The 57074-nt window shown below is 63.1% G+C and carries 51 protein-coding genes and 3 tRNA genes (1 of these 54 running past the window's edge); 35 read left to right on the top strand and 19 right to left on the bottom strand.

Annotation, left to right across the window (positions count from 1 at the left end; translation table 11 throughout):
- On the bottom strand, positions 1-5 hold the beginning of the coding sequence (locus tag GO615_RS02925) for a hypothetical protein (RefSeq protein ID WP_169125549.1). Its footprint begins 418 nt before the window's first position; 5 of the gene's 423 nt are visible here — the first part of the coding sequence; its start codon is at positions 3-5; its stop codon lies beyond the left edge, outside the window.
- Between the two features lie 119 nt (positions 6-124).
- Positions 125-901: a ferredoxin--NADP reductase gene (locus GO615_RS02920; protein ID WP_169125548.1), complete on the bottom strand. Its 777-nt coding sequence runs from the start codon at positions 899-901 to the stop codon at positions 125-127.
- Between the two features lie 101 nt (positions 902-1002).
- Here GO615_RS02920 and GO615_RS02915 point away from each other — a divergent pair, with 101 nt between their 5' ends.
- A complete protein-coding gene (locus GO615_RS02915) occupies positions 1003-1929 on the top strand; it encodes a LysR family transcriptional regulator (protein WP_169125547.1) in 927 nt (308 codons plus the stop codon).
- Between the two features lie 90 nt (positions 1930-2019).
- Here GO615_RS02915 and GO615_RS02910 read toward each other — a convergent pair whose 3' ends face one another.
- Complete coding sequence (locus GO615_RS02910) at positions 2020-4677, bottom strand: glycosyltransferase (protein WP_169125546.1); 2658 nt, start codon at positions 4675-4677, stop codon at positions 2020-2022.
- A gap of 244 nt (positions 4678-4921) precedes the next feature.
- On the opposite strand from GO615_RS02910, the gene GO615_RS02905 reads away from it, so the two are divergent.
- Positions 4922-5368, top strand: a complete 447-nt coding sequence (locus GO615_RS02905; protein ID WP_246262120.1) for a hypothetical protein — start codon at positions 4922-4924, stop codon at positions 5366-5368.
- Here the strand turns inward: GO615_RS02905 and GO615_RS02900 are convergent.
- From GO615_RS02900 to gcvH, 3 genes are all read right to left on the bottom strand, one after another.
- Complete coding sequence (locus tag GO615_RS02900) at positions 5270-6886, bottom strand: glycoside hydrolase family 17 protein (RefSeq protein WP_422614278.1); 1617 nt, start codon at positions 6884-6886, stop codon at positions 5270-5272. The two genes, GO615_RS02905 and GO615_RS02900, sit on opposite strands and share 99 nt — an antisense overlap.
- An 87-nt stretch (positions 6887-6973) precedes the next feature.
- Positions 6974-9880, bottom strand: a complete 2907-nt coding sequence (gcvP, locus tag GO615_RS02895; RefSeq protein ID WP_169125545.1) for an aminomethyl-transferring glycine dehydrogenase — start codon at positions 9878-9880, stop codon at positions 6974-6976.
- A gap of 67 nt (positions 9881-9947) precedes the next feature.
- The gene (gcvH, locus tag GO615_RS02890) at positions 9948-10331 is read right to left on the bottom strand and encodes a glycine cleavage system protein GcvH (RefSeq protein ID WP_169125544.1); all 384 of its coding nucleotides are present in this window, start codon (positions 10329-10331) and stop codon (positions 9948-9950) included.
- Positions 10332-10983: 652 nt separating this feature from the next.
- Between gcvH and GO615_RS02885 the strand changes: the two genes are divergently transcribed.
- The 14 genes from GO615_RS02885 to pnp all read left to right on the top strand — a co-directional run bounded on the left by GO615_RS02885 (position 10984) and on the right by pnp (position 25702).
- Positions 10984-11850 carry a 3',5'-nucleoside bisphosphate phosphatase gene (locus GO615_RS02885; protein WP_169125543.1) on the top strand — a complete coding sequence of 289 codons (867 nt, stop codon included), beginning with the start codon at positions 10984-10986 and terminating at the stop codon, positions 11848-11850.
- 14 nt (positions 11851-11864) lie between these two features.
- Complete coding sequence (locus tag GO615_RS02880) at positions 11865-12497, top strand: L-threonylcarbamoyladenylate synthase (RefSeq protein ID WP_169125542.1); 633 nt, start codon at positions 11865-11867, stop codon at positions 12495-12497.
- 79 nt (positions 12498-12576) lie between these two features.
- On the top strand, positions 12577-13236 hold the full coding sequence (locus GO615_RS02875; protein ID WP_169125541.1) for a site-2 protease family protein: 660 nt from the start codon (positions 12577-12579) through the stop codon (positions 13234-13236).
- Positions 13237-13239: 3 nt separating this feature from the next.
- Positions 13240-14442, top strand: a complete 1203-nt coding sequence (locus GO615_RS02870) for a tryptophan--tRNA ligase (RefSeq protein ID WP_169125540.1) — start codon at positions 13240-13242, stop codon at positions 14440-14442.
- A 37-nt stretch (positions 14443-14479) separates the two neighbouring features.
- The gene (locus GO615_RS02865) at positions 14480-15310 is read left to right on the top strand and encodes a segregation and condensation protein A (protein WP_169125539.1); all 831 of its coding nucleotides are present in this window, start codon (positions 14480-14482) and stop codon (positions 15308-15310) included.
- Entirely contained in the window at positions 15291-15884 is a 594-nt protein-coding gene (scpB, locus tag GO615_RS02860; protein WP_169125538.1) for an SMC-Scp complex subunit ScpB, read from the top strand. Before GO615_RS02865 ends, scpB begins: the two co-directional genes overlap by 20 nt.
- Before the next feature lie 55 nt (positions 15885-15939).
- Positions 15940-16827, top strand: a complete 888-nt coding sequence (gene rluB, locus GO615_RS02855) for a 23S rRNA pseudouridine(2605) synthase RluB (protein ID WP_246262119.1) — start codon at positions 15940-15942, stop codon at positions 16825-16827.
- A gap of 152 nt (positions 16828-16979) precedes the next feature.
- Positions 16980-17408 carry a ribosome maturation factor RimP gene (gene rimP, locus GO615_RS02850; RefSeq protein WP_210148113.1) on the top strand — a complete coding sequence of 143 codons (429 nt, stop codon included), beginning with the start codon at positions 16980-16982 and terminating at the stop codon, positions 17406-17408.
- 24 nt (positions 17409-17432) lie between these two features.
- Positions 17433-18908: a transcription termination factor NusA gene (gene nusA / locus GO615_RS02845; RefSeq protein WP_169125536.1), complete on the top strand. Its 1476-nt coding sequence runs from the start codon at positions 17433-17435 to the stop codon at positions 18906-18908.
- 17 nt (positions 18909-18925) lie between these two features.
- The gene (gene infB, locus GO615_RS02840) at positions 18926-21760 is read left to right on the top strand and encodes a translation initiation factor IF-2 (RefSeq protein WP_169125535.1); all 2835 of its coding nucleotides are present in this window, start codon (positions 18926-18928) and stop codon (positions 21758-21760) included.
- A 3-nt stretch (positions 21761-21763) separates the two neighbouring features.
- Positions 21764-22147, top strand: coding sequence for a 30S ribosome-binding factor RbfA (gene rbfA / locus GO615_RS02835; protein ID WP_169125534.1), 384 nt, complete (start codon positions 21764-21766; stop codon positions 22145-22147).
- A gap of 6 nt (positions 22148-22153) precedes the next feature.
- On the top strand, positions 22154-23083 hold the full coding sequence (truB, locus tag GO615_RS02830; RefSeq protein ID WP_169125533.1) for a tRNA pseudouridine(55) synthase TruB: 930 nt from the start codon (positions 22154-22156) through the stop codon (positions 23081-23083).
- Between the two features lie 80 nt (positions 23084-23163).
- Positions 23164-23433 (top strand): 30S ribosomal protein S15, encoded by a 270-nt coding sequence (gene rpsO / locus GO615_RS02825; protein WP_169125532.1) that lies wholly within the window; start codon positions 23164-23166, stop codon positions 23431-23433.
- Between the two features lie 169 nt (positions 23434-23602).
- A complete protein-coding gene (gene pnp, locus GO615_RS02820; RefSeq protein ID WP_169125531.1) occupies positions 23603-25702 on the top strand; it encodes a polyribonucleotide nucleotidyltransferase in 2100 nt (699 codons plus the stop codon).
- A gap of 89 nt (positions 25703-25791) precedes the next feature.
- On the opposite strand, the gene dksA is transcribed toward pnp, so the two are convergent.
- Positions 25792-26217: an RNA polymerase-binding protein DksA gene (dksA, locus tag GO615_RS02815; RefSeq protein ID WP_169125530.1), complete on the bottom strand. Its 426-nt coding sequence runs from the start codon at positions 26215-26217 to the stop codon at positions 25792-25794.
- A gap of 171 nt (positions 26218-26388) precedes the next feature.
- Here dksA and GO615_RS02810 point away from each other — a divergent pair.
- From GO615_RS02810 to GO615_RS02800, 3 genes are all read left to right on the top strand, one after another.
- Positions 26389-26465, top strand: a tRNA-Pro gene (locus GO615_RS02810).
- Positions 26466-26497: 32 nt separating this feature from the next.
- Positions 26498-26574 (top strand) — tRNA-Arg (locus GO615_RS02805).
- Positions 26575-26622: 48 nt separating this feature from the next.
- Positions 26623-26698: transfer RNA gene (locus GO615_RS02800), tRNA-His, on the top strand.
- Positions 26699-26765: 67 nt separating this feature from the next.
- On the opposite strand, the gene GO615_RS02795 is transcribed toward GO615_RS02800, so the two are convergent.
- The 5 genes from GO615_RS02795 to GO615_RS02775 form a co-directional block, all read right to left on the bottom strand.
- Positions 26766-27830, bottom strand: a complete 1065-nt coding sequence (locus GO615_RS02795) for a tyrosine-type recombinase/integrase (protein ID WP_169125529.1) — start codon at positions 27828-27830, stop codon at positions 26766-26768.
- Positions 27827-28054, bottom strand: a complete 228-nt coding sequence (locus GO615_RS02790) for a DUF4224 domain-containing protein (RefSeq protein WP_169125528.1) — start codon at positions 28052-28054, stop codon at positions 27827-27829. The genes GO615_RS02795 and GO615_RS02790 overlap by 4 nt, the downstream gene beginning before the upstream one ends.
- A gap of 222 nt (positions 28055-28276) precedes the next feature.
- Entirely contained in the window at positions 28277-28579 is a 303-nt protein-coding gene (locus tag GO615_RS02785) for a hypothetical protein (protein WP_169125527.1), read from the bottom strand.
- The gene (locus GO615_RS02780; RefSeq protein WP_169125526.1) at positions 28576-29157 is read right to left on the bottom strand and encodes a hypothetical protein; all 582 of its coding nucleotides are present in this window, start codon (positions 29155-29157) and stop codon (positions 28576-28578) included. Before GO615_RS02780 ends, GO615_RS02785 begins: the two co-directional genes overlap by 4 nt.
- A 694-nt stretch (positions 29158-29851) precedes the next feature.
- Positions 29852-30169, bottom strand: a complete 318-nt coding sequence (locus GO615_RS02775; protein WP_169125525.1) for a hypothetical protein — start codon at positions 30167-30169, stop codon at positions 29852-29854.
- Positions 30170-30841: 672 nt separating this feature from the next.
- On the opposite strand from GO615_RS02775, the gene GO615_RS02770 reads away from it, so the two are divergent.
- The 7 genes from GO615_RS02770 (at position 30842) to GO615_RS02740 (ending at position 38941) form a co-directional block, all read left to right on the top strand.
- Positions 30842-31348 (top strand): DUF3577 domain-containing protein, encoded by a 507-nt coding sequence (locus tag GO615_RS02770; RefSeq protein ID WP_169125524.1) that lies wholly within the window; start codon positions 30842-30844, stop codon positions 31346-31348.
- Between the two features lie 393 nt (positions 31349-31741).
- Positions 31742-32395, top strand: a complete 654-nt coding sequence (locus GO615_RS02765; RefSeq protein ID WP_169125523.1) for a DUF3275 family protein — start codon at positions 31742-31744, stop codon at positions 32393-32395.
- A gap of 523 nt (positions 32396-32918) precedes the next feature.
- On the top strand, positions 32919-34016 hold the full coding sequence (locus tag GO615_RS02760; RefSeq protein WP_169125522.1) for a DUF6094 domain-containing protein: 1098 nt from the start codon (positions 32919-32921) through the stop codon (positions 34014-34016).
- Between the two features lie 168 nt (positions 34017-34184).
- The gene (locus GO615_RS02755) at positions 34185-34808 is read left to right on the top strand and encodes a hypothetical protein (RefSeq protein ID WP_169125521.1); all 624 of its coding nucleotides are present in this window, start codon (positions 34185-34187) and stop codon (positions 34806-34808) included.
- 107 nt (positions 34809-34915) lie between these two features.
- Positions 34916-35260: a hypothetical protein gene (locus GO615_RS02750; RefSeq protein WP_169125520.1), complete on the top strand. Its 345-nt coding sequence runs from the start codon at positions 34916-34918 to the stop codon at positions 35258-35260.
- 255 nt (positions 35261-35515) lie between these two features.
- Complete coding sequence (locus GO615_RS28580) at positions 35516-36532, top strand: hypothetical protein (protein ID WP_211166930.1); 1017 nt, start codon at positions 35516-35518, stop codon at positions 36530-36532.
- A gap of 123 nt (positions 36533-36655) precedes the next feature.
- On the top strand, positions 36656-38941 hold the full coding sequence (locus GO615_RS02740) for an SNF2-related protein (RefSeq protein ID WP_169125519.1): 2286 nt from the start codon (positions 36656-36658) through the stop codon (positions 38939-38941).
- 240 nt (positions 38942-39181) lie between these two features.
- Here the strand turns inward: GO615_RS02740 and GO615_RS02735 are convergent, their stop codons facing one another.
- Positions 39182-39406 carry a hypothetical protein gene (locus GO615_RS02735; protein ID WP_169125518.1) on the bottom strand — a complete coding sequence of 75 codons (225 nt, stop codon included), beginning with the start codon at positions 39404-39406 and terminating at the stop codon, positions 39182-39184.
- 138 nt (positions 39407-39544) lie between these two features.
- On the opposite strand from GO615_RS02735, the gene GO615_RS02730 reads away from it, so the two are divergent.
- The 3 genes from GO615_RS02730 to GO615_RS02720 all read left to right on the top strand — a co-directional run bounded on the left by GO615_RS02730 (position 39545) and on the right by GO615_RS02720 (position 42012).
- Entirely contained in the window at positions 39545-40213 is a 669-nt protein-coding gene (locus GO615_RS02730) for an SOS response-associated peptidase (protein ID WP_169125619.1), read from the top strand.
- A 151-nt stretch (positions 40214-40364) separates the two neighbouring features.
- Positions 40365-41417 carry a hypothetical protein gene (locus tag GO615_RS02725; protein WP_169125517.1) on the top strand — a complete coding sequence of 351 codons (1053 nt, stop codon included), beginning with the start codon at positions 40365-40367 and terminating at the stop codon, positions 41415-41417.
- 37 nt (positions 41418-41454) lie between these two features.
- Positions 41455-42012 carry a hypothetical protein gene (locus GO615_RS02720; protein ID WP_169125516.1) on the top strand — a complete coding sequence of 186 codons (558 nt, stop codon included), beginning with the start codon at positions 41455-41457 and terminating at the stop codon, positions 42010-42012.
- 210 nt (positions 42013-42222) lie between these two features.
- On the opposite strand, the gene GO615_RS02715 is transcribed toward GO615_RS02720, so the two are convergent.
- A complete protein-coding gene (locus GO615_RS02715) occupies positions 42223-43353 on the bottom strand; it encodes a hypothetical protein (RefSeq protein WP_169125515.1) in 1131 nt (376 codons plus the stop codon).
- 11 nt (positions 43354-43364) lie between these two features.
- Between GO615_RS02715 and GO615_RS02710 the strand changes: the two genes are divergently transcribed.
- The 6 genes from GO615_RS02710 to GO615_RS02685 all read left to right on the top strand — a co-directional run bounded on the left by GO615_RS02710 (position 43365) and on the right by GO615_RS02685 (position 52821).
- Complete coding sequence (locus tag GO615_RS02710; protein ID WP_169125514.1) at positions 43365-44519, top strand: competence protein CoiA family protein; 1155 nt, start codon at positions 43365-43367, stop codon at positions 44517-44519.
- Positions 44520-44756: 237 nt separating this feature from the next.
- Positions 44757-45542: a restriction endonuclease gene (locus GO615_RS02705; protein ID WP_246262117.1), complete on the top strand. Its 786-nt coding sequence runs from the start codon at positions 44757-44759 to the stop codon at positions 45540-45542.
- A 5-nt stretch (positions 45543-45547) separates the two neighbouring features.
- Complete coding sequence (locus GO615_RS02700; protein ID WP_169125513.1) at positions 45548-47803, top strand: hypothetical protein; 2256 nt, start codon at positions 45548-45550, stop codon at positions 47801-47803.
- A gap of 420 nt (positions 47804-48223) precedes the next feature.
- A complete protein-coding gene (locus GO615_RS02695; RefSeq protein ID WP_169125512.1) occupies positions 48224-50056 on the top strand; it encodes an AAA family ATPase in 1833 nt (610 codons plus the stop codon).
- Between the two features lie 3 nt (positions 50057-50059).
- Positions 50060-51874, top strand: coding sequence for an ATP-dependent helicase (locus tag GO615_RS02690; RefSeq protein ID WP_169125511.1), 1815 nt, complete (start codon positions 50060-50062; stop codon positions 51872-51874).
- Between the two features lie 116 nt (positions 51875-51990).
- Positions 51991-52821 (top strand): hypothetical protein, encoded by an 831-nt coding sequence (locus GO615_RS02685; RefSeq protein ID WP_169125510.1) that lies wholly within the window; start codon positions 51991-51993, stop codon positions 52819-52821.
- Between the two features lie 390 nt (positions 52822-53211).
- Here the strand turns inward: GO615_RS02685 and GO615_RS02680 are convergent, their stop codons facing one another.
- The 5 genes from GO615_RS02680 to GO615_RS02660 form a co-directional block, all read right to left on the bottom strand.
- The gene (locus GO615_RS02680; RefSeq protein WP_169125509.1) at positions 53212-53655 is read right to left on the bottom strand and encodes an H-NS histone family protein; all 444 of its coding nucleotides are present in this window, start codon (positions 53653-53655) and stop codon (positions 53212-53214) included.
- Positions 53656-53847: 192 nt separating this feature from the next.
- Positions 53848-54747, bottom strand: coding sequence for a putative bifunctional diguanylate cyclase/phosphodiesterase (locus GO615_RS02675; protein WP_169125508.1), 900 nt, complete (start codon positions 54745-54747; stop codon positions 53848-53850).
- Between the two features lie 430 nt (positions 54748-55177).
- Entirely contained in the window at positions 55178-55411 is a 234-nt protein-coding gene (locus tag GO615_RS02670; RefSeq protein ID WP_169125507.1) for a hypothetical protein, read from the bottom strand.
- Between the two features lie 210 nt (positions 55412-55621).
- Positions 55622-56446: a hypothetical protein gene (locus GO615_RS02665; protein WP_169125506.1), complete on the bottom strand. Its 825-nt coding sequence runs from the start codon at positions 56444-56446 to the stop codon at positions 55622-55624.
- Positions 56443-56724 (bottom strand): hypothetical protein, encoded by a 282-nt coding sequence (locus tag GO615_RS02660; RefSeq protein ID WP_169125505.1) that lies wholly within the window; start codon positions 56722-56724, stop codon positions 56443-56445. The genes GO615_RS02665 and GO615_RS02660 overlap by 4 nt, the downstream gene beginning before the upstream one ends.
- Positions 56725-57074 lie beyond the last annotated feature (350 nt).

Genomic DNA, 57074 nt, shown 5'->3' with positions numbered 1-57074 from the left:
TCCATGCTTCGATCCGGCTTGCTGCGAGTACATGGAAGTGTACTCCTGCACGGCCGCTTGTGCATGCAGCTTGTTGTGCCCCGACGTAACGGTCACATATTTGGCATTAAGTGCCGCTGCCCGCTCATTTCTCCACGAATGCACGCTCGATCACGTAGTCGCCCGGGTCACCGATGTGCTTCGAGATATGGAAGCCGCGCGAGTCGAGCAATTCGCAGCAATCCTTGAGCATTGCCGGGCTGCCGCAGATCATTGCGCGGTCGACGCCGGGGTCCAGCTCGGGCAGCCCGATGTCGCGGAACAGCTTGCCGCTGTTGATGAGGTCCGTGAGGCGCCCCTGGTTCTCGAACGGTTCGCGCGTCACCGTGGGATAGTAGATGAGCTTCTCGCGCACGAACTCGCCGAAGAATTCGTGCTGGGGCAGTTCGTGGGCGATGAAGTCGCGATACGCCAGCTCTGATACGGTACGCACGCCATGGATGAGCACGACGCGCTCAAAACGCTCGTAGGTCTCGAGATCCTGGATCACGCTCATGAAGGGAGCCAGTCCGGTGCCGGTCGACAGCAGGTAGAGGTGCTTGCCGGGCTTGAGGTCGTGCAGCACCAGAGTGCCCGTGGGCTTCCTGCTGACAACGATGGGATCTCCCTCCTTCAGATGCTGGAGACGCGAGGTCAGGGGGCCGTTGGGTACCTTGATGCTGAAGAATTCGAGGTGCTCCTCGTGGTTCGGGCTCGCGATGCTGTATGCACGGGTCAGCGGGCGGCCCTCGACCTCGAGTCCGATCATCACGAACTGGCCGTTCGTGAAGCGCAGTGCGCGATCGCGGGTGGTACGGAAGCTGAACAGGGAATCGTTCCAGTGGTGCACGCTCAGAACGCGCTCGGTTGCCAGGTTGCTCATTTCGGGTCTTGCTCCGCTTCGATGTCCGATGGAGCGATTCTAGTGAGTGGCGCTAAGCTGATGCGTGGATAATCTGGATAATCAATATCTATTGAATCGATATGAAGCACACCCTCCGGCAGCTCGAAGTCTTCGTCGCGACGGCACGCGCAGGCACCGTGTCGAAGGCCGCCGAACATCTCGCAATGTCGCAGTCTGCGGCGAGCAGCAGCCTCGCGGAATTCGAACGCCAGTTCGACGTGCGCCTGTTCGATCGCGTCGGCAAGTCGCTGCGCCTGAACGAGCTTGGTCAGCGCCTGCTGCCACGTGCGGTCGAACTGCTGGCGCGCGCCGAGGACATCGAGGATCTGCTCCAGGGCGGCATGGGCTTCGGCAGCATGAGGATCGGCGCGACGCTCACGATCGGCAACTATCTCGGCACCCTGATCGTGGCCACCTTCCTGCAGCGCCACCCCGAGAGCCGCATCCACCTGAGCGTGCATAACACGGCGACCATCGTCCAGCAGATCGCCGGCTTCGAGCTCGACATGGGCATGATCGAGGGCAGCTGCCACCATCCCGATCTCGAGGCCGTCCCGTGGCTGCACGATGAGCTGGTGGTGTTCTGCGCACCCTCGCATCCGCTGGCGAGCGCGCGGCGGGCAAGCCTGGACGAACTGACGCGCCAGCCGTGGATCCTGCGCGAAATCGGATCCGGTACGCGGGAAACCTTCGATCACGCCATGCGCCATGTCGCGGCGCGAATCGACGTGCGCCTGGAACTGGAGCATACGGAGGCGATCAAGCGTGCGGTCGAATCAGGGCTGGGGATCGGCTGCATTTCACGTCTCGCGCTGCGGGAGGCATTCCGGCGCGGCAGCCTGGTGCCCGTCGATACGCCGGAACTGGACCTGCAGCGCTCCTTCCATTTCCTCTGGCATCGCCAGAAGTTCACCACGCCGGGCATGCGTGCCTTCATTGCCCTGTGCCGAGAGATGACTGCGGGGGCACGCACCAGCGACGAGATTCCGCTCGCCTATATCCCCTGAGCCTTCGGGCCCGGAGCCGTGCCGGTGCGGCTGCAGACGTGAAAAGGGCGCCATGCGGCGCCCTGATTGCTCATGCGGGCCTGTGTGGCCTCACCCGGCCTGTCCCGCCGTGCCGCCGGAGCTGCTCGCCAGAGCCTTCGCCGGCTCGGCCTCGGGCATGTACGACGCCACCTGGCAGGCGATGGAGGCGAGATAGGGCACGCATTGCAGCGCCAGGATGCCGACCCACAGCTGCACCTCGAGATCGTCGTAACCACGCTGCAGCACCAGCACGGCGCCGCCCAGCACCAGAGCGACCAGCAGGCCGATCTCCTCGCGCAGCGGCGAGAAGAACGCGAGGGTGCCCTTGTCCTTCCAGCCCTTCGGGGTGCGGACGAATTCGCCGCGCCGCTTGACGAGCCCCGCGAACACGCCGCGCGCGATCGCATGCGCGAGCCCGACCGACAGTATCGAGGCGCCGAGGATGTCCTTCCACGGGGCGTCCATGGTGCGTCGGTAGAGGATCGGTCCCAGGCCGGCCTTGAACGCCATGAAGGCGAGGATGGGAATCGCCAGCGAGGTCACGGGCAGGCCGAAGGCCTTGGGGTAGAACAGGATGCCGACGGTCCATGCCAGGCTCGCGAACGCGAACACGAGCTGCAGTGCGTCGCCCAGCCACGCGAACCAGCCCGTGAGGAAGTGGTAGCGCTGGGCGAGGTTGAGCCGGCTCGGGCCGACCATTGCGGGCAGGTGGTGCTTGAGGATCTGCATCGCGCCAAAGGCCCAGCGGAAGCGCTGGCTCTTGATCGCCGGGAAATCCGCCGGCGTGAGGCCACGGCCGAGGATGTGGTCGACGTAGCGGGTGTCGTAGCCCTTTTCGATCAGGCGCAGACCCAGTTCGGTGTCCTCGCAGATGCACCATTCCGACCAGCCGCCGACGTCGTCGAGCGCGAGGCGGCGCACGAGGGTCATCGTGCCATGCTGGATCAGGGCATTGCGCTCGTTGCGGTGGTGCATGCCGATGCGGAAGAAGCCGTCGAACTCCCAGTTGCACATGCGGCGGAAGGGGTGCGTTTCCCAGTCGCGGTGTGCCTGCGGCGCCTGCACGACGGCGACTTCCGCGTCGTCGAAGTGCGGGATCAGGCACGACAGCCAGTCGGGCGACACGACGTAGTCGGCATCGACGACGCCGACGACTTCCGCGCGCGGGTCGGTCTGGCGCAGGCCGAAGTTCAGTGCGCCGGCCTTGAAGCCCGGCCAGTTGTCGAGATGGTAGAAGCGGAAGCGCGGCCCCAGCTCGGCACAGCGCTTCTCCAGCGGCTTCCACAACGCCTCGTCCTTGGTGTTGTTGTCCAGGACGAGGACCTCGAAATTCTGGTACTTCATGGCCGCAAGGCTGTCGATGGTCGCGATGACCATCTCCGGCGGCTCGTTGCAGCAGGCGAGGTGGATCGAGACGAAAGGCTCCTTGTCCGCATCGTGCGGGGGCAGGGGCAGGAAGCGGCGATTCCACTTGCGCTTGAACAGCACCTCCCCGAACTCGAAGCCGTGCGACAGCAGCACCGCGATCGTCAGCACCGTTGCGCCGATGAGCATCGCGAGGCCGATGAGGTCGCGCTGCGTGAGGTAATAGTCGGCCGGCACGTTGATGCCGATGACCAGCGTCGCGGCGCAGGCTTGGACCAGACTGGCAAGCCACAGGCGCCCGATCACGCTCCAGTCGCGCAGGAAAAAGGCGATCAGGAACATTGGCAGGAAGGCGATCAGCCCTGCGGTGCGTGCCTTGTCGTGCCAGCGCACGTCCTTCACGACGAGGCCGTCGAGTGCGAATTTCTGGTGGCGGTCGGCATTGAACATGCCCCAGTACGCGCCGGCCCAGCCTTCGATCTCGATCTTCCACGGCTGGTCGATCGCTTCCATGATGTAGTAGTCGAGCGTGGCCGAGCGCGGATGGGCGAGGAACTCGCGGATGAAGCGCGCCTGGTTCTCGGCGGAGGCGACCCCCTTCGTATCCCCGCCGCCCAGGCTGTCCATGACCGGACCGCGGCTTGGCCAGCCGATTTCGCCGATGACGATCTTCTTCTTGGGGAAGTGTTTCACGAGTTCGTCGTAGCGCATCAGCGCGTAGTCGACTGCGTTCTCGACCGGCACCCCCTCGTGGTAGGGCAGCAGATGCACGGTGATGAAATCGACGCTGTTGGCCAGTTCCGGATTCTTCAGCCAGACGTGCCAAGGCTCCGCGGTCGACACGGTCTTCTTCGAGCGCTTGAGTGCCTTGCGCGCCTTGTCGAGGTGGACGGCAAGTTCCTTGACGGTCAGGTCGCCACGCAGCAGGACCTCGTTGCCGACGATGACGCGGTCGACGTGGGAGTACTTGCGTGCCGACTCGATGACTGCGTCGACTTCCTTGGCGTTGCGCTCCTCGTCGGGGCCGATCCACGCACCGGCCATCACGGTCAGCTTGCGGTCGAGCGCGAGCGGAACGATGGCGGGGGTCTCGAGGCTGCCGTAGGTGCGGATGTGCTCGGCGGACTGGGCGAGCAGATCGAGGTCGCCGCCGATCTCGGCGTCGCTCGGGTAGATGCCCTGCAGCGGGTTCTGCTCGCGCTGGTAGGGGCTGTAGGCGTATCCGTGAATGCTGTTGGCGGCGCCGACGAATTCGGTGCCGCGGTTCCAGCGTTCTGCAATCAGGTACTGCGCGCCGGCGACGATTCCGGCAATGATCAGAGCTACGACAATTCGGTAAATCAGCGAAGCCGCGTTTTTCATCAGGATCAATGTCCCTCGAGGACTGCATCAAACACCGCGGTGCCTGCCCCCGACGGGCGAGGCACCGGGCCTTGCGGTGCAATAAAATACTTCCGGCTATGCCAGAATCGGTGCATACGGGCCCGTACAGCCGTTGGCCGCGGAGTTTATGCGCTTTTTCTTCTGCTTAGCAAAGAGATTGTGGGTTAATTTGCAACACGTTTCAGCCTCGTTTTCGGGGCTTTGATTAATAAGGAAAAAGGCGTTGTCGGGAGAGGAAATGCGGCGGGGTGGTGGTATTGCCGGTCTGGTCGGGGTGAGTGCGGTCGTGTTGGCGGCGGTCCTGCTGTTGCGGTATGCGGTGCTGGAGGCGGGGGCATTTCCGGCTGACTGCAAGCCGCTGTTTGCCGACGGTCCGGAGGGGCTGTGTCTGGTGAAATGGGCCCTCGTCCAGGCCTTCATGCAGCAGCGCCTCGGCTGGGTGAGTCTGGCGCTGGGCGTGGTCGCCTTCGCCTCCGGCCGTCGCCCCGCGGCGTGGGCCGGTTGGTTGAGCGGAATTGCGGGGCTCGTGCTCTACAGTTTCGATTACGCGGCAGTCGGCGCGATGCTGTCGTTACTGGTTCTTGCGCGCAATGGCGCGCAGGCACGGGGCGGCAAGGAACAGTCCCGTGGCGAGCCACGCGACGGCCTGCGGGTTGAAGGGTTCCGGTAACCAGCGGCCTGCGACGCACACGGCGATCACGAGACCGCACACCTTTTCCTCTACGCCGAAGCGGTTCGCCGCCCACCATCCGGTGACGCCGAACACGAGGGTCGGGACGAGGTAGAGGAACACCGGGAAGTCGCGGTAGCGCGGGTCGGCGAACAGCAGCAGGGCCGCGACCGCCGCGGCGAACAGCAGGACGCCGCGCAGCAGTCCCAGCCACTTCCCGGCGCCGAGGTGGGCCGGGCCGCCGGTGCGAAGGGCTGCCCAGGCCTCGCCCGCGGTGCAGATGGGCGTGGCGCCCGGCCAGCGCGCAGCCGCCGGGGCGGCCAGCAGGCCGAGGACGCCGATGCTGCCCAACAGCCACCATTCGAAGGTGTCGCGCCAGGCGAGCTGCGCATGTTCCCAGCCGAGAACCGCGGCGAGCCCGCCGACCGCGCCGGTTGCAGCCAGCGCGGCAAGCCGTGCCGGCGTCCCGCGCGTGCCGAATGCCAGCAGCAGGCACAGGGTCGCCCCGAGTGCGGCGCCTGCGAGCGGTGCAGCAAGGCCGGAGCGCTCGGCGACCGGGCCGGCGAGGGGGAATTTCGGACTCAGGTCGGTGCCGAGCATGCCCCAGAAGCCGCCGACCGTGCCTTCGAGGCGGCGCTTCCACGGCTGGTCGATGGCCTCGATGAGATTGTAGTTCCAGCCCTTTTCGTGCGCGACATGCACGAATTCGCGGATGTAGCGGGCCTGATTGACCTGGGACGGCTCCGAGCCCTGGCGCTGGCGACCGGCGCTGGGCCAGCCGGTCTCACCGATCATTAGCGGCTTGTCGAAGTGCTTGCGGACCTCGTCGAACACCTCAGCGACGTGCACAACGGCACGGTCGATCGCGACCGGATGGTCTTCCCAGAAAGGGAGGATGTGCACGGTGACCCAATCGACTGACTCCGACAGCTTGGGGTGCTGGAGCCAGAACTCCCAGACGTCGGCATAGGTCACCGGTACCGTCGCGCGGGCGCGTGCATACTCGATCAACTCGCGCATCTCGGACTCGGTCCGTTCGCGGCGCAGCAGCACCTCGTTGCCGACGATCAGGACGCGGACGACGTCGGCGTACTCGTTGGCCAGCGCGATCGCGTGGTCGAGCTGCTTCATGTTGCGCTTGGCGTCGGCATTGACCCAGGCGCCCAGCAGCACCTTGAGGCCCACTTCGCGCGCGACTGCCGGCACCTGGTCCAGCCCCTGGTCGACCGAATAGATGCGCACGCACTCGGTGATCTGCGCCAGTGCGGCGAGGTCCGCGGCGATCTGCTCGCGCGAGATCACGAGCTTTTCGTCGAAGGGCGTCTGGCCGGGAAGCCGATAGGGGGCGTAGGAGACGCACTTCAGTCGTTCGCCGTCCGCGAGCTTGAGATCATGCATCGGCACCGGCCGGGTCTGCTGCACGAGCATGATGCCAAGGACCAGCAGCACGATCAGGGCCGAGGCGAGCAGGCCGAGCCAGTTGCGGTCGTTCGGCGTGGACGGGGCGTGCATTGACATGGAGATGCGTGGGGCTCGTGTGGCGAAGGTCGAAAAAAAGCCACGCCGATGTGGCGTGGCTTCCGTTGGGCGAGAAGCGGCGCGATTTTAGCCTGCGTAGTCTTCCATCGGCACGCAGGCGCAGAACAAATTGCGGTCGCCGTATACGTCGTCGATGCGATTGACGCTGGGCCAGAACTTGTTCTCGGTGACCCACGCCAGTGGGAATGCGGCCTGCTCGCGGGTGTAGCCGCGCGTCCAGTCGCCGATGAAGTCGGCCTGGGTGTGCGGGGCGTTCTTCAGCGGGTTGTCCTCGGCGGTCCAGCGGCCGGCCTCGATCTCGCGGATCTCGTCGCGGATCGCGATCATCGCGTCGATGAAGCGGTCCAGTTCCGCCAGGTCCTCCGATTCGGTGGGCTCGACCATGATGGTGCCGGCAACCGGGAAGGACATCGTCGGTGCGTGGAAACCGTAGTCCATCAAGCGCTTCGCGATATCCACCTCGCTGATCCCGGTCGCCGCCTTGATCGGACGGATGTCGAGGATGCACTCGTGCGCGACGCGTCCCTGTGAGCCCGTGTAGAGCACCGGGTAGTGGTCGGCGAGGCGGCCGGCGATGTAGTTGGCGTTGAGGATCGCCGCCTGGGTCGCCTGGCGCAGGCCTTCGCCGCCCATCATCGCGATGTACATCCACGAAATCGGCAGGATGCTCGCCGAGCCGAAGGGGGCGGCGCTGACCGCGCCCTGACCCTTGTTCGGACGGTGCTCGCCGCCAGTCGCGGCGACGACGTGATCGGCCATGAAGGGCGCCAGATGCGCCGCGAGCCCGATCGGGCCCATGCCCGGACCGCCGCCGCCGTGCGGGATGCAGAAGGTCTTGTGCAGGTTCATGTGGCTGACGTCCGCGCCGATGTGCGCGGGGGAGGTCAGCCCCACCTGGGCGTTGAGGTTGGCGCCGTCCATGTACACCTGGCCGCCGTGCTCATGCACGATGGCGCAGATCTCGCGGATCGCCTCCTCGAACACGCCGTGCGTCGACGGATAGGTGATCATCAGCGCGGCGAGGCGGTCGGCGTGCTGTGCGGCCTTCGCGCGCAGGTCGGCGACCTCCACGTTGCCCTTGTCGTCGCAGGCGACCACCACCACTTCCATGCCGCACATCTGTGCCGTCGCAGGGTTCGTGCCGTGCGCGGACTTCGGGATCAGGCATACGTTGCGGTGTGCCTCGCCGCGGCTGGCGTGATAGCGGGCGATCGCCACCAGGCCGGCATATTCGCCCTGCGCGCCCGAGTTAGGCTGCATGCAGATTGCGGGGAAGCCCGTGATGGCCCTGAGGTAATCGGCGAGTCCTTCGATCATCTCGAGGCATCCGGCGGCCTGTTCGCGCGGCGCGAACGGGTGCATGTTCGCGAACTCCGGCCAGGTCACGGGGATCATCTCGCTCGTCGCGTTGAGCTTCATCGTGCAGCTGCCGAGCGAGATCATCGAATGATCGAGGGCGAGGTCGCGATTCTGCAGCTTCTTCAGATAGCGGAGCATCTGGTGCTCGGTGCGGTGCGTGTTGAACACCGGGTGCTTCAGGATCGCGTCGTCACGCAGCAGCGCCGCCGGGATGGCGCCGCCGGAGGCCGCGACCGTGGCGTCGAGTGCGGCGATGTCGGCGTCCGCGCCGAAGCACTGCAGCACGGCGGCGACGTCGGCGGCCGTCGTGGTCTCATCGACCGAGATGCCCAGCACGGCGTCCGAAACCTTGCGCAGATTGAAGCCGGCTGCGTCGCACGCGGCGGCAATCGCCGCGGTTCGCACGCCGGTCTCGACCTGCAGGGTGTCGAAGAAGGCCGCGGTCGGCACCGCGAATCCCGCCCGGCGCAGTCCCTCGGCGAGGAGCGCGGCGAGGCGGTGGATCCGCGCCGCGATCGTGCGCAGCCCCTCCGGGCCATGATAGACGGCGTAGAAGCCGGCCATGTTGGCGAGCAACACCTGCGAGGTGCAGATGTTGGAGTTCGCCTTCTCGCGGCGGATATGCTGTTCGCGCGTCTGCAGCGTCATGCGCAGCGCGGTCTTGCCGCGCGTGTCCTTCGATACGCCGATGATGCGGCCCGGCATCGCACGCACATTGGCTTCGCGCGTCGCGAAGAAGGCGGCGTGCGGGCCGCCGAAGCCCATCGGCACGCCGAAGCGCTGGGCCGAGCCGAGCGCGATGTCGGCACCCATGGCACCGGGAGACTTGAGCAGGACCAGCGCCATGAGGTCGGATGCGACGGCGGTGACGGCCCCCTTCGCCTTCAGCGCCGCGATCGTGCCGCCGAGATCGGCGATCTCGCCGCGCTCGTTCGGATATTGCAGCAGCGCGCCGAACACCTCGTGGTCGGCCGCGCCGGCAGCCGGGCCGAACACCAGCTCGAAGCCGAAATAGGCGGCCCGGGTGCGCACGACGTCGATCGTCTGCGGGAAACAGGCTTCGTCGATGAAGAAGGCGTTGGCCTTCGACTTGCTGACGCGCCGCGCCATCGTCATCGCCTCGGCAGCGGCCGTGGCCTCGTCCAGCAGCGAGGCGTTCGCGAGCTCCAGTCCGGTCAGGTCGATCACCATCTGCTGGTAGTTCAGCAGCGCCTCCAGACGCCCCTGGGAGATCTCGGCCTGATACGGCGTGTAGGCGGTGTACCAGCCGGGATTTTCCATCACGTTGCGCAGGATCACCGCCGGCGTGAGGGTGCCGTAATACCCCATGCCGATCAGCGACTTCTTCACGACGTTCTTCCGTGCGATCGCGCGCAGCTCGGCCAGCGCCTCGTGCTCGGGCTTCGCGCCGCTGAGGGGGAGCGGGCCGGGGAGGCGGATTCCTGACGGGACGGTCTGGTCGATCAGCGCGTCCAGCGTCGGGGCGCCGATGGCCGCGAGCATCTTGGCGACCTCAGCGGGATTCGGTCCGACGTGGCGGGCAATGAAGGCGTCGCGCTGCTCGAGCCCGGACAGGGGCGCATGCACGGAGGAGGAGGCAGGGGTGTTCGACATGAAGAAAACTCGACTGGTATGCCGGGCCGCGCATCGCCGGCCCGGGAGGGAGATGCGTGCGGCGGAATCAGGCGTTGGCGACGGCTTCGTAGCCGGCGGCGTCGAGCAGATTGGTGAGGTCCGCCCCGGCGTCCGGCCGGATCTTGAACAGCCAAGTGCCGTAGGCGTCGGCATTCACCGATTCGGGCGCATCGACCGCTGCCTGGTTGAACTCGACCACTTCGCCCGAAACCGGCGCGTAGATGTCCGAGGCGGCCTTGACCGACTCGATCACCGCACAGGCTTCACCCGCGGTAACGCCGCGGCCTGCTTCGGGCAGTTCCAGGAATACCACGTCACCCAGCGCTTCCTGGGCGTGATCGGTCACGCCCACTGTCAGCGTGCCGTCGGCTTCGACGCGGATCCATTCGTGCGATTTGGTGTATTTCAGGTTTGCGGGAAAGTTGCTCATGACGGGCTCCAGTGATGGAAGGTTCGTAGTCCAGGCTTCGGTGCCGGATGCGGTGTTGCTTTCGTTATGATCGATTGTCGATGTCAGCGTCGCAGGTCAACGGTGCCGGCCGACCGATGCGCGACAGAGCGCCCCTCGATCCTGCGATGTCGGCCGTCCACGCTTGCGTTGGCGGGGTGACGCTGCGGGAACGATCGGGCGCCGGCAAATGAACGAGAAACAAGGCTGGATGAAAAGGCGTCTGCATGGGAACCGGACGCTCCTGCCGAAACGCGGAATCGGTTGTCGAGACTGTCAGCGCAATGCCCTGGGGCCTGCGTTGCAGAGCCATGCGCGCCCGACTCGGGTGTCCGGGAGGTCGCGAGCTTACGGTCGATGCTGCAGTGGATCCGGTGATATGCCGGCTGCTGCAGGCGTCGCTTTCGCGCGCTTCGTTCCCCCGGGCCGGCATTCGGTCCGCGTGCCTGCGCGATCTCCGGGATGTTGCCAGCGGCGTTTTTCTATCCGGAATGCTCACCCGCTCCCGCGCGACGGGCGGACGATAGCACCACGTCGAGGGGCTGGCAACGGCCGGGGCGGCCATGCGGTTTGCTATCATGAAAAAAACATCCGTTCCGGCGTCCGGCCGGGATGAGGCACCAGATCCCCAACCATGTTCCCGAATGCCGATCTTCATTGCCACTCGACCGTATCGGACGGCTGGCTGACTCCCGCCGAGGTGGTGCAGCGCGCAGCGGCCAATGGCGTCGAACTGCTAGCACTCACCGATCATGACGAAGTGGGCGGGATCGACGAGGCGGCGGCCGCAGCGCGCGAGTGTGGCATTGCGCTGGTTCCCGGGGTGGAAATCTCGGTGACCTTCCGCGACGAGACCATCCATGTGGTCGGCCTGGGCATAGACCATCGAAATCCGCGACTGCTGGACGGGTTGGCGCAGGTGCGCAGCGGCCGCGAGCAGCGGGCGCAGGCCATGAGCGATGCGCTCGACGCCATCGGCCTGCATGGCGTGCTCGAAGGCGCGCGCCGGTTTGCGCGCAACCCGGCGATGGTGGGGCGCGCACATTTCGCCCGCCACATCGTTGCGAGCGGACTGATGCCCGACGTCGGGACGGTGTTCCGCTACTACCTCGCCCGCGGCAAACCCGGCTTCGTTCCTCACGTGTGGGCGCGGCTCGAGGACGCGGTTGGCTGGATCCGCGCGGCCGGCGGCATCGCGGTGATCGCCCATCCCGGGCGCTACCGTCTCTCCGCAAGCGACATGGATGCGCTCTTCGACGACTTCGTCGCCTGCGGCGGCGAGGCGCTGGAGGTCGTTTCCGGTGCCCATGCCGCTCCGGACGTGCAGCGCTTCGCAAGCGTCGCGCGCCGCCGCGGGTTGCTCGCCTCGCGCGCCTCCGATTTCCACGGCAGCAGCGAAAGTCCCGTCGATCTAGGTCGCTGCGATCCGCTGCCGCCCGACCTCGTTCCCGTCTGGTCGCGACTCGGGGTGCCAGCGCCCGTCGCCGCCGGGCTCCCCTGATCCGGAATGCATTCATGGCCCAGTTCTTTTCGCTTCATCCTGAGTTTCCCCAGCCGCGGCTGATCCGCCAGGCAGCCGAGATCATGCGCGCCGGCGGGCTGGTCGCTTTCCCCACCGACTCGGCCTACGCACTCGGCGGCATCACCGGCGATGCCGATCTCCTGCAGCGGATCCGCCGGCTGCGCGGGGTGGACGAGCGCCACCACTTCACCCTGATGTGCCGAGACCTCTCGGAGATCGCAAAATACGCCCGGGTCGACAATGCCCAGTATCGTCTGCTGAAGGCGGTCACGCCGGGCCCGTACACCTTCATTCTCGAGGGCACGAAGGAACTGCCCCGGCGCGTGCTGCATCCCAAGCGCAAGACCATCGGCCTGCGCGTTCCCGAGCATCCCGTGGTGGCGGCGCTGTTGCAGGAGTTGGACGAGCCCATCCTCACCTCCACGCTACTCCTGCCCGACGACGATTTCCCGCTGACGGACCCCGAGGAGATCCGCGAACGTCTCGAGAAGCAGGTCGAACTCGTCATCGAGGCCGGCTACTGTGGTCCCGAGGCGACCACCGTGATCGACCTCACGTCGGGCGCCCCGGTGCTGGTACGCGCCGGCCGCGGCGATCTGGCGCCATTCGGCCTGGAAAACGACTGAAAGTGCCGGAGGAGGGCGCGTGCGGACGTGGGGGATTTCCCCGCTCTGCTAGAATGCGGCGTTTTGCCCCCCTGACTTCATGGAATCGCTGATCGCCACCCTTGCCATCTGGGCCTTGCCGGTGCTGCTTGCCATCACGCTGCACGAGGCTGCGCACGGCTATGTGGCGCGGCATTTCGGCGATCCCACGGCGGAGCAGGAGGGGCGCATCACCCTCAATCCCTTCAAGCACATCGATCCGGTTGGAACCGTGATCGTGCCGGGCGCCATCCTCGCGCTCAGTTCGCTGCTGGGGAGCGGAGGAATGCTGTTCGGCTGGGCGAAGCCCGTGCCCGTCAACTTCAACCGCCTGCGCCGGCCCAAGGCCGACATGCTCTGGGTCGCGGCGGCAGGGCCGTTCATGAATTTCCTGATGGCGCTCGCTTGGGCGCTGCTGCTGAAGTTCGGCATGTCCGATCCGCACGGCATGTACGCGGAACCGATGCGCGAGATGGGCATGGCCGGCATCCAGATCAATTCGGTGCTGATGCTGCTCAATCTCCTGCCGATTCCGCCGCTCGACGGCGGTCGCATTGTCGTCAGCTTGCTGCCGCACCGGCTGGCGTGGAAATTCGCGCGTATCGAGCCCTACGGCTTCCCGATTCTTCTCGTACTCCTTTTCACCGGCATCCTCGGCCACATCCTGTGGCCGCTGATCGCACTCTTCCAGATCCTTCTCGCGACGCTTTTCGGGTTTTAAATCATGTACGCAGAACGCGTTCTCTCTGGCATGCGCCCGACCGGGCGACTTCATCTCGGCCACTACCACGGCGTGCTCAAGAACTGGGTCAAGCTGCAGGAGGAATACCCCTGCCTGTTCTTCGTCGCCGACTGGCATGCGCTGACCACGGTCTACGACAATCCCGAAGTCATCACCGACAGCGTGTGGGACATGCTCGTCGACTGGCTCGCGGCCGGTGTCGATCCCGAGAAGGCCACCATCTTCATCCAGTCCAAGGTGCCCCAGCACGCCGAACTGCACTTGCTGCTGTCGATGATCTCGCCGGTGGGCTGGCTCGAGCGCGTCCCGACCTACAAGGACCAGCAGGAAAAGCTCGCCCACAAGGACCTCGCCACTTACGGCTTCCTCGGCTATCCGCTGCTGATGTCGGCTGACATCCTCCTGTATCGTGCCGACAAGGTACCCGTCGGCGAGGACCAGGTGCCTCACATCGAATTCACGCGCGAGATCGCCCGTCGCTTCAACCATCTCTTCGGGCGGGAGCCCGGTTTCGAGGACAAGGCGAAGGAAGCGGTCAAGAAGCTGGGCGGCAAGACCGGCAAACTGTTCGAGGAACTGCGCAAACGCTTCCAGCAGGAAGGCGAAACCGAAGCGCTCGAGCAGGCGCGGCTCATCCTGCGCGATGCGGGAAGCGTCAGCCATGTGGATCTCGAGCGCCTGCACGGCTACCTCGAAGGCAGCGGCAAGATGATCCTCGTCGAGCCGGGTGCGCTCCTCACCGAGGCCGCGCGGATGCCCGGCCTGGACGGCCAGAAGATGTCGAAGAGCTATGGCAACACCATCTTCCTGCGCGAAGATCCGGCCACGGTCACGAAGAAGATCCGCACCATGCAGACCGACCCGGCCCGCGTGCGCCGCACCGACCCGGGCGACCCGGAAAAGTGTCCGGTGTGGCAGTTCCATGCCATCTACTCCGACGCCGACACGCGCAGCTGGGTGCAGCAGGGCTGCCGAAGTGCCGGCATCGGTTGCATCGAGTGCAAGCAGCCGGTCATCGACGGCGTCCTCAAGGAACAGGTCGTCATGCACGAGCGGGCCCAACGCTATCTCGACGACCCCGCCCTGATGCGGCGCATTGTCGCCGACGGCTGCGAACGCGCCGCCGTGCTCGCCGAAGAGACGATGCGCGACGTGCGCGAGGCGATGGGCCTCTCGTACCGCTGACGCACTGGCAGACGGTGGCTTGCAGGATGAGTGTGGCATGAACATGCCGCTTGCACTGGCTCCGGCCGAGACGCCCGTCCCGGTCGAGGTCTTCGCTCGCCTGTACGGCGAGCCGCTGCTCGAGCTGCCCAAGGACCTCTACATCCCGCCCGACGCGCTCGAAATCTTCCTCGACGCCTTCGAGGGGCCGCTCGACCTGCTGCTCTACCTGATCCGCAAGGCCAACCTCAACATCCTCGACATCCCGATGGCGCCGCTCACCGAGCAGTACCTCGTCTATGTCGAGGCAATGCGCCGCCACAACCTCGAACTGGCGGCCGACTACCTGCTCATGGCCGCGACGCTGCTGGAGATCAAGTCGCGCATGCTGCTGCCGCGTCCGCCGCGCGAGAGCGAGGACGAATCGCTCGACCCGCGCGCCGAACTGGTGCGCAGGCTGCTCGAATACGAGCAGATGAAGATGGCGGCGGCGCGGCTCGACGCCATGCCGCGGATCGAGCGCGACCAGGAATGGGTCGGCATCTTCGTCGCCGAGAAGGTCGTCGAGCGCCTGCCCGAGGTCAGTCTGCACGACCTGCAGTTCGCCTGGCTCAAGATCATGAGGAAGGCCCGGCTGACGCAGCATCACCAGGTGAAGCGCGACGAGCTGTCGGTGCGCGAGCACATGACGACGATCCTGCGCAAGCTGGCTGACGGAGGCTTCGTCGTCTTCGATACCCTGTTCGAATCTGCGCGCGGTCCGGCGAGCCTGGTCGTGAGTTTTCTCGCGGTGCTCGAACTCGTGAAGGAAAAACTCGTCCACGTCGCGCAGAACGAGCCCTTCGCGCCGATCTACGTGAAGCTTGCCGATGCAGCCAACGACGCCTGAAGACTTCAAGCGCGTGATCGAGACGGCCCTGCTGGCAGCAACTGCGCCGCTGCAGGTCGCCGATGTCCGGCGACTTTTCGATCCAGACCCCGGGGCCGATCTCGTCCGGCGTCTGCTCGACGAGCTGCGTACCGACTGGACCGGGCGGGGCGTCGAGCTCGTGCAGATCGCCTCCGGCTGGCGTTTCCAGACGCGACCGGAGTATCAGGTTTTCCTCGATCGGCTGAAGGAAGAAAAGCCACCGAAGTATTCGCGCGCCGTACTGGAAACGCTGGCGATCATCGCCTATCGTCAGCCTGTCACGCGCGGCGACATCGAGGACATCCGCGGGGTTGCAGTGTCTCCCAACGTGTTGAAGACGCTGGAGTCGCGTGGGTGGGTAGACATCGTCGGGCATCGCGATACGCCTGGGCGTCCGGCCCTGTTCGCGACGACGCGGCGGTTTCTCGACGACCTGGGCCTGCGCAGCCTCACCGAATTGCCCGCGCTAACCGAAATTGAAAGGATCATGGATCTTGTCGACACCAAAGAAATCGAATCGGCCGCTCCGGCCGCCAACGAAGAAGAAAGCTGAGCCTGCGGCGGGGCCGCAGCGCGCGCATGAAGCCCCTCGGCCCGGTCGCATTGACATGCCTGCGGAGACGGGGCGCGAACTGCCCCTGCGGCGCGGGTCGGCCGTCGGTCGCGCCGCGCCGCAGGAAGAGCATGAACCGGAGCGGCTGCAGAAAGTCCTGGCCCGACTCGGAATCGGTTCGCGGCGCGAGATCGAGGAATGGGTCGTCGCCGGGCGCATCACCGTCAATGGCGAACCCGCCGAGCTGGGGCAGAAGATCGGCCCCGGCGATCGCGTCAAGCTCAACGGCAAGCTCCTTTCGGTAAGATTTTCGGCGCGCGCCCCGCGCGTGCTGATCTACCACAAGCCCGAAGGCGAAATCGTCTCGCGCGAGGATCCGGAAGGGCGGCCCACCGTCTTCGAGCGTCTGCCGCTGTTGCGTAAGGGGCGCTGGATCGCGGTCGGTCGGCTTGACTTCAACACCTCGGGCCTGCTGCTGTTCACCAACGACGGCGCCCTCGCCAACCAGCTGATGCACCCGCGCTACGAACTGGAGCGCGAATATGCGGTGCGCCTGCTCGGCGAACTCACCGACGAGCAGATCGAATCGCTGAAAACGGGCATTCAGCTCGAGGACGGGCTTGCGCGCTTCACGAACCTCACCGATCAGGGCGGGGAGGGGGCCAACCATTGGTACAAGGTCACCTTGTCCGAGGGGCGTAATCGCGAGGTGCGCCGCATGTTCGAGGCCGTCGGGCTGACGGTCAGCCGCCTGATGCGCGTGCGTTACGGCCCGGTGACGCTGTCCTCGCGCCTCAAGCGCGGCATGTGGATGGAGATGCCCGAGGAAGAAGTGTGCAAGCTCGCCGGCGTTCCACGGCCGCAGCGCCAGGTTTCGGCGCGCACCGCAGAAAAGGAACGCCAGGTCCGCTTGCATCGCACCACGCCGCGCGGACGGGCATGAGCGCGCGGGTCCCGCCGGCTTTGCAATTGCCTGTTTTCAATGGGGCTGTTATAATCGCAAAGCTTTGATACTGGCTTCCGAGTTGGTATCGTTTTGTGGATGGAATCAACAAAGATGGGCGTTACGCCCATTTTTTATTTGTGGGCGTGGAAATGGACGTCGAGCGTCTGGTCGAACAGGTGGTCACCGGCCTGGGTTTCGAACTGGTGGATTTCGAGACTTCCCCGAAGGGGCGGTTGATGCGCGTGTTCATCGACATCGAGCGTGGTGTGAATGTCGATGATTGCGCGACGGTCAGCAATCAGCTGACGCGCGTTTTTGAGGTCGAAAACGTGGACTACGATCGACTCGAGGTTTCCTCGCCCGGGCTGGATCGGCCGCTCAAGAAGGCCGCCGATTTCGAGCGCTTTGTCGGTAGCGAGGTGCAGGTTCGCCTGCGCATGCCGATCGGCAATCAACGGAATTTTGCCGGCGTGCTCACTGGCTTTGCCGAAGGCGTGGTGCATCTGAGTACCGGAAAGGGCGATGTGGCCCTTCCCTTCGACGAGGTCGAGAAGGCGCGTCTCGTGCCCAGATTTTGAATTCGTGTGTGGAGATTTTGATTAATGAGCCGCGAAATTTTGCTGCTTGTCGATGCGCTGGCGCGCGAAAAGAATGTGGCCAAGGATATCGTCTTCGGTGCCCTGGAAACGGCGCTTGCCTCTGCGACGAAAAAGCGTATCAATGACGAAGCCGACGTGCGCGTGACGATCGACCGCGAGACGGGCGACTACGAGTCCTTCCGCCGCTGGGTGGTGCTGCCCGACGAGGAGGTCGTCAACGACGAGGCCGAGATGGGCATCATCGATGCTCGCGACGTGAAGCCCGGCATCCAGGTCGGCGACTACATCGAGGAGCCGCTCGAGCCGATCGACTTCGGCCGCATCGGCGCCCAGGCCGCCAAGCAGGTGATCCTGCAGCGCATCCGCGATGCCGAGCGCGAACAGGTGCTCAACGACTTCCTCGATCGCAAGGAACACCTCGTTTCGGGCTCGATCAAGCGCATGGAGCGCGGCAACGCGATCATCGAGGTCGGGCGTCTCGAGGCCATGATTCCGCGCGATCAGATGATCCCGCGCGAGAACCTGCGCGTCGGCGATCGGGTGAAGGCCTTCCTGCTGCGCATCGATCGCGGTGCACGCGGTCCCCAGTTGATCCTCTCGCGCACGGCGCCGGACTTCCTTGGCAAGCTGTTCGAGCTTGAAGTCCCCGAGATCGAGGACGGCCTCCTTGCAATCAAGGCCTGCGCCCGCGACCCCGGCCTGCGTGCGAAGATCGCCGTGCAGTCGAACGATGCACGCATCGATCCGATCGGCACCTGCGTCGGTCTGCGCGGTTCGCGCGTGACCGCGGTGCGCAACGAGATCGCCGGCGAGCAGATCGACATCATCGTGTGGTCGCCGGATCCCGCGCAGTTCGTCATCTCCGCGCTGCAGCCCGCCGAGGTCGTGTCCATCGTGGTCGATGAGGAAAAGCACAGCATGGATGTCGTCGTCGACGACAACAACCTCGCGATCGCGATCGGTCGCAACGGTCAGAACGTGAAGCTCGCCTCCGAGCTGACCGGCTGGACCATCAACCTGATGAGCGAAGAAGAGTCCGCGCAAAAGTCCGGCCAGGAGCGCCAGAGCCTGCGCCAGTTGTTCATGGACAAGCTCGACGTCGACGAGGAACTCGCCGACATCCTGATCGACGAAGGTTTTTCTTCGCTCGAAGAAATTGCGTACGTGCCGCTCGCCGAAATGCTCGAGATCGAAGCCTTCGATGAAGAGACGGTCAACGAGCTGCGCAATCGTGCGCGCAACGTCCTGCTCACTGAGGCCATCGTGACCGAAGAGCAGCTGGAAAATGTTTCCGACGATCTGATCAATCTCGAAGGGATGGATAAGCCGCTCGCCGCCAAGCTGGCCGAGCATGGCGTGCGTACCCGCGATGATCTCGCCGATCTCGCAGTCGATGAGCTCGTCGAAATCGCCGGAATCGAACAAGAACGTGCCAGCGCGCTGATTTCCGTCGCGCGCGCGCACTGGTTCGAAGAATGAGGGGAGGGCACTGATCGATGGAACAAATGAGCGTAAACCAGTTCGCCGGCGAACTAAGAATGCCGGCAGCGGTACTGCTCGAGCAGTTGCAGAAAGCCGGCGTTGAGAAGACCAGCCCCGACCAGTTGCTGACCGAGCAGGACAAGGCGCGGTTGCTCGAATACCTGCGTCGTTCCCACGGCGATAGCCAGCCCAAGGGCAAGATCACGCTTACCCGCAAGCAGACGTCCGAGATCCGCGCGACCGACTCGTCGGGCCGTGCCCGTACCGTTCAGGTCGAGGTGCGCAAGAAGCGCGTATTCGTCAAGCGTGACGAACTCGGTGGCGAGATCGGCGCCGGCGACGTGTCCTCGCTCGAGGAAACGCTGGCAGCGGTCGAGGCTGAAACGGTGCTCGAGCCGGTGGCCGAGGCCGTCCCCGAGACGCCTCCCGTCGAAGTTTCGCCCGTCGTCGAGGTCGAGCCGGAGCCGGTCGTCGAGTCCGCTCCCGAACCTGAACCCGAGCCAGAGCCAGAGCCGGAGCCCGTCATCGAGGCGTCCGCCGAGGAGTCTGCGGAGGAGTCCGCGCAGCCAGCCGTGGCCGAATCCGCCGAAGACGTTTCGGCCGTGCCCGCCTCCGTGCCGCGTCCGCGCGTATCCATCCTCAGCGATGAGGAGCGCGCCGCCCGCGAGCGCGAGGCGCGCAGACACGAGGAGCTGCGTGCGCGCCAGATGGCCGACCTGAAAGCCAAGCAGGAGCGCGAAGCGGCCGCACGTGCCGCCGCCGATGCCCGCCGCGCCGAAGAAGAGGCGCGTGTCCGTGCCGAAGCCGAGAAACGTGCCGAAGCCGCCAAGCCGGAATCACGCGAGGCCGCCAAGGCACCGTCCGGTACGCTTCATCGTCCCGCCAAGACCGATGACAAGGCGGGTGGCAAGGACGCCAAGCGCGGTGTGCGTGGCGGTGCCGCCGAAGCCGGCGATAGCGCCAAGCGTCGTGGCCTGAAGACCCGCGGTGAAGTCGGCGCCACGACCGGTTCGTGGCGTGGCGCCCGTGGCGGTGGTCGCGGCCGGGGCCAGCAGGATGATCACAAGGCCTTCCAGATGCCGACCGAGCCGGTGGTGCGCGAGATCCACGTGCCCGAAACCATCACCGTCGCCGATCTTGCTCACAAGATGGCCGTCAAGGCGGCCGAGGTGATCAAGGCGCTGATGAAGATGGGGTCGATGGTCACCATCAACCAGGTGCTCGATCAGGAAACCGCAATGATCCTCGTCGAGGAAATGGGGCACAAGGCGTTTGCCGCGAAGCTCGACGACCCGGATGCCTTCCTTGAGGACACCGAAGCCCAGGCCGACGCCAAGGTGGAATCGCGTGCGCCAGTCGTGACCGTCATGGGCCACGTCGACCACGGCAAGACCTCGCTGCTCGACTACATCCGGCGCGCCAAAGTCGCCTCGGGTGAGGCGGGCGGCATCACGCAGCACATCGGCGCGTATCACGTTGAGACGCCGCGCGGCATGCTCACCTTCCTCGATACCCCGGGTCACGAGGCATTCACCGCGATGCGCGCCCGCGGCGCGAAGGCCACCGACATCGTCATTCTGGTGGTCGCGGCCGACGACGGTGTGATGCCCCAGACGCGCGAGGCGATCCACCATGCGAAGGCGGCGGAAGTGCCCATCGTCGTGGCAGTCAACAAGATCGACAAGCACGAGGCCAACCCCGAGCGGGTCAAGCAGGAACTGGTCGCTGAAGGCGTCGTGCCTGAGGAATACGGCGGCGACGTCATGTTCATCAACGTCTCGGCCAAGACCGGTGTCGGAATCGACAGCCTGCTCGAATCCGTCCTGCTGCAGGCCGAGGTGCTGGAGCTGACCGCTCCGGTCGATACGCCTGCCAAGGGCCTCATCATCGAGGCGCGCCTCGACAAGGGGCGTGGTCCCGTCGCGTCGTTGCTGGTCCAGTCCGGCACCCTGCGCAAGGGTGACGTCATGCTGGTCGGCGCCACCTTCGGCCGCATCCGTGCGATGCTCGACGAGAACGGCAAGGCGATCGATGAAGCGGGTCCGTCCATTCCGGTCGAGGTCCTCGGTCTTTCCGATGTCCCGTCGGCCGGCGACGAGGCGATCGTTCTCGCCGACGAGAAGAAGGCGCGCGAAATAGCACTGTTCCGTCAGGGCAAGTTCCGCGAGGTCAAGCTGGCCAAGCAACAGGCGGCCAAGCTCGAGAGCATGTTCGAGCAGATGGCCGAGGGCGAGGTGAAGTCCCTGCCGCTGATCATCAAGGCGGACGTGCAGGGTTCGCAGGAAGCTCTCGTGCAGGCGCTCAACAAACTGTCCACGGACGAGGTCCGCGTCAACGCGATCCACTCCGCGGTCGGTGCGATTTCCGAGTCGGACGTCAACCTGGCGCAGGCTTCGGGTGCGGTCATCATCGGCTTCAACACCCGCGCCGATGCCGGTGCACGCAAGCTCGCCGAGACTTTCGGTGTGGATATCCGCTACTACAACATCATCTACGACGCCGTGGATGACGTCAGGGCGGCGCTGTCCGGTCTGCTGTCGCCGGAGCGGCGCGAGAACGTCATCGGCATGGTCGAGGTTCGTCAGGTGTTCCGCGTGCCGAAGGTCGGTACGGTCGCCGGTTGCTATGTGCTCGAGGGTCTCGTCAAGCGTGGCGCGCAGATCCGCGTGCTGCGCGACAACGTGGTCGTGCATACGGGCGAGCTCGAGTCCCTCAAGCGCTTCAAGGACGACGTCAAGGAAGTCAAATTCGGCTTCGAGTGCGGCCTGTCGGTGAAGAACTACAACGATGTCCAGGAAGGCGACCAGCTCGAAGTGTTCGAAATCCAGGAAATCGCCCGGACGCTTTAAGAGATGCCCAAGGAGTATTCCCGCAGCCAGCGCGTGGCGGAGCAGGTCCGCCGCGAACTGGCCGAATTGATCCGCTTGGAAGTGAAGGATCCCCGCGTGGGATTCATCACGCTCACCGACGTCGAGATCACGCCCGACTACGCCCACGCGAAGGTGTTCTTCACCTCGATGCGGGGCGAGGAGGGGCTCGATGAGATCCTCGTCGGTCTGCGCCGCGCCAGCGGCTTCCTGCGCAGGGAGCTCGGGAAGCGTGTGCGTATCCACACGCTGCCCGAGTTGCATTTTCACTACGACCCGTCCGTCGAGCGCGGAAGCCGCATGTCGCAACTGATCGACGAGGTGGTGCGCGAGGATGATGCGCGCCACAAGGACGATCCGGAAAACTGAGCGGTCTTGAAAGCACAGAAGCAATTCAGGCACCAGCGCCGCGTGCTGGACGGCGTCTTGCTGCTCGACAAGCCGTCTGGCATCACGTCGAACGCGGCGCTACAGACGGCCCGCCGTCTTCTCAATGCCGCAAAGGCCGGGCATACCGGGACGCTCGATCCGATGGCGACGGGGTTGTTGCCGCTGACCTTCGGTGAGGCAACGAAGTTCTCGCAGATGCTCCTCGACGCCGACAAGGAATACGAGGCAACTGTCCGTCTCGGCATCGAGACGGATACCGGGGACGCCGAAGGGCGTCCGATCGGTGAAGCTCCGGTGTCGGTCTCCGAGGATGACATCCGTGCTGCGCTCATGCGCTTTGCGGGCGAGATCGAGCAGATACCGCCGATGTATTCGGCGCTCAAGCGCGACGGGAAACCGCTGTACGAGTACGCGCGTGCCGGCATCGAAATCGAACTCACGCCGCGTCGCGTCACGATTCATGCGCTGGAACTGCTTGAGTTCGGCAGGGAGAGCTTTCGTATCCGCGTCGCGTGCAGCAAGGGCACCTATATCCGGACGCTTGCGATCGATCTCGGGCGAGCTCTTGGTTGCGGTGCGCATCTCTCGGCGTTGCGGCGCACCCGCATCGGCCCCTTTGCTGCGGGGGACGGTACGGTAACGCTCGGCGAACTCGAAGCGGCGCCGGCGGACGAGCGGGAACGCCTGCTCGCGCCGGCCGACGCGCTGGTGTCGCACTTGCCTGCTGTCGCGCTCTCGGCGGAGCAGGCGGCGGGTTTGCTGCAGGGGCGTGCGGTCGCGTGTGACGGCAATGAGCGCGGTTTGGTCAGGGTGTACGGGGACGGGCGCTTTCTTGGCCTGGGGGAACTGGGCGATGACTGCCGCCTGTTGCCAAAACGCCTCGTTGCAACCGGTACGACAGCACGGCAGTCCTGATAATTATTGAGTTTTTCATGGCGCGTTGGGTATAATCCCACGCTTCTGATTGGCAGAATACGAAAAGAGTAAACACCCACATGGCTCTCGATACCGCATCCAAGGCGCAGATCGTCACCGACTTCCAGCGCGCAAAAGGCGACACCGGTTCGCCGGAAGTGCAGGTCGCTCTGCTCACCGCCCGCATCAACGGCCTCACCGGCCACTTCAAGGCCAACGCGAAGGATCACCACTCGCGCCGCGGCCTGCTCAAGATGGTCAGCCAGCGCCGCAAGCTGCTCGACTACCTGAAGGGCAAGAACGCCGACAGCTATCGCGCCCTCATCGAGCGCCTGGGTCTGCGCAAGTAACTCGCCGACCGTGTCGCGTCTGACAGCGTCGCAAAAGACAAGGTAAGCGAACAAGCCGGTGCGGATCCCGCGGGGTCGCACCGGCTTTGTTTTTGCTGTCGGGGTTGCGTGACCGGGACAGCTTCGCAGTTGTAGTCTGCTGCATACACTCACCTAAAGGATATTCAACTTGCCTACCGCCATCAAAAAGACATTCGCATACGGCGCGCATACCGTCACCATCGAGACCGGCGAGATTGCTCGTCAGGCGGGCGGTGCCGTCATCGTGAACATGGACGACACCATGGTCCTCGCCACGGTCGTTGCGGCCAAGGACGCCAAGCCCGGACAGGACTTCTTCCCCCTTACCGTCGACTATGTCGAGAAGTTCTATGCGGCCGGCCGCATTCCGGGGGGCTTCTTCAAGCGTGAAGGCCGTCCGACCGAGAAGGAAACGCTGACCAGCCGCCTGATCGATCGTCCGATCCGTCCGCTCTTCCCGGATGGCTTCTACAACGAAGTCCAGGTTATCGTCACGGTGCTGTCGCTGAATCCGGAAATCGATCCGGACATTCCGGCAATGATCGGCGCATCGGCCGCTCTGGCAATCTCCGGCGTGCCGTTCAATGGCCCGATCGGCGCATGCCGCGTGGGTTATGCCGAGGGTGAATACATTCTCAACCCGACCGTCGAGCAGCTCAAGACCAGCAAGCTGAACCTCGTCGTCGCCGGTACCGAAGCCGCCGTGCTGATGGTGGAATCCGAGGCGCAGGAGCTCTCCGAAGAAGTGATGCTCGGTTCCGTGGTCTTTGGGCACCAGCAGATGCAGGCAGCGATCCGCGCGATCAACGAACTCGTCGAGATCGCCGGCAAGCCCGAGTGGGACTGGCAGCCGCCGGCCAAGAACGAAGCGCTGATCAATCGCGTCAAGGAACTTGCAGGCGCCCAGCTCGAGGAAGCCTTCCGCATCACGAGCAAGCAGGCTCGTACCGAGCGTGTTAACGAGATCCGCAAGAACGCGATCGCCACGATCGCCACCGAGCTCGAGGTCGCGCCGTCGGGCAACGAACTCAAGGACATTTTCCACGAGCTCGAGGCAAGCATCGTCCGCAGCCGCATCCTCGCGGGCGAGCCGCGCATCGATGGCCGCGACACGCGCACCGTGCGCCCGATCGACATCCGCGTCGGCGTGCTGCCGCGGACCCACGGTTCGGCGCTGTTTACCCGTGGCGAGACCCAGGCCCTCGTCATTGCGACGCTGGGTACCGGACGTGACGAGCAGATCATCGACGCGATCGCCGGCGAGTACCGCGAGAGCTTCATGCTGCACTACAACTTCCCGCCGTTCTCGACCGGTGAAACCGGCCGCATGGGCGTGACGAAGCGGCGCGAAGTCGGCCATGGCCGTTTGGCGAAGCGCGCGCTTGTCGCGGCGCTGCCGGCACCCGAAGACTTCAGCTATACCGTGCGCGTCGTGTCGGAGATCACCGAGTCGAACGGCTCGAGCTCGATGGCGTCGGTGTGCGGCGGTTCGCTCGCACTGATGGATGCCGGCGTGCCGATGAGGGCGCACGTGGCCGGTATCGCGATGGGCCTGATCAAGGAAGGCAATCGTTTTGCCGTCCTGACCGACATTCTCGGCGACGAGGATCATCTCGGCGACATGGACTTCAAGGTTGCAGGTACCGAGAATGGCGTTACGGCGCTGCAGATGGACATCAAGATCCAGGGCATCACCAAGGAAATCATGCAGGTCGCCCTCGCGCAGGCGGGCGAAGGCCGCATGCACATCCTGGGGATCATGAAGCAGTCGCTCGCCTCGCATCGCGGCGAGGTGTCGGAGTTTGCTCCGCGCATGATCACGCTGAAGATCAATCCGGAGAAGATTCGCGACGTGATCGGCAAGGGCGGCGCGGTGATCCGTGCGCTGCAGGAAGAGACCGGCACCGTGATCGAGATCGAGGACGACGGCAGCGTGACGATTTCTTCCGTCAGCGCCGAGGGTGCCCAGCTCGCGAAGGAAAAGATCGACGCCATCACGGCCGAGGTCGAAGTCGGCAAGGTGTACAACGGCACGGTCATCCGTCTGCTCGATTTTGGCGCGATCGTGAACATCATGCCGGGGCGTGACGGTCTGCTGCACGTGTCGCAGATCGCGAACGAGCGGGTCAACAACGTCGGCGACTACGTCAAGGAAGGGCAGGCCGTGCGTGTAAAGGTTCTCGAAACCGACGAGCGCGGCAAGATCCGCCTGAGCATGAAGGCGCTGCTGGATCAGTCCGCGGAGTAATTCTGCAGGATCAAACAAAAGGGACGCCGCGGCGTCCCTTTTTTTATCCTGTGTCCGTCCGTGCGCGAGGCGCGGCGGAGGCGCAGTGATTACTTTGCGACCTGCCGCTCGCGCATTTCTTCCAGCGTCTTGCAGTCGATGCACAGCGTCGCGGTAGGGCGTGCTTCCAGCCGCTTGAGGCCGATCTCAACGCCACAGCTGTCGCAGTAGCCGTATTCGCCGGCATTGATGCGGCCGATGGCTTCGTCGATCTTCTTGATCAGTTTGCGCTCGCGGTCGCGGTTGCGCAGTTCAAGTGCGATGTCGGACTCCTGGCTCGCGCGATCGTTCGGGTCGGCGAATGCGGTTGCTTCGTCCTGCATCGTGTGAACGGTGCGCTCGATATCGCCAGCCAGTTCCCGTTTTACCGATTCCAGCATGCTGCGGAAGTGGGCCAGCTGCTTTTCGCTCATGTATTCCTCGCCCTTTTCGGGGACGTACGGCGGGAACTGTTTCTGCAGTGTATCGTCCGGCATGACTTCGAGTTCCGGTTGGTAATTGAAAGAAGCGAACTAATATCAGAAACGGATCGAACCGGCAAGAAAAGACGCCGTTCCCCGGCCGATTCGACGTTTTTCCGCGGAGACGAAATTTTCTTCAACTCGCATTTGACGCATCGGGAATGAGTGTGTATTATTCGCGGCTCTCGGGGTGTAGCGCAGTCCGGTAGCGCGCTTGCTTTGGGAGCAAGATGTCGGGGGTTCGAATCCCTCCACCCCGACCAGCTAACCCCGAAATGCCCGCGGGATGGATTTACTGCCCGTAGCTCAATTGGATAGAGCACCGGCCTTCTAAGCCGGGGGTTACAGGTTCGATCCCTGTCGGGCAGGCCAGAAGTACAGGTTTTTTGATTGTAGGATTTTCTTGCAGTCGGAGAAGTGGCGGCATTAGCTCAGTCGGTAGAGCACTGGATTGTGGCTCCAGGTGTCACCGGTTCGATCCCGGTATGTCGCCCCAAGTAATTCAATAGCTTACGAGCTATTGCCCGGCGCCGGTGGTGTCGCTTTTTACGAAGTTTGTAAGATCAGCGGACCGCCGGCGCTTTTCTTATACGCCTTCTGTCATAGACCTTGCTCACCACTGCCTCCGTTCGGTGGCCCGTCAGGTCGCTCGCTTTGCGGCCGGCTTCGGTGGTGTCAGTGACAGCCTTGGCGCGCAGATCGTGGAAGGTGAAGCGTTCGTTACCCTTCTCGACCCATGCGTTCATAGCTCGTTGCCACATCGCCTTGAAGCCACTTGATGTGTAGGGTTGACCGTCCGAGTTACAGATCAGGTACGTGCTCTTCACCTTCGTCGGCAACGTAAGGCATTCCTCGACGGCTGCACGCAGGGCCGCTGTCCACTGCACCAGCGTACGGGCGCCCCGCTTGCGACCGGCAAATTCGATTCCATCGTCCTTGAGCTGCGTGCGGCTTATTCGTAGGACCTGACCTTGGGCCTTGCCGGACAGGTAGGCAACGGTGGCGGCGAGGGCGAGACGCTTTCCCGCGTCGCTCAAGGTTTTCATCGGGCTGTCGGCGGGGAGATGGCCATTTGCTCTACAGAAGGTAAGAAAGGCGTCGAATTCAGCGTCGCTAACGAGCCTGTCGCGCTCACTTTCCTCGTTGCGCTCGACACCCGTGCAGGGATTCACGTCGAGCGCGCCGGCATTGACGAGTCGCGAGAACATGCGCGAGAGCAGGGCGATCTCGCGGTTTGCCCGGATAGGGGTCTTTGCCCCACGATACAGATGTAGATAGTCCCAGATGTGCTTTGGCCGGACCGCCTCCGGCGCCATCTTACCGAAGGCCTTTTTCAGTGGGATGAGTTCCAACTCGTTGCTTGTAATCGTTTCGGGCGACAGCTTCCCGCGCTCCTTTAGTCGATTGCGTTCCTTCATCAGCTCATCGAGCAGATCGGACACAGTGCCGGCTTGGTTCGGTTCACTGTCCAGTTCGAGAAGTTTACGCCTCGCGTCCTTCAGATCGTGGCCGAGATTAATCCGCCGGTTGTCGGGTGTGACCGTGAAGTAGGTCGTTACCCGCTTCCCGCGGTACTCGTAGAGACGGCTCATGCCAAGGTGAAGGCCGGTCTTCCTGCGTCCGATCATGCTGTCGTCCAGGCGGTGAAATCTGGCTCGCTGTCGCCGGGCTGAGCCGATGCAAGCCCCAACTTCTGTTCTGCGTAGGAACGAAGAACTTTGGGGTTGCCCATGCGAGACTGAGTGTAAGTCCAGCCCTTCTGGTCGAGCCAGTGGCACTGCAGTGCCTTGACCGGCGTGTCAGTCAAGTCCGCGATCTCATCTGGACTGAGAAAGGTCGACGTCCGCATCATTCGGCGCTCGCTATGCGTGGCCACAGAAGCCGCGGCACCACCTCCGCGCTTAGGTGCGATCTCTTGGAAGCGGGCGAGAGGCGCGGGATGAGTGGGGGTGACTGCGGGGCTGACTCGATGCCCGTTGGATTGTTTGGTCTCGCAGACCGGCCGCAATCCATTGAGGGGGACTGCAGCACGAGTTGAGACCCTGGGCCGTGGGATCGATTGGTCAGCGAGTGTTCATCGTTCATCGCTGACCCTCCAGTCGTCCGCTTGGCTACTGGGCTCGTCAAGTCCGCACCGCGAGGTTCCGACGGGCAGGGACGGCGCCGGCAGTGATCGTCTGGAGGCGGTTCCCCGGTGTGAGACGATAGTGCGCCCTGCGGCTGTCGCTCCGTAACCACGCGACTTCAGGCGGATGGCCTGCGTGATCGCGTGGCGCTCATCGGGATCCTCCGGGGCGCTGAACAGGTGGCCGCTCTTCAGGGGACGGCCCAGCATCGGCCAGTCGTTGTGCATCAGGGCATCAAAATAGACGGTCATCTCGTGGCCCTCCGTCCTGCAGCGACGCTGCGGAATCGGTCCTTGCCCACCTCAAGGTGGAGCTCGTAGTAGCGATCGATGAAGAGGTGCTTCGCAACGATGGGCGCAAGAGGTTGGATCGGCCGGGCCAGGGGCGACGTCTGCGTCGTACCGATCCATGCGTGGTCGTGGGGTGGGTCGAGATCGCGCCGCGCGATGGCTCGTAATACGAGATCCGTGTACTTGACCGACGGCGGCAGGCAGGGCGGGGCGCCGAGGTCGGCGAGAATATCCGCGGTCGTCTGGCTCTCGGCATCGAGGCACGCGGCGAGCAGTTTCCTGAGCGCATCTCCGGCGTGGAGGAGGAGCGCCGCCAGGGCGTCATCGGGCGGCACGACGGTGCTTGCCAGATAGTCGTGCTGCGCGACCGAATAGAAGGTGCGCGCGCGGCCCGCGAAGCAGCACGTGCACGCGAGGACATGGGCGATGTCCTCGATGCTTACCTGGCCCGGTGATGTGTCTCCTCTAAGGTCCTGGCCGGCACCGACCGGGCCGCCGGTTCGGCGCATGGCGTGCGCCGTCTGGAATTCATGTTTCATCGGTTTCTCCTTGCTGGTGTTCGTTGTCCGAATGGTCAATGCATGCCAGGGCCGGCTGACGGCGATTGCAGCAGTCGCAAGGCGGGGAATCAGACGAGACGAAGTCAGCGCGGCAAGAAGCGCCGAGTGACGAGCAAGGAAATGAGCGAGGGCGTCACTTGAAGCGGAAGAGCGAGGCGTCCCCGCCGTGTCTCAAGGAGCGGTGTTGCGCGTTTGAGACGACAAAAAAATACCGCCCAGGTCGCTGTTTGGCAAGTGCAAGCCCATTACTCGGGACGGAAGGCTATCAAGGAGGTACCTTCATTCAAGGTGTGCGCCTTGATGTGAGGGGCGGCCCGAAGGGCTGCAGGATGGTTTGGGTTTCTCGAGAGGCGCTCGGTTGAAGGGGCCTCGACAGCGTCGGTGGTGACAGCGGCCCCGGACCTGACGGCCGTTCCGGTTACAGGGGCTGACCGGACGTTGAATATATTCCTAGGCTCCAAACGCCTGCGCGTCAAGGAGGGCCGTGCAGAATGCGTCGATTGGTGGGTGCCGGTTCTGCGCGAGGCGGCTGTGTCGGTAAAGGGTTGTTCGCCGCGCACACGGCGGCGTAGGCGTCGCCCCGGTTGAACTTTTCGACGCACCTGTCATGTGCGAAACGCGTAACCGTATTCGACGGCCGGCAATTTGCGCGCGCAGCGCTTCAAACTCACCGTTATCTCTGGGGTCGCCGGGGCGTTCGTCGGGCTGCCAAGTCGAGGGGGATTCGAGCCGCCGATTCGACCCCCAGTGACGGTCTCGGCATCGGCCTGAGGCTTTCGCATCCGACCCAGTCTTCCCAGGCGGTGAGGATTTCGCCGTCGATCTCGCCGGGGGCGAGGTCCTCGTGGGCGACCGGTGAGCAGTCGATCCATCGTATGCGCAGCAGGGGGCCGGTGCGTTCGAGGATCTCGACCCATCCGTGCTCACGGTGGATCGCCAGCTCGCCCGGTCGCAGGCGGGACGGATGGGTGTTGATGTGTACTACGTTCATATCCCTCACCTCCATGTCCGGGGAATGTCAGGTCATCACGGCGCGGATCGCGCCAAGCTGTGTGCAGTTCCTCTCGCCCAGGCGTTCCATCGGAGAGCGCAATCGGCGTGTCGGATTCTCCCGTAATGGAAGAGGCGGCAGCCGCCGGTCTGGTGGCGTCAAATTCGGCGCATCAGCATGTCGCCACAAATGTGAGAGGACGTGTGGCCGAAGGGGCTGTCCAGGCAAGTACGCGGCGTCTGGGCGGTTGGCGCAGCCGGTCTGAATGGGTCGTCGGGGTACTGGGTACCCCAAGAGGCGTTCCGAAGTGACTCTTGTCCGATCGGAAGTGGGCCGCAAGGAAGTGCGGCCGCAATCGTATGCGAAGGGGGCTGTCGGGCGGACAAGACCATCTCTGCCCCGGGGGACTATCGCTGATCAATCGGCGAAATGCAAGGCGGTTTGAGGTGCGCGGTTTAAGGTTCGCTGATGCTGTCCCGTTGACGCAGCCTGCTCGTGGCGTAGAATAAATTTGAGCAATCGGCCATGAGGCCGTTGTCCTGCGTCCGGTCAGCCCCTGTAACCGGAACGACCGTCAGGTCTGGGGTTCCGTTTGTGTCACCCACCCGATCGGGAAGATCCTCTTCCCGGTCATGGGAGGTGGTCTCCCGATTTTTTTGTCTGGAGACCGTCATGACCGAATCCAAGCAAGTTGCTTCCAACTCCGCTCCCGAGAAGGAGCATTTCGATCTGCATACCAAGGGATGCGGCTATTTGGGCCGGGTCCGGTGGGTGAAACCGCGCGGCGGTGGTCGTCGAGGCGAGCCCTTTCTCGCATGCGCGATCAATGCTGTTCATGGGGCCGTCACGGAACCCGCGTACACGTACTTTGACCTTCGAGTGGTCGGTGCCGAGTGCACTGAGCTCGTTGAACGCTTCAAGCAGGATGTGCAGCAGGACCGCAAGGTCTTTGTGTCATTCCGCGTGGGCGACATCTACCCCCATCTCTACTATGCGGACGTCAAGGATTCCGACACCGGTGAGCCGGGTAAGGAACCGAGAGTCATCATCAAGGGCCGTCTGCTCTTGCTGACGCACGTCAAGGTGGACGGTGAAACGGTCTTCGAGCGCCCGAAGACCACGGCTGTTCAGGAGTCGGCCGAAAGCGCTCACGAAGAGCGCAACGGCACCCTCGGGTGATCACGCGGTCAGCCGCTTCAACCCCAGAGCCCTTCATCAAGAAGGGCTCTTTCTCCAGGCCGCGGTCTGAAGAAAGAACCTTTCGTCGTTGTTCCAGCCGTTTTGCACGTTTCGGCAAAAACGTGCGTCGTGCGCCCAGTCAGCCCCTGAAGCTGGGACGGCCGTCAGGCCCGGGGTCCGTCGGCAGGGTTTTGCCTGTCCGCTTCGATCCTGTACCGGTCCGGAAACCCGGTGCATGTTTCAAAGCCGGGGCCACCGATCACGTTGGTGGCCCCCTTGTGCCGCAGGAGCCGAGGGCTCGACCCATTCGGTGTCCGATTCTCAACCACCCATCGGGGCGCTCGTCCCCTTTGGGCGGGCAGGCCTCCGATGTCACATTCGGAGATCGCGATCGTGAGCATTACCGTCGAAGGGACCCTGAACATCAAGCGTATCAAGGGGGCCAATGGGCCGTTCTGTGTCGGCGACCTGCTGACCGACATCGGCGAGTTTCGCGTCAAGGACCCGATCCTCGACCAGTTCGAGGAAGGGAGCTACGCGGGGCGCTATATCATCCAGCGCATCTTCCCCTGGTCCTACGCCAGCAATGGCCGGCTCGTGCTGGAGATCCGCGCCCGACTCGTCGATCTGCACGTTGATAGCGGCACCGAAAGGAGCCTGCCGGAAGCGCCGATCGAACCCGACCCTGCTGACGAGATCTCGGCCCACACCGGTGATCCAGGTGTTGGGCATCGCGAGCTGGAGGGAAGCAATGCGCCCGCGATCGAACGCGGGCAGGGGGACGGGGCGCCGCCGGCGTCGCCCAGCACGGGGCTGGATGAATCACCCGACCTCGCGCTCTTCGGCGATGAACTCCACGCGCTGGTTGCGGCGCGCCAACCGGTGAAGCTCGATCCGACCCTCGATGATCGCCGGCGCTTTCGGGAGCAGCGCAACCGCCTGAAAGCCGGACTCCAATACGGCTTCGTGCCGGAAGAGCAGGTTTGGTATCCGGAGGAATCCGATCGGTATCAGGCCTACGTCGCCGCGAAGGCGGACGCATCCTAAAGTAATCCCCGCGGCCGACGCCGGCCGCCAGCCCGCGCGCGGGCTTTTCGAATCGCGATCACTGCGTCACGGGACGAGTGCGATTCGGAAAGCCCGCGAGGGGCCATGAACAACTGGGCAGCAGCACGCCCGATGTGTTGCGGCATTTGCGTCGGCGGTTTTGCCCCGCGCGCCCTTTCATCGGCACCCACGCCTTCCTCCGGGGTGCCTCGCACCCGAGCCACGGGTTTCCAGGGCCATGCGCCTGGGTCCGCGGGTGTGACGAAGGCATCGTCCAAATCTCGTCCAAGCGGAACCAAAGGGTTCCCATCGTCGGCCTGCACGGGGCAGACCGACGATGGGAGTCCGTTTGCCGCGCGCGGCGGTCGGCCCGCCGCGTGTGTGTTGCCTGATTCATCAACCTGTCAGTCCCTGCAACAGGACCGAGCCTATCGCTCCGGGACATCGTCCACCACCACCCGCGGGTCGCGATCGACCTGCCGAGGGTCCTCGTCCCACACGTTCTCTCCGAGGAGAAGATTCCATGGCCCTGATATTCCCGCGCCTGGCGCACAATTTCATCAAGAACGGCTACTTCCCGACCGACCAGGCGACGCTTGAGCGGATCGTTGCCGCCCTCGATGTGGCGGGCAACGAGCTGCGGATCCTGGATCCGTGCTGCGGAGAAGGCGCCGCACTCCACCGAGTCAGCGACGCGCTCGCAGAATGCGGTGCCGCTGTTCAGGCATTCGGCGTCGAGTTCGATACCGAGCGGGCCTGGCATGCAAAAACCGTCCTGGACCTCGCGATTCACGCCGACATCCAGGACGTCGTCGTAGCGCCCAGATCGATGGGGCTCTTGTTCCTCAATCCGCCCTATGGCGACGCGGTCGCGGATCGGGCGCAGACCGGCGACAAAGGACCGGACCGGCTCGAGAAGATCTTCTTCCGGCGGACCTTTCAAAGCCTCGCGTTCGGGGGTGTGCTCGTTCTCATCGTGCCCTACTACGTGATCGACGCGGAGTTCGCAGGGCTGCTCGCCCGCAACTTCGATCGCCTTCGCTTCCATATGGCGCCGGAGCAGCAGTTCAAGCAGTGCGTGGTGTTCGGCGTTCGGCGCCGCTCGGATCGGCCTGAACCACGCACCGTGTCGGCGCTCATCGCCGCCGGCAAGGGCGAGGCGCTCGACCAGGTGTTGCCCGAGTGCTGGACCGCCGAGCCCTATGCCGTGCCCGAGATTGCAGGTGGGGAAGCTCACTTCCACGCGGTCCGCATCGACGCCGCACAGCTCGCGGCCGAGGTGGCGCGACTGCACCCCCATACGCTCTGGCCGCAGTTCCGGATCCACTTCGGTGGCGCGAAAGGCGTCCACCGTCCGCCCTTGACCGAAATGGGCCGGTGGCACCTGGCACTGGCGCTGGCGGCGGGCCAGGCTCACGGCATCGTGACCTCGGGCGGCGGTCGCACCCTGTTGATCAAGGGCGACACGTACAAGGACAAGGTCCGCTCCGTCGAGCTTGCGGAAAGTTCGGACGGGACCGTCAGCGAAACCGTCATTCTCACCGACCGGTTCGTACCCGTGATACGTGGAATCGACTTCACGCCGGGGCCCGGGTTCGGGTCTGTCGTCACGATCCAATAGGGCAGGGCGGGCGCGCTGCCCGTTGGTCTTGCGGAGCACCGCTCCGCCTTGCCGGCCCTCGGCGCCGGCGCCTTGATCACCGCCACCGCGACCCGAAGGGGCTCGCTCTCCGGGGCAAGCTCACCTTGGTGTTGTCTTCCAGCCATCTATCCTTCTTGGGAGAACACGATGCAGCAGGAAATCGATATGTGGGTGCTCGTGCGACACCGTGATGTGCCCGTGCCTTCGAGCGCGGGCCGCAACCGCTCGATGACGGATCCCGAGTGGCGAGCGGGGTGCCTCGAGTATCTTCAGACCACGTTGCTGTGCCACCCGGGCCCTCTTGCGCGGACGGAGGTCGTCTGGCCACTGGTGTGCCGGGCGCCCGACGAGGCCGAGACCTTCTGGTCGACCCTCCGAGTGGTTCGGGCCAACTTCAACCACGCGCTGGCGAGCACCCTGAACCGCCTGTGCGTACTGCTCCCCGAGGCGGGCGCCGACCAGATGGAGATCCCGATCGGGCGCGACGGCGGCATCGACTGGCCGGAGGCCCTGTTTCCGTTGGGCGCCGCGCTTCTCACGCACGTTGCGGAGCGGCTGCAGGACACGCGTGATTCCGCCGCTGCCGGTGGGGCCGTCCACCGCGTGCTGAGCGACCTGGCGCGCCTCCTGTCCGACCATCTCACCGATCAGTCGCCGTTCTTCGATGCGATCGCGCGGTCGGTACGTGTGCCCAGCGACAAGGTGCTGATATCGGTGCTCGCGCAGGGCGAATTGCTCTTGCTTCCGGTTCGGCGCATCAGCGACCCGTAGTTTCTCCTGCGGCGGCCGTGCCGCCGCAAGTCCTTTGTCATCCTCATCACCCGCCGGGTCGCACACCCGGGGGGTGGGGCGGCCGACGGGACTCTCAGGAGCGAATCATGCACACATCGCGAAACTTCATCCGCGTGGCGGACGAGTACGAGCTCGCGCAGCTTCAACCGCTTCGCGTCGCCCTGATGACGGCCGGTAACCCGGACCTGGGTCAGGATCCCGCTCAAACACTGCTCGGCGTCCGGAATCGACTGGTGCCGGTCGCGACGCTCGGAGACGCAAGCCGCGCCGTGTGCCGCTTCATCGACGAGCACAACGTCGGTGGCGGCAATTGGGCGGGCGGACAAGTCCTCGACGGCTGCGGCCAGCAGATCGCCTACGTGAGTTACAACGGGCGGGTGTGGCTGCCTGCGTGCACGGCGGTGCCTCGACTGGCCGCTCACATGCATTGAGAGCCCAATCCAAGGAGCTGTCTTCCCCCGCGCCGGTCGGTGCGGGGGGCTTTCTCCACTGCCCCATCGAGGTAGTTGAGAAAGCGAACTCATGAAATTGCCGGCGACTCGATCGAGTCGGCGCCGCGTGCTGTCAGCCCCTGAAACAGCGACGGCCCTTCGGGGCCCGGGGCCTTCGTCCATTCATCCACCCCATCGGGAAGATCCGCTTCCCCGATGGGGGCGGCATCTCCCCATCTCACGAGGAGCTCTGTCATGGAAAACGTTGAAATCCGGTCGCCACGGGCGATTGAGGCGGAACCCATCATGTTGTCGATCGAGGGTTTCTCCGATCTGTACGCGGATGCCTGCGTCCGCGGTGAAGACGGTGAGCTGTTGCTGCTCTCCCTGTATGGACGCGACACCGCCGCGCTGCAGTTCATGTCGGCATTCTCGGTGCGTCGGGATCAGGGAGGCCTGCTCCAGGCGGGGCAGGCAAGCTTCAACCTGACCGAGGATGGAGCACGACACACGGTCTTCGTCCCGGAGCCGGAGCGGCTACAGAAGTTCACGGGCCGGTTCCCTGACCGGAACCTGTTTGGAAGCCTGACCCACACCTGGCTTTACGACCCGGTTCTGATTCAGCCCGACCGAGCTGGGGCAACCGCCTGGTTGGTGAGTGATGAGCAGGAAGTGCCGCGCTCCCAACTCTGGGCCCTGATCCAGAACCTCAGCCCGCTGCCGCTCCTCGACCACTGGTGCGATCCGCTGCTCGACGGCTTGGGCGATCGGCTCTGCATGCCACTGAGCCGCTTCAGGTTTCCACCGCTCGGCAAAGTCGGGGGCGTCCGCGTCACGCTGGAGGATCGCTTCCAGGACATCGTTTCGATGGCCGTCAAGCAGGGTCTGTTGACGCTCGAGGCGGACGACCTGGCCGCCGATGCGGCGGAACGAATCCGGGCGATTGCTGAAGCGTTGCCGCGCGCACAGGCTTCGGCCAAACCCTTGTTCCAACTCGGTCGCGTGGTCATGACGGCAGGGGTCGAACCGCTCCTCGAACGTCATCCGGACCTCGTCGACCGCTGTCTCCGCGCCTACGTGCAGGGCGATTGGGGCGTGAGCTCCGAGCCTGAGCTGAACGACGAGGCCGTTCGATTGGGTGACTGCCGCATATTCGCTGCGTATCCCATCGATCCGGCTCGACCGAGCGCGGGATACGGCGCCAATACCTTGTGGATCATCACCGAAGCGGACCGCAGCGTCACGACCTTGCTGCTGCCCGACGAGTACTGAGCGACAAACTCACCGACGAATACGGTCTGCGTGTCGGCTGTCGCCCCTTTCGTCCATCTCAAACCCATGCGGGGACACGTACCCCGCATGGGGTTCGGTCTCCGTCTTCTGAAGGAGACCTCGATGCATTTCGCACATGCTGACTTCGCGCCGGCCCTTGCCCTGCCGGAGCCTGCCCAGTTGTCGCTGGCCGAGTTCGTCGACGACTTCGGCGCCAGCTTGCTGGACGCCGTTCGACGCCAGAATCCGCCCGTCTATGACGGCGCGGCGGATCCGCGGCGCGACGCGCTGATGAATCGGCTGGCCCGGAAGCCTTTTCCGGCGCAGCGCGATGCCGTCCAGGCGGTGACGCGCCTGCTGCTCGACGCCGGCGACCCCGCGGCGATCCTCAACGCCGAGATGGGAACCGGCAAGACCATGATGGCCATCGCCGCGTCCGTCGTGATGCACGAGGCCGGTTTGCGTCGCACCCTGGTGCTGTCCCCGCCGCACCTGGTCTATAAGTGGCGCCGGGAGATCCAGTTGACCGTGCCGGATGCTCGCGTCTGGATACTCAATGGCCCGGACACGCTGCAGAAGCTCCTTACCCTGCGCGCGATGCGCACCGCGCCCGCCGTGCCGGAGTTTTTTGTGCTCGGGCGAGTGCGGATGCGAATGGGCTTTCATTGGCGGCCCGCGTTCAACGTGCGCAGGACGGTGTATCGAGACGAGCTCGGTGTGCGCCACGTCGTCGCCTACGCCACTTGTCCGGATTGCGGGCAATGGCTGACGGACAAGGCCAACGATGCCGAGCTGCCGATGTCGGCGGCGCGGGCCAAGGTGGTGCTCGACGAGAATCGAACCGCTTGCCCGCACTGCAGCGGGCGCCTGTGGAGCTTGACCCGCAAGGGCAAGCCGCAGCGCTCGCATCGCGCGCTCGTCGTGGACGCATTACAGCAGCTCCCGACCATCGGCGCGAAGACTGCCGAGAACCTGGTCCAACGATTTGGCGAGGAGATGCTCGGCGCCATGCTGGCGGACAACGTGCACGAGTTCATCAACCTGATGGACGAGGAGGGCGAGCTCGTCTTCTCCGACCGCCAAGCCGCACGCATGGAGCGCGCCATGGCCGCCCTTGAGATCGGCTTCGGTCAGGGCGACTACCAGGCGACGGAATTCATCAAACGGTATTTGCCCCAAGGCTACTTCGGCTTGCTGGTGGTCGACGAGGGGCACGAGTACAAGAACGCCGGAAGCGCACAGGGACAAGCCATGGGCGTCCTGGCCGCCAAGTGCAGCAAGACGCTCCTTCTGACCGGCACCTTGATGGGCGGGTACGCCGACGACCTCTTCTACCTCCTCTGGCGTCTCAATCCGAGGGCGATGATTGAGGACGGCTACCGCACGAACGTACGTCGCAGCCTAGGACCGGCAGCAATGGCCTTCATGCGCGACCACGGCGTCGTGAAGGACATCTACCGCGAGGTGGAAAGCCGCTCCCATCGGACCGCGAAGGGCAAGACGATCAGCCATCGAACAGCGAAGGCCCCCGGCTTCGGCCCGAAGGGCATCATGCGGTACGTGCTGCCCTGCACGGTCTTCCTGAAGCTCAAGGACATCGGCGGCGACGTGCTGCCGCCGTATCGCGAGGTGTTCGAAGCGGTGGCGATGACGGAGACCCAGCGCGAGGGCTACACGAAGCTCGCGGGCGTCCTGACTACCGAGTTGCGCCAGACACTGCGCTGCGGCGACGCCACGCTGCTCGGGGTCGTGCTCCAGGTGCTGCTGGCGTGGCCTGACTGCTGCTTCCGCGACGAGCTCGTCAGGCATCCTCGCACTGGCGCCCAGCTTGCGTTTCAGCGGGCAATCTTCGGCGACGAAGACGTCAGCCCGAAGGAAGCGACGCTGATCGAACTTTGCCGGCAGGAAAAGGGCAAGGGGCGCAAGGTGCTCGCGTACTCCATCTACACCGGAACCCGAGACACCACGAGTCGTCTGCGGGTCCACCTGGAGCGCGTCGGCTTCAAGGTGGCTGTGCTGCGCGCGAGCGTTGAAGCGGCGCGGCGCGAGGACTGGGTGGCCGACCAGGTCGAACGCGGCGTCGACGTGCTCATCACGAACCCGGAACTCGTCAAAACAGGGCTGGACCTGCTCGATTTTCCGACCATCGCCTACATGCAATCGGGCTACAACTGCTACACCCTGCAGCAGGCCTCGCGCCGTTCATGGCGCATCGGGCAGCGGAACGACGTGGCCGTGCACTTCTTCGGATACGCGGAATCGGCGCAAATGGACTGCCTCGCCCTCATGGCCCAGAAGATCGCCGTTGCGCAATCCACGTCGGGTGACATGCCGCAGACGGGCCTCGACGTCCTCAACCAGTCCGGCGACAGCATCGAGGTGGCGCTGGCCAAGAGGCTGGCGGCGTGACGAAGCCAGGGCGGGGGCGGCAGCCCTCGTCCTGGCATCACCTTCCTCTCGCATCTCGCACCCCTGGCCCCGCCGACGGGACTGCTCCTCAAGCTTTGTCGTGAGGAGCACTGACCAGGCGCTGTTGCACACCGCATTGGTGGTTGTCCGAAGTTCGCTACCTGCGACGTGCTGGCGATGCCCGGCGCGTCGAGCGGAGCGCGCAACAGGTCGGCGGGCATCATCAGCACGGCGCACCCTTCACGCATCGACCGAGTTCCGGGCACGGGGCGCGGCCGCAGACCCCCTCGCGTCGATTCCAACGGGCTCGACGCGCACCGGCCAGTCCTCGCCATCGACCATCAACAAGGTGTGGTCGCACTCGGGACAAATACGGAAGAAATGCTCGCCGTCGGTCGCGTACTCGAAGCGGTCGAGTGCGATCGGGCTGTGACAGTGCGGACAGGTGTGGTGGGTGGTGGTCATGGCAGATCCTTTCTAGTGCTGTAATTTTATTCAGTCTTCAGTCGACTGCAAACCACCACGCGTCCCACGTCCTCGGGCTTGTCGTATCGCTTGGCCGGGATCAGGATGGCGATCAAGCACTTGCCGGAGGGCTCACCCATGTGCGGTCGTTACGCGCTCTACGGCCCGGTCTCCCGAATCCGGGAGCAGTTCGACGCCAAGGTCGATGAGCTCGAATTCGAAGCCCGCTACAACGCGGCACCGTCCCAGTGGCTGCCGGTCATCCGGCAGCGATCAGACGGTGAGCGCGTCGTGCATCTGCTGCGCTGGGGGCTGGTGCCCTCGTGGGCAAAGGATGAAGCCCTCGGCGACCGGCTCTTCAACGCCCGTCCGGAGACGGTGGCCGATAAATCCTCTTTTAGGGCGGCCTACCGGAAGCGCCGTTGCATCGTGCCGGTCAATGGGTTCTACGAGTGGAAGGCGGTCGCCGGCGGCAAGGAGCCGTACTACATCCATGCGACCGATGAGCAGCTTTTGGCGCTTACCGGCTTGTGGGAGCACTGGCATCGGCCGGACGACGGCGCCCGGATCGACACCTTCACCATCCTGACCACCGATGCGAATGCGCTCATGAAGCCGCTGCACGCGCGCATGCCGGTGATTCTTGCGCCGGATACGTATGGGGCATGGCTGGACCCCGAAGGTGATCTTGTCGCGCTGCAGGCGCGACTCTCGCCCTGTGCGGATGATGTTCTTGCGCTGCATCCAGTCGGTAAAGCCGTGGGAAACGTGAGGAATGAGGGCGCCGGACTTATCGACCCGAAATAGGCTCCGTCGATCCTACCGAAAGGATTCGACTGGCTAAGCCGAAGGGCTACACATGGGATTTGTTGCGGTTTTTTTGGCGTTGACACGGTGTAGGACAGCCGCGTAATGCTATGTATCATTGCCGCCAGCTCATTCACATCGAAGGCTGGCAATGGCGACCGATAACAAACCGAAGACGCTGCACTATCGCAGGGCACAATTCCTGACGCCCAGCCGCACATTGGAGGATTTGCTGTCGGCGGCCCTCAAGGTCAACAGCCTGGTCGCCAATCGGATCGAGAAAGTCACGGCGACGGGGGACTGTCGGTTGATCAACCATACGACCAACCACCGCGGCCGGCTCTGCGGGAACCTAATCACCTATGAGCACGGTACCAACAAGCTTTTCCTGACCGTGGACGGCAACCTGACGGCCTTTCCGGTGGCGCAGGTGGCGCCGCCGGAGCTGCCCAACAAGAAGCAGACCGAGTTCCTGGATTCCATCTTGTACTTCGGCATCAGGGGCAACCACGTCGTCCTGATGCAGTCCAGCGGCCTGAAGGGCAAGCAGCTGGAGCTGTACCTAAACTGGTTCCTGTCCGCCTGCGGGGTACTAGGTACTCACAATCGCCTCGAATTGGTGGATCATCCACCCAGGATGACCACCGACCAGCTTGCGTCCAGGCCGGTCAAGAAGGTTACCTATGTATCTGCCATGGCTCACGAAACGACTCCCGATACCCCGTCCAGTCCAACCGAGGTCACGAATGAGAAAAAGCTGCGGCTTACGCCGGTCGGCCGGGCAGTGGACATCCTGAAGGCCGCTATTGGCATCAAGGATTTTGAGAGATTGAAGTTGGACGATGCCCTGGACGGGAATCTCCAAATCTCCCTGGAGGTGACCTACCAGCGCACCACGACTCAAGAGGGGCAGAAGGTTATCAACGACATTGCGCGGGCACTGCGCAATGTCGATGGCGATGATATCTCGGTACAGGTTCCTGGTTTGGGCACGTTGAAAGGCGACGACCTGAAGCTCTCAAAGCCCATTGTTGTCGCTTGCCACAATGGCCACGTCGATATGCCTGAGCTTTTCGATGAAATGCACAGCTGGTTGCTGGGATTGGCCGAGGGCGATTTCCTCAAGGATGAGAAGGTGCCGGTGACTGAGCAAGTACCGTTGATTGCCTCGCTGATTGCGTCCGCTAGCGCAATCCCGGCATGAGATGGCGTCTCACAAGTCGATCTACTTCGAGATTTGGGTGCCAGTGATCCTGGCGCCGATCTTCGCCTTTCTGGCGATCTGGCTGGTCGAAGTGCTGGGCGCAAAGACCATCGGAGAGTGGAGCGGAAAACTGACTTGGGTATGTAGCGTGGCTTTAGCACCGGTCGCTCTCGCGATCTCTAAGTTCCGCGATCTGTGCGGGATGGATGGGTTAACCGATATTCAGCGAGCAAATCTCGTTACCATCGTTCGGAAGCGAACGCTACGGTTCTGGCTAGCTTCTCTTTACCTGATAGCAGTCTTTCTGCTCGGCTTCGCTGTTGGAGTCACGGCAGACTCCGCCGCTGGCTATTTGGTAGCCGTGAGCTGGGTTGCCGGCTTCTTCTTCGCCCTGTACCTCCTCGCCCTCACGCACTTCTGGATCGATGAGGCTGAAGATTTCAAGCTGAAGGTGGCTCAGCAGCTGCGCGACGAGAAAGAGCGCACTGAACTGGTACAAGCACTTCGCAAGTCCCAAAGTGAAAAAACTGATCCAAATTCGGATCTGGAGCAATACAACAAGGTGTTTGATCCGAAGTCCGGCCTGGTTCAGTGACCGGAGGGAGTGTCCGGCTTGTTGTGTATTCCAGCGGTTTCTGTTGTATCGCTGACTGATTGCTTCGGCCGACATCCTGCAGTCCTGAGCACCGATAGTGCGACTTGCCTGCGAAATCCAGCATTTCCATATTCCGATGCTGCATTGCGAAAGTGCTGATCTCTCGATGGTTCTTGTGATCTATTTGCGCCCAGTGCGCTCACACTCCGTTCACAGCTGCCGTCCCTTGCCGGTGATGAAATCGAATGAGAACGTATGTTCGACCGGATTTCGCCCACATTCGCCAACAAGCCGTCCGCGATGCTGTCGCCGGCCTTTCTCGATCGTGAGTTCGCCCTCGCAGATCGGGCATTTCGCGGTAAAGCGCACCATCCGTAGCACACGATTTTCGCCCTCGCGGCGAAGCACGAGGACGTGGCCGAGCGGGAGCGTTGCTTCCAGTAGCGTCGGCGCGCGCACGATGCGGTCGTTGATCAGCACGTAGAAGGGGTGGCAGATCCACGCGATCAGCCCCGCGACAAGGCCGGTAAGAATCGTCCATTGGAAGAGGACGCGCGGCGCCTCGTTCGACATCCAAAGCGTCAGGAGGAACCACACCAGAAAACCGCCCGCGACGAGCGCGCCGATGATCGGCGTCAGGACGATCAGGGCGCGCAAGCCCGGCAGCGAAAGCTTCAGGGGGCGCTTGAGGCCAGGGATGGGGTAGACCTCCATTTCCTCCTGATAGGTGATCTCCAACGGTGCCGTCCCCGATCGGTTGGCGTCGGCGGCCACGGAGGGGGGCGCCACCGTCGGTTGTGCCGCAGGAAGTTCGATCGGTCGGACGCTCAAACCGTAGCCCATCGCGTTTGTCGTGCCCAGGCGAGCCGGAGCATTGAGCACGATCTGCCCCGCGACGCGATTCTTCATTGCCCGACCGAGAAGGTGCCCGTCCAGGCGATTGAAATCGTTCTCCAGCGCCTTCCATGCGTTGGCGAATTTCTTCCGCACGGAATCGGAATCGTCCGACCACCACTGTGCTTCCGGCGCGCCGAGGATCGACGCAATTTCCTCGCGGAGCCGCTCGGCGGTGAAAACCGGGGTGGGGTCACCAGCCGCGGCCTGTCTTGCGGTGAGGCCGCACAGCGCTTGTAACAGCACGAGCCAGTCGCCCTTCCAGCCACTTTCGCGGCTGCTCGCAGCCGCTTCCGTGCCCACTTCGGCAGCGCGGGCAAGCAGCATGGCCTGAGCAAAAAGTCTTTCCGATTCAGACGGTTCCGCTTTCATTCCTGACTCTTCCCGCGATCTTCCCTCGTTTTGCTGGGGCTCGACGTCGAGCATGGGTGCGTCCTTGGCACTCATGGAGCATTCCAATGAAAAATGACGAAGGTCTCGATTTTGCCCTATCCCGCAAGACCGGCCGCATGATTGATATCCGGATGGTAGAGCGCGGATTGGCGTGCGAATGTGTGTGCCCGAACTGCGGCACCGAACTGCAGGCGCGGAAAGGTCGGAAGAATCGCCACCACTTCGCTCATCACGTCGCCGGTCGTGCGCGTCCGACTTGCGACGGTGGTCGCGAAAGCGCACTGCACCGGGCGGCTCGGCAGATCCTCGCGGGTTGGCAGTGGGTTGAACTGCCCGCACTGCTTGTTCACGAAGCGGGACGGCAAGGCGCGCTGCCGGGCCGAATCTTGTCTGTGCGTCGATCAGAACTTCCCGACGAGCGTCGTGCCCGTTCGCCCTGGTCGAATCTTCGCGTGCGACCTGATGTGGTTCTTCATTGCGCGAACGAGCAGATCTGGTGCGAGGTGAAAGTCGCGCATGCGGTCGATGATGCGAAACGCAACCGACTTCAAGGCCATCGCGTGTCGACGCTTGAGTTCGATCTGTCGCGGATGTACCGCAGCGGGGGATGGAACCTGACCACGTTGGAACTCGCGCTGCGCACCGATATGAGCATCCGGCAATGGGTGTTTCATGTGGGTGAGGCGCAATTGCGGCAAAGGCTGCAGGAGGAGATGCGCGAAGCTGAAGCGCTGCGGCGGAAGCCCCTCACCGAAAGCCAGCTCCGCGTCAGGACGGCCGCGGACGCTCAGCGCGAAATTGCGGCTGAGGAGGGTGACGTGGAGGTGGTGGAGATGGTTTTTCACCCTGCCATGGGACTCATTCCCAAAGACCCCGCACGGCGCCATGCCGTGCTGTCGGGCGCCTATCCCGAGCCCAAGGTGTTTCACCTCACCCATGCGATCGCTTTTCTGCGGCATCACCCCCATGGTGATCGCTCCTGTCTCGTGACCTTCGGCAGTTCCGGGCCCCGTTCCCGCACCGGTGAGTACGACGCAGCGTTGTCGGAGTTCGCCGGGGCCGCAGGGCTCCACTGCGTGTACTTCGGCATTGCGGAATCCCGCCTGCTGCGCGGCGAAGACTGCTACGAGCACCTCGACCAGTTCCTGACGGACTTGCAGGCACGTGAGGGCGCCCTGCAAAGCTGCCCCGCAATGCCGCCGCGAAATTCACAGTGGTGACCAATCCCGTGACACCTTCTCTCCTTGCTCTGAGCATAATCACGCAATGAATCGACGTTACCGCAAATCCCGCCGCGAACCGGGGCTCATCGAGATCGCTGTCACTTCGGACTGGAAGGTGTCCGCAGGCATGTCCGCCTTCTGTGTCGTAGGTGCCTTGGTGATCGTGCCTGTTCTCTTTGGTCGGCAGCCACTACTGAGCGCGGTGGCTGCACTCGTTACCCCTTGGTTTGGATGATGGCCGCCGTTTTCGGCTGCATTTCCCTGATCCGCTTTTCCAAGCAGCAGGTGCGGGCCTCATCGTCGAGCGTGGACCGCATGTCGATGAGGCGGATTGAGCCGGTGTCCGCGGCGGGCAATCCGCCGCTCTCGGCGATTGACGAGGCCTTGTTGCGTGCACGCAGCGAGCGGGGGATGCACCCTGACATCCCGGAGCGTCCGACGGTTTGGACGCGGGAGGTCATCGATCGGATCGAGTGGAAACGCTTCGAAGATGTGTGCTGCGAGTTTTACCGGGTCAAGGGGCTTCGGGCCGAAACCACCGTCTTGGGTGCTGATGGCGGCATCGATATTTGGCTTTTTCAGGATGACGCCGATCCCGGCCGATGCTCGGCGATCGTTCAGTGCAAGGCATGGAGCCAGGCCGTTGGTGTGAAGCCGATCCGCGAGCTGCGAGGTGTCATGGCGCACCAGAGCGTCGAAAAGGGGTTTTTCATGGCGCCGAATGGCTTCACCGATGATGCCCGCGCATTCGCGGCGGAGAATCGGATCACCTTGGTCGACGGCCGACTCTTTCTGGCCATGTTGGAGCGTCTGCCCGAGACCGCCCGTGCGGACCTTCTGGCGTTTGCCACCGAGGGCGACTGGACTACGCCGACCTGCCCGGGGTGCGGCACCAAGATGATGGCTCGCGATAGCAAGCGCGGACCGTTCTGGGGCTGCCCGAGCTTTCCGAAGTGCCGTTCAATGTTGCCTATGCGTGCGGCCGACAAGAGCACGCATCGACGCGGCGTGGAGGGGTAGTACCGATGTCCGGATCCGAGGTGCCCTTCACCGCCTATGACGCGACGTTTGAGCGAATGCAGGCGTCGGGAAGAACGCCCGAGGACGCTGCGCGCCTTGTGGTCGAAGACTACTTGGATGGCAAGCCACGTCTGCGGGGCAAGAAAAAAATCTCGAAGGCAGAGCGGGACAAAGCCTTCTGGAGCAGTGCCGTCGTAGGTGCGGTGCCCATTGAGAGATGGGCGACCGAGCCTTTCACGTTGGCCTTGGTACGTTACTTCTCGCAGGATCGCGTGGCTAATGTTCCGCTCGTCTCGCGGCTCGCGCAGTCGTTGCCCGACACCGTGTGTTACGCAGTGCGGCGCTCGGGACTCGTCTTGCGTTCGACGTCCCCACGACGCGCGGAGTTGGCGGGGATGGCCGAGCTCGCGCCCGAGATCGCGGAGCTTTGCCGTGTTCTTGAGATATTCGAGGCGGCGCATCAATTACGCATTACCGCACTCGAGAAAAGTCGGGCGCGGCTATCTGAACTGACGCCATTCGAACTCATCCTGTACGCGAGTCTTCATGCTTTCCACACGCTTGTCCCGCGAAACGTGGGGGGCGTTGTCCTGGACGAGGGAGAGGAGCAGCCGACGGACGAGGAATTCTGGGACGCCCTCGCGGCCCTCGTAAGCTGGAAGCTCGCCACTGCGCCCGAGAAGACCCTGCGCGTATCCGAATACGACGCTGCCATGTCCGTCGCGAAACACCTGTCTCCGCTGATCTTCCCGTCTCCGTCAGGTCATCCTCCGCGGCACGATCTCTTGGCGGCCTTCACGCAGGTGATAGCGGACCAGGTCGAGCTCAATGCATTTCTGTCGCGCTCGGCCGAGGCGTTTTGCTACGACGATGCGATCCGCTTCGTGCGGCACGACCGGCGGCTGGAAATTGAACGGATCAACCCGGCTCTGCGGGCAGCTTGGACAAGGGATGGTCGCAAACTCGACCGACTGCATTTCTACTGGCTCTACCGGGCGATGGATGCCTTCGTATCGTCGGAGAAGGCAGGAAAGATCATCGGTCGCCCCGAGAATCATGAGGCAAACCAGTTTGCCTACATCGCCGCGATGCGGACCCATCTTCGGCTGACAGAGGTGTACGGCGCCGATGAGACCGTGACCACCGACACTGGCGAGCAAGTGCATCTCTTTACGGCGCTGCTGTCGCTTGAACTGATGTCCGCGTTCTTCCTGCGGGACTTTCTGCTGGTGTTTGCCGAGCACCTCGAGGACAGCCGGGACACGCTCGCTGCGCTGAGTCGCCTTGCCTTCTTCGGACTTGCAGACGAGTTCCAGAATCGCTTCCCTCTGACCTGGTCCGATCGGTCAGAGAAGATCGCAAATATCGTTGGCTGGACGGTGCGCGATGACTGCCCCAACGGCAGTCCGCAAATGGCCGCCGCGATTCTGGACTTCTGGACCAGTGACTGGGGGCAACTGGGCACGCGGATGCGCGACGGGGGCGGCGGCGTGCAGCCGGGGCTATTTGAGCGGCCTGTTTTGAAGCTTGGGTCGCTCCTCGTGCAACTGCCATGGGTCGTGGGGGTACAGAACAACAGCTCCGCCGCGATCAACAACCTGCGTCGCTTGGGGGCACGTCGCGACGAAGCCCGACAGGAGACGCAACGAATCGAGGAGCGGCTTGGCCAGCTATTCGAATCGAGGGGGTTTCGTATCGTCCTGAATTGGACGCCGCCGCCGACCGACTCTGAGATCCCCGGCGAGGTTGATCTGGTCTGTGCCCGTGACGGTGTATTGCTCGTCCTGGAGCTCAAATCCACTTACCTCAGGCGCTCGAACCGCGACGCCTGGCTCCATTCGACGACGACACTCCGCAAGGCGGGCATCCAGTTGCGGCGGAAGGTGGCAGCGGTCGAGCGGGCACTGCGAGACCCTTCCGAGTTCTCAGAAAAACTTGCGCTAAAAGGCATGGAGGACGAGCTGCACATTCACGGCTGGATCGTCGATACCTCCATCGAGTGCGACCACCAGCGGTTCGAGGGGTTTCTCAAGGTCTCGCTGGAGGAAGTGTTGATCGCGCTGCGAGACGATTCGCACCTCCTCGACGATCCAGCCGGGCTATTGCACGGGAACCTGGGCGAGGGCGATCTGCCCGACGTGGAGGGCGAACCGTCCAAGACCTTGTATCCGGCTGGCTTCAGCGTCGCCAGATTCCTCGAAGTGATCGAGCGTGAGGAAGTTTGGCGAGGGGTGGATGAGCATAGGGCGATTGTGAGCTAGCAGCCAGCCGGCTGACGGCTGTACTCCGGAACCTGTCGGAGGGGCAATTCACACTAATCGGCCTCACCTGCCGCTGAGCGGAGGGCCTCTCAGCGACAGGTCTCAAGCCGGTACCGGCCCGCGACTTCGAGGTCAGCCGGAATAGTCGTTCTGGCCTTCAGCGATCTCGCCACTCTGACCCACTCCTAGAATTCGGACGGGCGAAGCGCAGAGCGCGGCTCGTTGAGTAATCTATCTACACGTTCTCTCCGAGCGGCTCGTGGGTCATCGGTCTGCGGCCGTCGACCTTGGTTGCCGCCGCTGCGCTATCAAAACCGGACTACCGTCGGACCCGTTGGTCATCACGCTAGAAAAAGTTCATGGGACGACGTCTCCGGCTCGGACTAAAATGCCGACATTCTGATAACGACCGAGGTTTACGTGAAGATTTGTCGCGTCAATATCACCAATTTCCGCGGGATTCACTTCGCGACCGTATTTCTCCCTCAGCATAGCGTACTGATCGGTGATAACAACACTGGAAAGACAACGATCCTCGAAGCTCTCGATTTAGTTCTCGGACCGGATCGACTTAGCCGCAATCCTCCGATTGATGAGCATGACTTCTATTTGGGTAATTATCTGATTGGCGGTCCGGAGCAACCAGCCGCGGAACTTCATGCTGGGGTAGAGGTTGTTCTGGAAGATCCCGCTGTAGAGCAAAAAGCCCCAAAAATTGAAATCGAAGCAACCATCACGGACCTGAGCGATGAGCAGAAGGCTCGATTTGGAGACGATATCGAATTCTGGGATGCTTCGACAAATACGCTCTATTCGATTCCTAATCCAGAAGGAGTGGATGCGGAGTTCATCGGCGAAGCGCTTAGAGTTACGTTCATCGGCCAATACGAGCCGGAAGAGGATGATTTCAAGGGAAACACTTATTACACCAGAAGCCTCACAGAAAGCGAGTCTCCTGTCCCGTTCACCAAGAAGGATAAGCAGTTTTGCGGGTTCCTTTATCTCCGTTCCGTACGAACCGGCTCAAGAGCATTGAGCCTAGAACGCGGAAGTCTGCTGGACATCATCCTGCGACAGAAGGAGGTCCGACCCAGGATGTGGGAAGATACTATATCAAGCATCTCCGGCTATTCCGTTGCCAGCGATCCTGAATTGGGAATCTCGGGAGTCTTGGAGAGCATCAATGCTGCTCTTAAGAAGTACGTTCCCAAAGAGTGGGGCATCGAACCCCATTTAAAGGTTTCTAACCTGACACGTGAGAACCTCAGGAAGGTCATTACTGCGTTCATCGCTACTGGGGAGGGCGACCATTCGGCACCTTTTTACCGCCAAGGGACCGGGACGATTAACATGCTCGTCCTCGCGCTGCTTTCCCTGATTGCTGAGGGCAAGCAGAATGTCATTTTCGCAATGGAAGAGCCGGAGACGGCGATTCCCCCGTATGCCCAAAAGCGCATCGTGCACGAAGTGCGGAAGCTCGCATCTCAGACTATATTCACTTCCCACTCACCATACATCCTGGAGGAGTTCGCACTCGACGAGACTCTGGTTCTTCGCCGAGACAACAAAGGGACGCTTAGCCAATCGAAGATTGCGCTACCTGACAGCGTCAAACCGAAGCGGTATCGCATGGATTTCCGGACACGCTTCTGCGAGGGCTTGCTCGCTCGTCGCGTCTTGATTGCAGAAGGGGCGACTGAAGCTGCCGCATTCCCAGTCGCATGCCGTCGTCTAACGGAGCTGGACCCGACGAGATACGCTCCACTTGAAGCGTTGGGGATCAGCACTGTTGATGCGGGTGGCGAGAAGAGCATTCCAGACCTCTCCGCCCTCTACAAGAAACTTGGTAAGGAAACTTTCGCCTTCTGCGATAAGCAGAGCGAAGAGAACAAGGCTCTCATCGAACCCCAGGTCGATCGGCTGTTCATGCATGAGGAAAAGGGTATCGAAGACCTTGTTCTGAAGAATACAACGATCGAAGCCCTTTCGCGCTTTGCTCTTGCAGTCGAATGGCCATCGCACCTAAAGGGGAAGTATCCAAACCCTCAAGAAGATCTTTATGCGGCTGTCAGCGAATATTTCCAGGCGAAGAAGGCCGATCTCGCGGTTGCCGATTTCCTCGCCCAATGCACGGAGAACGAGATACCCGGATGGATTCGAGATGCGTGCATTACGCTCAAGACCTATTGCTCACCGCAGCCGAAGCTGGAAGTCATCGAGGCGGGAGCCGAGTCCGGCGGCGAAGCAGTGTGACCCATGGATCTTACGCCCAAGCAGTCGGAAATCATGGATGCCGAAGGGCATCTTCTCGTTACGGGGGGCCCCGGTTCCGGCAAGACTACGGTATCGATTCTCAAAGCTGCGCGGATTGCCGAAGAGGATCTGCTTCCGGAGAGACGGGTTTTGTTCCTGAGCTTCGCTCGGGCAACAGTGTCCCGGGTCGTCGAGGCCATTGAGCACGAACAGCAAATTCCACGCGAGCAGAAACGTCGCATCGAGGTGGAGACCTACCATTCGTTCTTCTGGCGGATTTTGAAGGCGCATGGATACCTTATCGGGCTTCCTCGACGGCTAACTATCCTTACGCCCCCGTCCGAGGCGATCGCGCTTGCATCAATCCGTAGCCAGTTTAAATCAGGGTCGAAGTTGTCGCCGGCGGAAATGAAGGAGCGGAACGATTTAGAGGAGGCAGAGCGTCAGCGATTGGCGAGAGATGAGGGGAGCGTCTGTTTCAGCCTTTTCGCTACCTATGTGGGGGAAATCCTGAACGGAAGTGTGCGCGTCTGTCGGCTCATTTCTACGATGTACCCGACGATCATTCTGGATGAGTTTCAGGATACGAATTTTGGACAATGGAACGTGGTCAAGGCTCTGGGCGGCGTCAGTACCTTGTTTGCTCTTGCCGATCCGGAACAGAGAATCTACGACTGGATCGGGGCGGACCCAGAGCGCCTGAATCACTTTCGTGCAGCATTCGCTCCAACCGAAATCGATCTCAGCCAGGACAACCATCGAAGTCCTGGAACCGACATTGCGAAATTTGGCAACGACCTGTTGTCCGGTGGTTTTACTCAGGAGACCTATGAAGGGATTGACTTCGTCTGCTACGAGGCGAACGGAGCGATGCCCATGACAGCGTTGGTCAAGCAAACATATGAAGCAAGAAAGCGGCTTGTGGATTCAGGCAAGCAGGACTGGTCACTTGCCATCCTCGTACCGACCAAGAGGATGACCAGATTCGTCTCCGACGCCTTGAGAGTACCTCCTGCCGGAATGACTAGGGTTCACCATAGAGCTTCGATCGAACTAGACGCAGCTATTTTGGGTGCTGAGATCATCGCCGTATTGATGCAGCCATTCGCTGAACTTGGGCATTTCGACCTATTTCTGTCGCTGCTGCGGAACTATTTCCATGGTCGAGGAGGCGACAGTCCGACCAAGGGCGATATCAAGGAAGCTGACGGGTTAAGGAAGGCGTACGAGGAATGGCTGGAGCGGAGCGCTGTCGGAAAGCCGATCAAAAAAAACAGTGTCCTCGTCGGCCTTTTCCAGGTTTACGAAACGGTCAGATCGCTCCAATTGTCAGGGGATCCAGATCTGGATTGGCAAAACGTACGCTCCCTTCTTGAGAAGGGCCCGTGCTCAAGACTCAGAGACGTGGCGGACGATGTCCGGGCAATTCGTCTACTTGAGCGCGGAACACAGTTCAGGCAGGCGCTCAGTCAGGACTGGCGGGATAATGGGTGTTATCTGAATGCCTTGTCCACGACACGACGCTCGTTTGTCCAGGAGCATTTTTCGACTAATTCGAGGCCGGAGTCCGGAGTGGTCGTGATGAATATGCACAAGGCGAAGGGCAAGCAGTTCGACGAAGTGATCATCTACGAGAGCTACCCTCGACGCGCCAAGGGGAAAATCGTGGCGAATTTTGACCGGATCGTTCGTGGAAATGACAGGAATGCCATCAACGATCAGGTTAGACAGAACTTCCGGGTTAGCGTAACACGTGGGAAGAAGCGGGTCACTATCATGACGCCCAAGATAGACCCTTGCGTGCTGCTACTCCCGTAACACCGACCATTTCTTTACCTTATACATATCAACGAGCCGATCATCAAAGCATACACGTGATCAGAAATCGACAGGGGCCGCCGCGCCTATAGTAGAAACTTTGCGAGGATTAATAAATGGGGCAAGCGAAGATCAAGCAGCGCACTTCGTTTAGGCCGCAACTTGTCGAGGAATGGGAGGCTGACGATTGTGTCAACTTCGCGGTTGCACTTGCACGGCTAACTGGCTGGCTGCTTCACGTTGACTGGTGGTCCACATCCACCGAACACAAGGAAGATACTCCGCTAGATCAACTGAAACCGCTTCGAGTCTACGTTGCTGATAATCATGACCGGATTTTCGATGTGCGCGGAATCAGATCAATTTTTGACTTCAATCAAAACACGATCACAAAGATAGCGCGCCGGATCAGTACAGGAAGCGGGAGTGTCTATACTCGATTTTACGACGAGGAAAAGCTCTCGTCGCTGCCTCTCCGAAGCCAACCAGAGGAGGGAAAGATTGTCCGTGCAATTGAGGAGATTCGGGAGAATAAGCACTATCTCTCCGCAATCCCACCAAGGAACCGGCCGTTTCTTCCAGCACACCAGGCAGCGCGGTTTACATTTGGTCTATGCGCTGCATTTGCTGAAGCGATGCATGAAATTAACGGACTGCAGCCCGTCGCCCTTTTGGCGATACGCTTCTCGCCACTCTTTGAAGGAACGCGTCGCAACGAACGTGGGTATTTTCACAGCGTCGTTCTGCATCCTGATGGGATGGCTGAAGATTCTTGGGGCAAGGCCTCGCTTGGAGACATCGCCAGTCGCTTCGGTGTGGAGAAATTTAAGATCAGCAGCGATGAGCACCGCATAGTCGTGGAGAAAATTCGACAGTCCTCCCCTGAACGGTACGAGATTGCCTTGAGGGATGCCGGCGACCTCATACTCAACAATCGTCGGCAATAGCTCGACGGCATTGTATGGCCCGGCGCGGAACAATAAGTTCAGCTCGTACGGGCGCGCGGCACAGCTGGCTAGTTCGAGCACAGGCAGCCCTCTTGTCATAATTTCGGCTACGTTGATCTGTTGGCGCTCCGTTGTCCTGACCGATGTCCGATAACGGGCGCGTTGCCGACATGCTTAGGTTGGATGATGAATGACAGCAATGGCCGAGCAAGACTCGCTCGGGTTCCGCTCTGGATGCGTGCTGTGCGCGGGAACCTGCCACTCGTTCTACGACGAAGCGGCTTCGGACGGATGGTCAGTGATGACCTGGTGCGCCGGGCCAATGCGCCGGGCCAATTGGGGTGGCGGAATGTGCGGACGCTTCGAACTCCCCGACACCCCCAAAGCGGCTTAGCCAGCCGCTACCTCTGCCGGCGGTTCCTGCACTACCGGCTGCGCTTCGGTCGCCTTCTTCATGCTCCGCTTTGCCATCTTTTGCGCTGCGATCTCCAGCGCGCTCAATGCACCCCCCTGCGCCAACCAAGCTTCGACCCACTGCGGCCGGCGTCCGCGTCCGGACCAAGCGAGATCGCGGTTGCTTGGGTGCTGATATTTGATTGGCAAAGGCTCTTTGCGCGTAACTGTCCCCTTGGGGGAAACCTTCCGAGCTTTCGCCGGAACCGGAGTGGCGTTTCCGAGCACGTCGTCAAGGGAGAGGCCGCTTTCCTTCGCGAGCTTCGTCAGCCTTTTCAGAAGATCGGATTTGGTCACGGACTCGCGCTTGGCGATCTCCTTCTCGATCCGGGCGGCGAGTTGCTTGAGCTGGGGGAAGGTGTAGATGGAGAGGTTGGTCATGGTCGTCGGCTGATTTCCGTTTATTGGCAGTCGATCGCATTGTATAGCGATCAAAGGGTATGCCCGGCTAGTTCGAGACCGACTTGGAGCGGATGGCTGTGTCGATGACCGCGCATGTCATCTCCTGCGGCATAGCGAGACCGCATCGGAATGACCGGCGCGCAGCGCCAGGTTGTCCGTCGACATGGCCATTCAGCAACGCTCCTGCCCTACGATCGCGTGCCGTCGGGGCGCGAGAAACGCGTCGTGAAACAGGGCCGGTGGCAGACCTTTGCCAACCAGGTAGCCCTGAACCACGTCGCAGCCCATGACGCGCAGGAGTTCGTGTTGAGCCGCCGTCTCGACGCCTTCCACGATGACTGTCAGATCCAGCTCATGCGCGAGCAAAATGATGTTTCGCACGATGGTCGCATCGGCGGCGTCGGCGAGGTCGACGACGAAGCTTCGGTCGATCTTCAGGATGCGGACCGGCATGCGTTTGAGGTAGCTCAGCGACGAGTAGCCGGTGCCGAAGTCGTCGATTGCCAGCCGTACGCCCAGCCGAGCGAGGTGGGCGAGGCTCTCCCGCGCGCGGTCATGGGCGTGCATGCAGATGCTTTCGGTGATCTCGACGACCAAGTCATCCGGCCGGAGATCGAATCGTTCGAGCGTGTGGGCGACGGTGTCGGCGATGTCGCGCCGGCGCAGTTGCTCGACCGAGAAGTTGACCGCGATTCGGAGATCATGGCCGGCGGCGCGCCACGCGTGAAGCTGCGCACACGCAGTCTCGAGCACCCATTGCCCAATGCGACCGATCAGTCCCACGTGTTCCGCTGCGGGTATGAAGGTGTCGGGGCCGATCATGCCAAGCTGTGGGTGCCACCAGCGGATCAGTGCCTCGGCCGCCACCATGCGGCCAGTGCCTGTATCGATCTCGGGCTGGTAGTGAAGGACGAACTCGTGATGCTCGAGGGCGCGTCTGAGGTCTCGCCCGATGTGAAGGTGCGAGCGAATCGTAGCGTCGGTGGCCTGATGGACCCTACGCCCGGGCCGGGCACTGCGTCGTCGAATCCACCGATGCGGGGATTCCTGGGAATTGTGTGTCGTGTGCATGGTTTTTCTCCGTGTCTCGGTTGCCGGGTGGCCGAGAGTGTCTCGGCCGTGGTTTTCGGCTTTTCGACGTGTCATAGCCGGGCGCGGGGCGCGGAGGCAGGGGACACCGATCGCGAAAGCGGAGCGAGGCCAGGCGCGCAACGCCTGGACACTGCGCCGGCGTGCGCCGGCTGCGAGGGATCTGACGAGACGAGGCAACCCGCGTGGGCGGGTCGCTCAGACAACAGCGTAGGGGAGGCAAGGCGCGACGCTGCTTCGAACGGTGATCGAAGGAGCGTCGCTGAGCGAGGGGATCGAGCGCAGAAATTGTCGAGGGGACGGATTTACGATAGTGCGTCGGTCGAGTATTCGCAAGGCATTGTCACGGCGGGTCGGCCGCGCGGGTGGTGTCGAGCGTTCCGGGCTCACCACCCGGAATGCTGCTTTCCTTTCAGAACGGCAGCTCTTCATTGGTGATAGCTGCGGTGGTGCGCAGCGAGAGATGCTCGCGGAACCAACGCTGGTAGTTGGCGAGCTCGTTTGCGAGGTAGGCGGAGCCAGGAAAGACGAGCAGCAGCTCCTGGTAATGCGCGATGCGTTCGCGAAAACGGTCCTCCCATTGGGCAAATGGAAGGTGGGCTTGGGGATCCTGTCCCGGCCTGTCGGCGGGTTCGTCGTGCCACATATGGCGATCTCCTCGGGGGTAAGTGCTGGACGGGAGAACGCGCGATCCGCGAACCGGGACGTGGGTCATCCCGGAGGGGAAATTGAATGCAACTTGGAAGAAAAACCCCGGGCGGATGCCGTACCTGTTTCAGGGGCTGACAGGTCGCGCGGCTGCGAGGAGCCGCCGCTTGAGAATGTTTTTGCATTCTGGTTCATGCCAGGTTGGCATTCAAGGAACAAGCAAGGTCTTTGGGGGAGGGCGGTCGACCGTCGAAGCCGTGCCGTTCATGCGCTCCTGCACGGCGCGGAAGATGCTGGCTTTGCGCGCCTCCACGGCCGCCTGCCGCCCTCGCTCATCGGTCGCGCGCTGCGCCTCGCGCGCCGCTGCCCGGGTTTCCCGCTCGGCGAGGTGGGCGCGGAGGCACCGGAGGTTGTGCATCGCGGTGTCGCGGCCATTCTTGGGAACGTGGGAGAGCAGCTTCGCGTCGTCGCCGGCGATGAGCGCCGCGACCACCGCATCGCTCTCCGTCGGGGCGGGCAGCAGGGTTTGGACGGCCGCATGCGTGAGTTGCCCCGTCTCGACCGCCGCCGCGAGGGCCACCGCGCGCTGCCGCGGGTCGCGACCAAGCGACGCCCACCACCGGCACGGCTCCTTAGCATCGCGCGCCTTACGTACCAGACGCTCGTAGGCCTGGCAGAACGCCATGCGTGCTGCCACCTTGTCGCGAGCATCGAGGAGCGGTTTGGCGACCGCCAGTGCCTGGACGATCTCGTCGGTCCACACCACGGTCGCCGCTTCGTCGTCGGCGGAAAGCGCGGTCGCCCACGCCTCCTCCGCGCCTGGCCGCCCGTCGAGTTCCGCGACGCGGTCGAGCACGGCCGATAGCGTCAGGCGGCCCTTCAGCTCCTTGCGGCAGCGGTCCAAGGCGTGCAGCACGTCGGCCTCCGGGTAGGCGGACAGGTCGACATCCATGGCCTTCAGCGCCACCGTGGAAAGCTCGGTCCCGGTCAGTTCGGCCGTCACGGCGATGGCCTTTAGCGTGTTCGCGCTCACAGCGACTCTCCTCTCTCGGCCAGCACCTCGGCGAGTGCGGCCATGGTCGTGCCGGTTCTGTCGGACTGGCGGGCCTTGCCGGCGGTCATGACCCTTCCCGTCACCCACTCAGTGTGCAGCTTCTCGGCGTCGTTCAGCAGGCTGCCCAAGTCGTGCATGCGCCCGACGTAGTAGCTCCCCGGGTGCTGCACGAACCACGCGGCAACCAGGGGCGATTCCTCGTAGCCGATGCGCTGCACGAACTGCTTCACCTGGGAGCTGACCTTCTGGTTACGCACCGGGGCGGCACCGTAACGGTCTGCATAGGCTTGGCGGTAGGCTGCCCAGGTCGCCCGGCAGGCGGCCTGCAGCGCCGTCTCGCCGGGCGGGGCCTGGGCCTGGTGGGGGGCTGGCGCCTTGGCGACAGCAAAGGGGAGTTCCGGCTCTGCAGGCGCCGCCGTCCCCCTGATGGTTAACTGGTGGTTAACTGGTGGTTCACTGGTGGTTTGGCTCCCACCGGTGGGAGGCGTCTCGGGACACCCATGGGAGCCCTCTCCATCTACACCTTCCCCCAGCTCAAGCAACTCGCCGCCCGGATCGAGAAGGAGATCGCCAAGCGCGAGTCCGTGACCAAATCCGATCTTCTGAA

Source organism: Aromatoleum evansii (assembly GCF_012910805.1).
In the GTDB taxonomy this organism is placed as follows: domain Bacteria; phylum Pseudomonadota; class Gammaproteobacteria; order Burkholderiales; family Rhodocyclaceae; genus Aromatoleum; species Aromatoleum evansii.
The sequence above is the reverse complement of the archived record's forward strand: the minus strand, read 5'-3'. Positions and strand labels throughout refer to the sequence as shown.

Bases quoted from the DNA above. Each gene is read 5' to 3' on its own strand.
- GO615_RS02710 (WP_169125514.1), top strand. From the start codon at position 43,365: ATGAAAAATGACGAAGGTCTCGATTTTGCCCTATCCCGCAAGACCGGC.
- GO615_RS02730 (WP_169125619.1), top strand. From the start codon at position 39,545: ATGTGCGGTCGTTACGCGCTCTACGGCCCGGTCTCCCGAATCCGGGAG.
- GO615_RS02690 (WP_169125511.1), top strand. From the start codon at position 50,060: ATGGATCTTACGCCCAAGCAGTCGGAAATCATGGATGCCGAAGGGCAT.
- GO615_RS02915 (WP_169125547.1), top strand. From the start codon at position 1,003: ATGAAGCACACCCTCCGGCAGCTCGAAGTCTTCGTCGCGACGGCACGC.
- GO615_RS02705 (WP_246262117.1), top strand. From the start codon at position 44,757: ATGGCCGCCGTTTTCGGCTGCATTTCCCTGATCCGCTTTTCCAAGCAG.
- GO615_RS02770 (WP_169125524.1), top strand. From the start codon at position 30,842: ATGACCGAATCCAAGCAAGTTGCTTCCAACTCCGCTCCCGAGAAGGAG.
- GO615_RS02775 (WP_169125525.1), bottom strand. From the start codon at position 30,169: ATGAACGTAGTACACATCAACACCCATCCGTCCCGCCTGCGACCGGGC.
- GO615_RS02700 (WP_169125513.1), top strand. From the start codon at position 45,548: ATGTCCGGATCCGAGGTGCCCTTCACCGCCTATGACGCGACGTTTGAG.
- nusA (WP_169125536.1), top strand. From the start codon at position 17,433: ATGAGCCGCGAAATTTTGCTGCTTGTCGATGCGCTGGCGCGCGAAAAG.
- rluB (WP_246262119.1), top strand. From the start codon at position 15,940: ATGCCTGCGGAGACGGGGCGCGAACTGCCCCTGCGGCGCGGGTCGGCC.
- GO615_RS02790 (WP_169125528.1), bottom strand. From the start codon at position 28,054: ATGATGCGGACGTCGACCTTTCTCAGTCCAGATGAGATCGCGGACTTG.
- GO615_RS02785 (WP_169125527.1), bottom strand. From the start codon at position 28,579: ATGACCGTCTATTTTGATGCCCTGATGCACAACGACTGGCCGATGCTG.
- GO615_RS02880 (WP_169125542.1), top strand. From the start codon at position 11,865: ATGGCCCAGTTCTTTTCGCTTCATCCTGAGTTTCCCCAGCCGCGGCTG.
- rimP (WP_210148113.1), top strand. From the start codon at position 16,980: ATGGACGTCGAGCGTCTGGTCGAACAGGTGGTCACCGGCCTGGGTTTC.
- GO615_RS02735 (WP_169125518.1), bottom strand. From the start codon at position 39,406: ATGACCACCACCCACCACACCTGTCCGCACTGTCACAGCCCGATCGCA.
- GO615_RS02780 (WP_169125526.1), bottom strand. From the start codon at position 29,157: ATGAAACATGAATTCCAGACGGCGCACGCCATGCGCCGAACCGGCGGC.
- GO615_RS02740 (WP_169125519.1), top strand. From the start codon at position 36,656: ATGCATTTCGCACATGCTGACTTCGCGCCGGCCCTTGCCCTGCCGGAG.
- GO615_RS02680 (WP_169125509.1), bottom strand. From the start codon at position 53,655: ATGACCAACCTCTCCATCTACACCTTCCCCCAGCTCAAGCAACTCGCC.
- GO615_RS28580 (WP_211166930.1), top strand. From the start codon at position 35,516: ATGGAAAACGTTGAAATCCGGTCGCCACGGGCGATTGAGGCGGAACCC.
- GO615_RS02750 (WP_169125520.1), top strand. From the start codon at position 34,916: ATGCACACATCGCGAAACTTCATCCGCGTGGCGGACGAGTACGAGCTC.
- GO615_RS02755 (WP_169125521.1), top strand. From the start codon at position 34,185: ATGCAGCAGGAAATCGATATGTGGGTGCTCGTGCGACACCGTGATGTG.
- GO615_RS02685 (WP_169125510.1), top strand. From the start codon at position 51,991: ATGGGGCAAGCGAAGATCAAGCAGCGCACTTCGTTTAGGCCGCAACTT.
- rbfA (WP_169125534.1), top strand. From the start codon at position 21,764: ATGCCCAAGGAGTATTCCCGCAGCCAGCGCGTGGCGGAGCAGGTCCGC.
- scpB (WP_169125538.1), top strand. From the start codon at position 15,291: ATGCAGCCAACGACGCCTGAAGACTTCAAGCGCGTGATCGAGACGGCC.
- infB (WP_169125535.1), top strand. From the start codon at position 18,926: ATGGAACAAATGAGCGTAAACCAGTTCGCCGGCGAACTAAGAATGCCG.
- GO615_RS02675 (WP_169125508.1), bottom strand. From the start codon at position 54,747: ATGCACACGACACACAATTCCCAGGAATCCCCGCATCGGTGGATTCGA.
- GO615_RS02910 (WP_169125546.1), bottom strand. From the start codon at position 4,677: ATGAAAAACGCGGCTTCGCTGATTTACCGAATTGTCGTAGCTCTGATC.
- GO615_RS02900 (WP_422614278.1), bottom strand. From the start codon at position 6,886: ATGTCAATGCACGCCCCGTCCACGCCGAACGACCGCAACTGGCTCGGC.
- GO615_RS02885 (WP_169125543.1), top strand. From the start codon at position 10,984: ATGTTCCCGAATGCCGATCTTCATTGCCACTCGACCGTATCGGACGGC.
- GO615_RS02920 (WP_169125548.1), bottom strand. From the start codon at position 901: ATGAGCAACCTGGCAACCGAGCGCGTTCTGAGCGTGCACCACTGGAAC.
- rpsO (WP_169125532.1), top strand. From the start codon at position 23,164: ATGGCTCTCGATACCGCATCCAAGGCGCAGATCGTCACCGACTTCCAG.
- GO615_RS02795 (WP_169125529.1), bottom strand. From the start codon at position 27,830: ATGATCGGACGCAGGAAGACCGGCCTTCACCTTGGCATGAGCCGTCTC.
- GO615_RS02870 (WP_169125540.1), top strand. From the start codon at position 13,240: ATGTACGCAGAACGCGTTCTCTCTGGCATGCGCCCGACCGGGCGACTT.
- GO615_RS02725 (WP_169125517.1), top strand. From the start codon at position 40,365: ATGGCGACCGATAACAAACCGAAGACGCTGCACTATCGCAGGGCACAA.
- GO615_RS02875 (WP_169125541.1), top strand. From the start codon at position 12,577: ATGGAATCGCTGATCGCCACCCTTGCCATCTGGGCCTTGCCGGTGCTG.
- GO615_RS02670 (WP_169125507.1), bottom strand. From the start codon at position 55,411: ATGTGGCACGACGAACCCGCCGACAGGCCGGGACAGGATCCCCAAGCC.
- dksA (WP_169125530.1), bottom strand. From the start codon at position 26,217: ATGCCGGACGATACACTGCAGAAACAGTTCCCGCCGTACGTCCCCGAA.
- gcvH (WP_169125544.1), bottom strand. From the start codon at position 10,331: ATGAGCAACTTTCCCGCAAACCTGAAATACACCAAATCGCACGAATGG.
- gcvP (WP_169125545.1), bottom strand. From the start codon at position 9,880: ATGTCGAACACCCCTGCCTCCTCCTCCGTGCATGCGCCCCTGTCCGGG.
- GO615_RS02865 (WP_169125539.1), top strand. From the start codon at position 14,480: ATGAACATGCCGCTTGCACTGGCTCCGGCCGAGACGCCCGTCCCGGTC.
- GO615_RS02715 (WP_169125515.1), bottom strand. From the start codon at position 43,353: ATGAGTGCCAAGGACGCACCCATGCTCGACGTCGAGCCCCAGCAAAAC.
- GO615_RS02760 (WP_169125522.1), top strand. From the start codon at position 32,919: ATGGCCCTGATATTCCCGCGCCTGGCGCACAATTTCATCAAGAACGGC.